This is a genomic window from Stenotrophomonas sp. TEPEL (assembly GCF_004348785.1).
GTDB lineage: Bacteria > Pseudomonadota > Gammaproteobacteria > Xanthomonadales > Xanthomonadaceae > Stenotrophomonas > Stenotrophomonas indicatrix.
Genome location: NZ_QQXJ01000001.1, coordinates 2,672,494 through 2,723,457 on the forward strand (window position 1 = coordinate 2,672,494; position 50,964 = coordinate 2,723,457).

At 66.1% G+C, this 50,964-nt stretch carries 56 protein-coding genes, 9 tRNA genes, 2 pseudogenes and 1 riboswitch; of the genes and pseudogenes, 22 read left to right on the forward strand and 45 right to left on the reverse strand.

From position 1 onward, the window contains the following. Positions 1-208: 208 nt before the first annotated feature. Positions 209-574, reverse strand: coding sequence for a DUF6164 family protein (locus TEP_RS12050; RefSeq protein WP_132825430.1), 366 nt, complete (start codon positions 572-574; stop codon positions 209-211). Between the two features lie 69 nt (positions 575-643). Between TEP_RS12050 and TEP_RS12055 the strand changes: the two genes are divergently transcribed. Continuing rightward, positions 644-1,078, forward strand: a complete 435-nt coding sequence (locus TEP_RS12055) for an FKBP-type peptidyl-prolyl cis-trans isomerase (protein ID WP_132825431.1) — start codon at positions 644-646, stop codon at positions 1,076-1,078. Continuing rightward, entirely contained in the window at positions 1,065-2,312 is a 1,248-nt protein-coding gene (locus TEP_RS12060) for a TIGR03862 family flavoprotein (protein ID WP_132825432.1), read from the forward strand. The genes TEP_RS12055 and TEP_RS12060 overlap by 14 nt, the downstream gene beginning before the upstream one ends. Before the next feature lie 25 nt (positions 2,313-2,337). On the opposite strand, the gene TEP_RS12065 is transcribed toward TEP_RS12060, so the two are convergent. The 5 genes from TEP_RS12065 to TEP_RS12085 all read right to left on the reverse strand — a co-directional run bounded on the left by TEP_RS12065 (position 2,338) and on the right by TEP_RS12085 (position 7,460). Further along, on the reverse strand, positions 2,338-2,799 hold the full coding sequence (locus TEP_RS12065; RefSeq protein ID WP_132825433.1) for a GNAT family N-acetyltransferase: 462 nt from the start codon (positions 2,797-2,799) through the stop codon (positions 2,338-2,340). 62 nt (positions 2,800-2,861) lie between these two features. Continuing rightward, complete coding sequence (locus TEP_RS12070; RefSeq protein ID WP_132825434.1) at positions 2,862-4,484, reverse strand: FMN-binding glutamate synthase family protein; 1,623 nt, start codon at positions 4,482-4,484, stop codon at positions 2,862-2,864. Positions 4,485-4,528: 44 nt separating this feature from the next. Beyond that, the gene (locus TEP_RS12075) at positions 4,529-5,815 is read right to left on the reverse strand and encodes a nucleotide sugar dehydrogenase (RefSeq protein WP_132825435.1); all 1,287 of its coding nucleotides are present in this window, start codon (positions 5,813-5,815) and stop codon (positions 4,529-4,531) included. 111 nt (positions 5,816-5,926) lie between these two features. After that, complete coding sequence (locus tag TEP_RS12080) at positions 5,927-6,379, reverse strand: BLUF domain-containing protein (protein ID WP_240790693.1); 453 nt, start codon at positions 6,377-6,379, stop codon at positions 5,927-5,929. 58 nt (positions 6,380-6,437) lie between these two features. Further along, positions 6,438-7,460 carry a TraB/GumN family protein gene (locus TEP_RS12085; RefSeq protein ID WP_132825436.1) on the reverse strand — a complete coding sequence of 341 codons (1,023 nt, stop codon included), beginning with the start codon at positions 7,458-7,460 and terminating at the stop codon, positions 6,438-6,440. A 115-nt stretch (positions 7,461-7,575) separates the two neighbouring features. Between TEP_RS12085 and TEP_RS12090 the strand changes: the two genes are divergently transcribed. The 4 genes from TEP_RS12090 to TEP_RS12115 all read left to right on the forward strand — a co-directional run bounded on the left by TEP_RS12090 (position 7,576) and on the right by TEP_RS12115 (position 11,482). Beyond that, a tRNA-Leu gene (locus TEP_RS12090) sits at positions 7,576-7,662 on the forward strand. Positions 7,663-8,599: 937 nt separating this feature from the next. Then, positions 8,600-9,238, forward strand: coding sequence for a hypothetical protein (locus tag TEP_RS12100; RefSeq protein ID WP_080149209.1), 639 nt, complete (start codon positions 8,600-8,602; stop codon positions 9,236-9,238). Further along, complete coding sequence (locus TEP_RS12105; RefSeq protein ID WP_132825437.1) at positions 9,235-10,710, forward strand: XVIPCD domain-containing protein; 1,476 nt, start codon at positions 9,235-9,237, stop codon at positions 10,708-10,710. Before TEP_RS12100 ends, TEP_RS12105 begins: the two co-directional genes overlap by 4 nt. A gap of 292 nt (positions 10,711-11,002) precedes the next feature. Beyond that, positions 11,003-11,482 (forward strand): hypothetical protein, encoded by a 480-nt coding sequence (locus TEP_RS12115; protein WP_132825439.1) that lies wholly within the window; start codon positions 11,003-11,005, stop codon positions 11,480-11,482. A 9-nt stretch (positions 11,483-11,491) separates the two neighbouring features. Here the strand turns inward: TEP_RS12115 and hemN are convergent, their stop codons facing one another. Both hemN and TEP_RS12125 read right to left on the reverse strand, forming a co-directional pair. Beyond that, positions 11,492-12,901 (reverse strand): oxygen-independent coproporphyrinogen III oxidase, encoded by a 1,410-nt coding sequence (gene hemN / locus TEP_RS12120; protein ID WP_132825440.1) that lies wholly within the window; start codon positions 12,899-12,901, stop codon positions 11,492-11,494. A 44-nt stretch (positions 12,902-12,945) separates the two neighbouring features. Beyond that, positions 12,946-13,386, reverse strand: coding sequence for a group III truncated hemoglobin (locus tag TEP_RS12125; protein ID WP_132825441.1), 441 nt, complete (start codon positions 13,384-13,386; stop codon positions 12,946-12,948). Between the two features lie 180 nt (positions 13,387-13,566). Here TEP_RS12125 and TEP_RS12130 point away from each other — a divergent pair, with 180 nt between their 5' ends. Further along, entirely contained in the window at positions 13,567-13,851 is a 285-nt protein-coding gene (locus TEP_RS12130) for a hypothetical protein (protein WP_132825442.1), read from the forward strand. Next, positions 13,848-14,897, forward strand: coding sequence for a 4Fe-4S dicluster domain-containing protein (locus TEP_RS12135; RefSeq protein WP_132825443.1), 1,050 nt, complete (start codon positions 13,848-13,850; stop codon positions 14,895-14,897). Before TEP_RS12130 ends, TEP_RS12135 begins: the two co-directional genes overlap by 4 nt. Here TEP_RS12135 and TEP_RS12140 read toward each other — a convergent pair whose 3' ends face one another. Continuing rightward, positions 14,898-15,134 carry a hypothetical protein gene (locus TEP_RS12140; RefSeq protein WP_093817858.1) on the reverse strand — a complete coding sequence of 79 codons (237 nt, stop codon included), beginning with the start codon at positions 15,132-15,134 and terminating at the stop codon, positions 14,898-14,900. It lies immediately after the preceding gene. Positions 15,135-15,485: 351 nt separating this feature from the next. Beyond that, entirely contained in the window at positions 15,486-15,695 is a 210-nt protein-coding gene (locus TEP_RS12145; RefSeq protein WP_132825444.1) for a hypothetical protein, read from the reverse strand. Positions 15,696-15,773: 78 nt separating this feature from the next. Here TEP_RS12145 and TEP_RS12150 point away from each other — a divergent pair, with 78 nt between their 5' ends. Both TEP_RS12150 and crcB read left to right on the forward strand, forming a co-directional pair. Then, positions 15,774-16,214, forward strand: coding sequence for a helix-turn-helix domain-containing protein (locus TEP_RS12150; RefSeq protein ID WP_223485056.1), 441 nt, complete (start codon positions 15,774-15,776; stop codon positions 16,212-16,214). 22 nt (positions 16,215-16,236) lie between these two features. Next, a riboswitch (Fluoride riboswitch) is annotated at positions 16,237-16,300 on the forward strand. Positions 16,301-16,381: 81 nt separating this feature from the next. Continuing rightward, entirely contained in the window at positions 16,382-16,774 is a 393-nt protein-coding gene (gene crcB / locus TEP_RS12155) for a fluoride efflux transporter CrcB (RefSeq protein ID WP_132825445.1), read from the forward strand. 3 nt (positions 16,775-16,777) lie between these two features. On the opposite strand, the gene TEP_RS12160 is transcribed toward crcB, so the two are convergent. After that, positions 16,778-17,611, reverse strand: a complete 834-nt coding sequence (locus TEP_RS12160) for an AraC family transcriptional regulator (protein ID WP_032976490.1) — start codon at positions 17,609-17,611, stop codon at positions 16,778-16,780. A gap of 150 nt (positions 17,612-17,761) precedes the next feature. Here TEP_RS12160 and TEP_RS12165 point away from each other — a divergent pair, with 150 nt between their 5' ends. Next, the gene (locus TEP_RS12165) at positions 17,762-18,844 is read left to right on the forward strand and encodes a hypothetical protein (protein WP_132826523.1); all 1,083 of its coding nucleotides are present in this window, start codon (positions 17,762-17,764) and stop codon (positions 18,842-18,844) included. A gap of 13 nt (positions 18,845-18,857) precedes the next feature. On the opposite strand, the gene TEP_RS12170 is transcribed toward TEP_RS12165, so the two are convergent. Then, positions 18,858-19,127: a hypothetical protein gene (locus TEP_RS12170; RefSeq protein WP_025875177.1), complete on the reverse strand. Its 270-nt coding sequence runs from the start codon at positions 19,125-19,127 to the stop codon at positions 18,858-18,860. Between the two features lie 134 nt (positions 19,128-19,261). After that, positions 19,262-19,966 carry a winged helix-turn-helix domain-containing protein gene (locus tag TEP_RS12175; protein ID WP_132825446.1) on the reverse strand — a complete coding sequence of 235 codons (705 nt, stop codon included), beginning with the start codon at positions 19,964-19,966 and terminating at the stop codon, positions 19,262-19,264. Positions 19,967-20,071: 105 nt separating this feature from the next. On the opposite strand from TEP_RS12175, the gene TEP_RS12180 reads away from it, so the two are divergent. Then, positions 20,072-20,713 (forward strand): flavin reductase, encoded by a 642-nt coding sequence (locus TEP_RS12180; RefSeq protein WP_240790694.1) that lies wholly within the window; start codon positions 20,072-20,074, stop codon positions 20,711-20,713. 46 nt (positions 20,714-20,759) lie between these two features. Here the strand turns inward: TEP_RS12180 and TEP_RS12185 are convergent, their stop codons facing one another. From TEP_RS12185 to TEP_RS12200, 4 genes are all read right to left on the reverse strand, one after another. Beyond that, positions 20,760-21,272: a DUF998 domain-containing protein gene (locus tag TEP_RS12185; RefSeq protein WP_132825448.1), complete on the reverse strand. Its 513-nt coding sequence runs from the start codon at positions 21,270-21,272 to the stop codon at positions 20,760-20,762. 187 nt (positions 21,273-21,459) lie between these two features. Continuing rightward, a tRNA-Cys gene (locus tag TEP_RS12190) sits at positions 21,460-21,533 on the reverse strand. A 66-nt stretch (positions 21,534-21,599) separates the two neighbouring features. Then, a tRNA-Gly gene (locus TEP_RS12195) sits at positions 21,600-21,675 on the reverse strand. A gap of 154 nt (positions 21,676-21,829) precedes the next feature. Further along, positions 21,830-21,905: transfer RNA gene (locus TEP_RS12200), tRNA-Gly, on the reverse strand. A gap of 74 nt (positions 21,906-21,979) precedes the next feature. On the opposite strand from TEP_RS12200, the gene TEP_RS12205 reads away from it, so the two are divergent. After that, positions 21,980-22,432 (forward strand): hypothetical protein, encoded by a 453-nt coding sequence (locus TEP_RS12205; protein ID WP_132825449.1) that lies wholly within the window; start codon positions 21,980-21,982, stop codon positions 22,430-22,432. A gap of 12 nt (positions 22,433-22,444) precedes the next feature. On the opposite strand, the gene TEP_RS12210 is transcribed toward TEP_RS12205, so the two are convergent. From TEP_RS12210 to TEP_RS12225, 4 genes are read right to left on the reverse strand one after another with little or no spacing between them, the layout of a single operon-like run. Beyond that, positions 22,445-23,356: an HlyD family efflux transporter periplasmic adaptor subunit gene (locus TEP_RS12210; protein ID WP_132825450.1), complete on the reverse strand. Its 912-nt coding sequence runs from the start codon at positions 23,354-23,356 to the stop codon at positions 22,445-22,447. Next, positions 23,353-24,081 carry an ABC transporter ATP-binding protein gene (locus TEP_RS12215; protein WP_132825451.1) on the reverse strand — a complete coding sequence of 243 codons (729 nt, stop codon included), beginning with the start codon at positions 24,079-24,081 and terminating at the stop codon, positions 23,353-23,355. Before TEP_RS12215 ends, TEP_RS12210 begins: the two co-directional genes overlap by 4 nt. A gap of 10 nt (positions 24,082-24,091) precedes the next feature. Continuing rightward, on the reverse strand, positions 24,092-25,231 hold the full coding sequence (locus TEP_RS12220; RefSeq protein ID WP_100436061.1) for an ABC transporter permease: 1,140 nt from the start codon (positions 25,229-25,231) through the stop codon (positions 24,092-24,094). Then, positions 25,228-26,571 (reverse strand): TolC family protein, encoded by a 1,344-nt coding sequence (locus tag TEP_RS12225; RefSeq protein ID WP_240790757.1) that lies wholly within the window; start codon positions 26,569-26,571, stop codon positions 25,228-25,230. Before TEP_RS12225 ends, TEP_RS12220 begins: the two co-directional genes overlap by 4 nt. A 314-nt stretch (positions 26,572-26,885) precedes the next feature. Between TEP_RS12225 and TEP_RS12230 the strand changes: the two genes are divergently transcribed. Continuing rightward, positions 26,886-27,233 carry a hypothetical protein gene (locus TEP_RS12230; protein ID WP_165933923.1) on the forward strand — a complete coding sequence of 116 codons (348 nt, stop codon included), beginning with the start codon at positions 26,886-26,888 and terminating at the stop codon, positions 27,231-27,233. Positions 27,234-27,300: 67 nt separating this feature from the next. On the opposite strand, the gene TEP_RS12235 is transcribed toward TEP_RS12230, so the two are convergent. The 17 genes and pseudogenes from TEP_RS12235 to TEP_RS12315 all read right to left on the reverse strand — a co-directional run bounded on the left by TEP_RS12235 (position 27,301) and on the right by TEP_RS12315 (position 43,647). After that, positions 27,301-27,376 (reverse strand) — tRNA-Gly (locus tag TEP_RS12235). 105 nt (positions 27,377-27,481) lie between these two features. After that, complete coding sequence (locus tag TEP_RS12240; RefSeq protein ID WP_132825452.1) at positions 27,482-28,717, reverse strand: NAD(P)/FAD-dependent oxidoreductase; 1,236 nt, start codon at positions 28,715-28,717, stop codon at positions 27,482-27,484. 134 nt (positions 28,718-28,851) lie between these two features. Continuing rightward, the gene (locus tag TEP_RS20025; protein WP_276321415.1) at positions 28,852-28,980 is read right to left on the reverse strand and encodes a hypothetical protein; all 129 of its coding nucleotides are present in this window, start codon (positions 28,978-28,980) and stop codon (positions 28,852-28,854) included. 354 nt (positions 28,981-29,334) lie between these two features. Beyond that, positions 29,335-29,589 (reverse strand): annotated as a pseudogene (locus TEP_RS12250) (FAD-dependent oxidoreductase); the annotation flags it as partial. 138 nt (positions 29,590-29,727) lie between these two features. After that, positions 29,728-29,803 (reverse strand) — tRNA-Gly (locus TEP_RS12255). A gap of 261 nt (positions 29,804-30,064) precedes the next feature. Continuing rightward, positions 30,065-30,691, reverse strand: a complete 627-nt coding sequence (gene pgsA, locus TEP_RS12260; protein ID WP_025875200.1) for a CDP-diacylglycerol--glycerol-3-phosphate 3-phosphatidyltransferase — start codon at positions 30,689-30,691, stop codon at positions 30,065-30,067. A 17-nt stretch (positions 30,692-30,708) separates the two neighbouring features. Next, on the reverse strand, positions 30,709-32,553 hold the full coding sequence (gene uvrC, locus TEP_RS12265) for an excinuclease ABC subunit UvrC (protein ID WP_088100368.1): 1,845 nt from the start codon (positions 32,551-32,553) through the stop codon (positions 30,709-30,711). Further along, a complete protein-coding gene (locus TEP_RS12270; protein WP_132825453.1) occupies positions 32,550-33,962 on the reverse strand; it encodes a hypothetical protein in 1,413 nt (470 codons plus the stop codon). Before TEP_RS12270 ends, uvrC begins: the two co-directional genes overlap by 4 nt. Continuing rightward, complete coding sequence (locus TEP_RS12275; protein ID WP_132825454.1) at positions 33,959-34,447, reverse strand: low molecular weight protein-tyrosine-phosphatase; 489 nt, start codon at positions 34,445-34,447, stop codon at positions 33,959-33,961. The genes TEP_RS12270 and TEP_RS12275 overlap by 4 nt, the downstream gene beginning before the upstream one ends. Continuing rightward, entirely contained in the window at positions 34,444-35,217 is a 774-nt protein-coding gene (kdsB, locus tag TEP_RS12280) for a 3-deoxy-manno-octulosonate cytidylyltransferase (RefSeq protein WP_132825455.1), read from the reverse strand. The genes TEP_RS12275 and kdsB overlap by 4 nt, the downstream gene beginning before the upstream one ends. 75 nt (positions 35,218-35,292) lie before the next feature. Then, positions 35,293-36,312, reverse strand: a complete 1,020-nt coding sequence (lpxK, locus tag TEP_RS12285) for a tetraacyldisaccharide 4'-kinase (RefSeq protein WP_025875213.1) — start codon at positions 36,310-36,312, stop codon at positions 35,293-35,295. Further along, positions 36,312-38,060, reverse strand: coding sequence for a lipid A export permease/ATP-binding protein MsbA (msbA, locus tag TEP_RS12290; RefSeq protein ID WP_132825456.1), 1,749 nt, complete (start codon positions 38,058-38,060; stop codon positions 36,312-36,314). The genes lpxK and msbA overlap by 1 nt, the downstream gene beginning before the upstream one ends. Continuing rightward, on the reverse strand, positions 38,057-38,479 hold the full coding sequence (locus TEP_RS12295; RefSeq protein ID WP_025875217.1) for a biopolymer transporter ExbD: 423 nt from the start codon (positions 38,477-38,479) through the stop codon (positions 38,057-38,059). The genes msbA and TEP_RS12295 overlap by 4 nt, the downstream gene beginning before the upstream one ends. Positions 38,480-38,482: 3 nt before the next feature. Continuing rightward, positions 38,483-39,145 (reverse strand): MotA/TolQ/ExbB proton channel family protein, encoded by a 663-nt coding sequence (locus tag TEP_RS12300; RefSeq protein WP_025875219.1) that lies wholly within the window; start codon positions 39,143-39,145, stop codon positions 38,483-38,485. Between the two features lie 3 nt (positions 39,146-39,148). After that, entirely contained in the window at positions 39,149-41,560 is a 2,412-nt protein-coding gene (locus TEP_RS12305) for a DNA internalization-related competence protein ComEC/Rec2 (RefSeq protein ID WP_132825457.1), read from the reverse strand. 70 nt (positions 41,561-41,630) lie between these two features. Continuing rightward, positions 41,631-42,974 (reverse strand): HAMP domain-containing sensor histidine kinase, encoded by a 1,344-nt coding sequence (locus TEP_RS12310; protein WP_132825458.1) that lies wholly within the window; start codon positions 42,972-42,974, stop codon positions 41,631-41,633. Between the two features lies 1 nt (position 42,975). Further along, a complete protein-coding gene (locus tag TEP_RS12315; protein ID WP_132825459.1) occupies positions 42,976-43,647 on the reverse strand; it encodes a response regulator transcription factor in 672 nt (223 codons plus the stop codon). Positions 43,648-43,792: 145 nt separating this feature from the next. Here TEP_RS12315 and TEP_RS12320 point away from each other — a divergent pair, with 145 nt between their 5' ends. Continuing rightward, complete coding sequence (locus tag TEP_RS12320) at positions 43,793-44,560, forward strand: MipA/OmpV family protein (RefSeq protein ID WP_132825460.1); 768 nt, start codon at positions 43,793-43,795, stop codon at positions 44,558-44,560. Positions 44,561-44,599: 39 nt separating this feature from the next. After that, positions 44,600-44,887, forward strand: a complete 288-nt coding sequence (locus tag TEP_RS12325) for a hypothetical protein (RefSeq protein WP_132825461.1) — start codon at positions 44,600-44,602, stop codon at positions 44,885-44,887. 8 nt (positions 44,888-44,895) lie between these two features. On the opposite strand, the gene TEP_RS19780 is transcribed toward TEP_RS12325, so the two are convergent. Further along, on the reverse strand, positions 44,896-45,036 hold the full coding sequence (locus TEP_RS19780; RefSeq protein ID WP_165933924.1) for a hypothetical protein: 141 nt from the start codon (positions 45,034-45,036) through the stop codon (positions 44,896-44,898). A 107-nt stretch (positions 45,037-45,143) separates the two neighbouring features. On the opposite strand from TEP_RS19780, the gene TEP_RS12330 reads away from it, so the two are divergent. The 5 genes from TEP_RS12330 (at position 45,144) to TEP_RS12350 (ending at position 46,980) form a co-directional block, all read left to right on the forward strand. Then, positions 45,144-45,713, forward strand: coding sequence for a TlpA disulfide reductase family protein (locus TEP_RS12330; protein WP_025875231.1), 570 nt, complete (start codon positions 45,144-45,146; stop codon positions 45,711-45,713). Positions 45,714-45,724: 11 nt separating this feature from the next. Then, the gene (locus tag TEP_RS12335) at positions 45,725-45,919 is read left to right on the forward strand and encodes a hypothetical protein (protein ID WP_025875233.1); all 195 of its coding nucleotides are present in this window, start codon (positions 45,725-45,727) and stop codon (positions 45,917-45,919) included. Positions 45,920-45,984: 65 nt separating this feature from the next. Next, positions 45,985-46,176, forward strand: coding sequence for a hypothetical protein (locus TEP_RS12340; RefSeq protein ID WP_132825462.1), 192 nt, complete (start codon positions 45,985-45,987; stop codon positions 46,174-46,176). A 31-nt stretch (positions 46,177-46,207) separates the two neighbouring features. After that, a complete protein-coding gene (locus TEP_RS12345; protein WP_025875237.1) occupies positions 46,208-46,405 on the forward strand; it encodes a hypothetical protein in 198 nt (65 codons plus the stop codon). A 242-nt stretch (positions 46,406-46,647) separates the two neighbouring features. After that, complete coding sequence (locus tag TEP_RS12350) at positions 46,648-46,980, forward strand: hypothetical protein (protein ID WP_132825463.1); 333 nt, start codon at positions 46,648-46,650, stop codon at positions 46,978-46,980. Between the two features lie 113 nt (positions 46,981-47,093). On the opposite strand, the gene TEP_RS12355 is transcribed toward TEP_RS12350, so the two are convergent. From TEP_RS12355 to uvrB, 3 genes are all read right to left on the reverse strand, one after another. Then, positions 47,094-47,168: transfer RNA gene (locus TEP_RS12355), tRNA-Val, on the reverse strand. A gap of 97 nt (positions 47,169-47,265) precedes the next feature. Further along, positions 47,266-47,340: transfer RNA gene (locus TEP_RS12360), tRNA-Val, on the reverse strand. 107 nt (positions 47,341-47,447) lie between these two features. Further along, complete coding sequence (gene uvrB, locus TEP_RS12365) at positions 47,448-49,472, reverse strand: excinuclease ABC subunit UvrB (protein ID WP_132825464.1); 2,025 nt, start codon at positions 49,470-49,472, stop codon at positions 47,448-47,450. A gap of 92 nt (positions 49,473-49,564) precedes the next feature. Here uvrB and TEP_RS12370 point away from each other — a divergent pair, with 92 nt between their 5' ends. After that, positions 49,565-50,137 carry a GspH/FimT family pseudopilin gene (locus TEP_RS12370; protein WP_240790696.1) on the forward strand — a complete coding sequence of 191 codons (573 nt, stop codon included), beginning with the start codon at positions 49,565-49,567 and terminating at the stop codon, positions 50,135-50,137. A gap of 64 nt (positions 50,138-50,201) precedes the next feature. Here TEP_RS12370 and TEP_RS12375 read toward each other — a convergent pair. The 3 genes and pseudogenes from TEP_RS12375 to TEP_RS12385 all read right to left on the reverse strand — a co-directional run. Continuing rightward, positions 50,202-50,278, reverse strand: a tRNA-Asn gene (locus tag TEP_RS12375). Positions 50,279-50,330: 52 nt separating this feature from the next. Then, complete coding sequence (locus TEP_RS12380) at positions 50,331-50,744, reverse strand: type IV pilin protein (RefSeq protein ID WP_132825465.1); 414 nt, start codon at positions 50,742-50,744, stop codon at positions 50,331-50,333. 25 nt (positions 50,745-50,769) lie between these two features. After that, positions 50,770-50,964 (reverse strand): annotated as a pseudogene (locus tag TEP_RS12385) (hypothetical protein); the annotation flags it as partial.

Sequence of the window (50,964 nt, forward strand, 5' to 3'; positions counted from 1 at the left end):
GGCATGCGCCGGGCGGGTTGGGCAGGACGCCCAACCCCGGTCTTGCCGTGCGCGCAGGACAGCGCACACGAGCAAGGCGCTCTACGAGGCACGCAGGAGCAGCTTTTGCCGTCCCCTGCCTGCCCACACCGCCCCGTCCACCACGGAACGCCCCCTGTTGCTGTTGCTGTTGCCTCTGCGGGTGCCGGGTGCAACCTGGCCGGCCCCCCTACCCCCGCAGCAGCATGAACGGCAGTAGCACCAGTGCCGCCGCCACCGCCATGCCCAGCAGCACCAGCACCACGAACGCAGGGCGGCGGCGCAGCAGGCTGCCAAAGGTCTCGGCAGTGCCGTCGCGCAGAGCCTGTTCGCGCTCGGCACGGACCCGCACGCCACGGGCTGCCTGGTAATCGGCCATCAGCGCCTTGGCACGCGGCTGGTCGGCATCCTCGCGCAGCCACAGGCCACCATTGGAGATGCCCCATGGACTGGGTTCGGTGCGGTACCAGGCGATGCCGTGCTGGTCCAGCAGCGTGCAGACATCGGCATATTCGTCGTTGCCGACATTGCGCAGATTGAGCAGGAGTTTTGCCATGCCACCATGATACCCGGCGCCAATGCGCTAACCTTGCCGCCCTCGACTCATCGCCCCTGGAGACGCCTGATGCGCCGCCTGCTGCTTCCCCTGCTGCTGTCCCTCGCCGCCGTTGGTTGCTCGTCGGAGCCGTCCGGCCCGCCGCCGGGAGGCACCATTGCCACGTTCGAGCGCATCGACACCCAGCCGGGCAGCGGTGCCGAGGCCGTGCCGGGCCAGAAGGTCAGCGTGCATTACACCGGCTGGATCTACGACGAGCGCGCCGACAACAAGCACGGCAAGACCTTCGACAGTTCGGTCGAGCGCGGCGAGCCGTTCACCTTCACGCTGGGCGCAGGCCAGGTCATCCGTGGCTGGGATGAAGGCGTCGCCGGCATGAAGGTCGGCGGCAAGCGCACGCTGATGATTCCGCCGGAATTCGGCTATGGCGACCGCCAGGTCGGCCCGATTCCGGCAGGTTCGTCGCTGGTGTTCGACGTCGAGCTGCTCAATGTCCGACAGTGACGTCCGCCCGCCGCGCCGCATCGCCGTCATCGGCGGCGGCCCGGCCGGGTTGTTTGCCGCCGAGCGGCTGCGCGCGGCAGGCCTGGATGTCGATCTGTACGAGGCCAAGGGCTCGCCGGGCCGCAAATTCCTGATCGCCGGCAAGGGTGGGCTCAACCTCACCCACTCCGACCCACGTCCACTGTTCGACAGCCGCTACCGCGAACAGGCCAGCCGCGTCGGCCGCTGGCTGGATGGTTTCGACGCGCAGGCGCTGCGCGACTGGGCCGCTGGCTTCGGCGTGGAGACCTACGTCGGCAGTTCCGGCCGGGTGTTCCCGGTCGACCGCAAGGCGGCACCGTTGCTGCGCGGCTGGGTCCGCCGGCTGAAGGAACAGGGCGTGCGCCTGCACGTCAACCATCGCTGGCTGGGCTGGAGCGACGACGGCGCACTACGCTTTGCCACCGACAGCGGCGAACTGGAGGTGCGTGCCGATGCGACCGTACTGGCACTGGGCGGCGGAAGCTGGCCGCAGCTGGGCAGTGACGGTGCTTGGGTTCCGGCGTTGCAGGCCCGCGCCGTGGACATCGCGCCGTTGCAATCGGCCAACTGCGGATTCGACGTTGCGTGGACACCGTTCTTCGCACAGCGCCATGCGGGCGCGCCGCTGAAGCCGGTCGTCGCACATTGGCATGGCCTGGACGGTGAGCCCCGCTCGCTGCAGGGCGAGTGCGTGGCCAGCGAGTACGGTATCGAAGGCAGCCTGATCTACGCCCTGTCGGCCGACCTGCGCGACACCCTCAACCGCGACGGCCACGCCACGCTGTGGCTGGACCTGGTTCCGGGCCGCGACGAGGCACGCCTGCTGGCCGATCTCTCGCAGCCGCGCAAGGGCCGCAGCTTCGGCGAGCACCTGCGTCGCCAGGCTGGACTGGACGCAGTGAAGACCGCACTGGTGTTCGAAACACTGGGCAAGGATGCCGGCAACGATCTGGCCGCGGTGATCGCCACGTTGAAGCGCCTGCCACTGCGCCTGCTGCGCCCGCGGCCGATGGCCGAGGTGATCAGCACGGCCGGCGGCGTGCGCCTGGACGCGCTGGACGAGGGCCTGATGCTGCATGCCTTGCCCGGCGTGTTCTGCGCCGGAGAGATGCTGGACTGGGAAGCACCGACCGGTGGCTACCTGTTGACGGCCTGCTATGCCAGCGGACTGCGTGCGGCAGAGGGCGTGACCGCGTGGTTGGCCACGCGTTGATCAACGCGCGATAGCGCCGGAAATTTCACCCCGGCCGACGCATCTTCACCGACGCCAATTGCACGCCACTGGGATGCGGATACAGTTCCTCGCGCTCGGCGACGAAGCCCTGCCGCTGGTAGAACGGCACGGCGTTGAGCGAGGCCGACAGCACCACCTCCCGCGTCGGGTCGGCCAGGGCCAGCAACCGCTGCATCAGCGCTTGGCCGATACCCTGCCCGCCCCGATCCGGATCGACGAACAGCGCATCGATCTCGTTGCCCTCGGCATCGAGCACACCGAACCCCAGCACATTACCCCGATCATCCTCGGCTAGGACGCAGCCGCCCTGCCCCAGCAGCCGCGCATACTGCACCGGCGGCGGCGATGCCGACCAGGGTGCAATCACCTCCGGCGGATAGTGGCTGCTGCACAGCTCACGTACGCAGCGCGTTCGCAGGGCCCACAGTGTGCCCACATCATCGTCGGTACCCGTCCTGAACTGCATGCTGCCTCCTTGTATGAATGGTTTTCGTGCAATCGGGCCTGGGCTCGGTCCTGCCACGCGGGTCACCGCGACTTGCTGGCCCGCAGCGCCTGGACCTTCGGTGGCGGCTGGAACGAATCGCTGCGGGCGTCCGCCCAGAACGAATGGAACACCGCGTGATCGGGCACCTTGTGCAGCAGCTCGCCCGGTTCCAGGTAGCGATACAGCGAGGCCAGCGAACGGATCTCGACCGGCGACACCCGGCGCAGAATGTGTTCCGGGCCGAGCTCGGCCGGATCGTTCAAGCCCGCCGCGCACAGCAACTCCTTCAGCGCGTGCAGGGTGTGCTCGTGGAAGCTGTACACGCGCGTGGCCTTGTCCGGTGCATCCAGATGCTTCCAGCGTGCCGGATCCTGGGTCGCGATGCCGGTCGGGCACTTGTCGGTATGGCAGCTGAGCGACTGGATGCAGCCCAGCGCGAACATGAAACCGCGCCCGGCATTGCACCAGTCGGCGCCCATCGCAATGGTGCGGGCGATATCGAACGCGCTGGTGATCTTGCCGGCAGCGCCGATACGGATGCGCTCGCGCAGGTCCAGGCCGACCAGGGTGTTGTGCACCAGCAGCAACGCTTCGTGCATCGGCACCCCCACGTGATCGACGAACTCGGCCGGTGCCGCGCCGGTACCGCCTTCGGCGCCATCGACGACGATGAAATCAGGCAGCAGACCGGTCTCGTGCATTGCCTTGGCGATGCCGAACCATTCCCATGGGTGGCCGATGGCCAGCTTGAAACCAACCGGCTTGCCACCGGACAGTTCACGCAGGCGGGCCACGAACTGCAGCAGTTCAACCGGCGTGGAGAACGCCGAATGGCGCGATGGCGACACGCAGTCCACGCCCATCGGCACGCCACGCGTCACCGAGATCTCGGCGGTCACCTTCGGCGCCGGCAGCACCCCGCCATGGCCGGGCTTGGCACCCTGCGACAGCTTGATCTCGATCATCTTCACCTGATCGTGGTTGGCATTGGCAACGAAGCGTTCCTCGCTGAAGCCGCCCTTCTCGTCACGGCACCCGAAGTAGCCCGAGCCGATCTCCCAGACCAGGTCACCGCCCATCTCACGGTGATACGGCGAAATCGAGCCTTCGCCGGTATCGTGGTAGAACCCCCCCAGGCGTGCGCCTTCGTTCAATGCGCGGATCGCATTGGCCGACAGCGAACCGAAACTCATCGCCGAGATGTTGAACACGCTGGCCGAATAGGGCTTGGCACAGTTCGGACCGATCAGCACGCGGAAATCATGCTTGGCGATGGTGGTCGGCGCCAGCGAATGGTTGATCCATTCGTAGTCCACCGCATATGTGCTGCGCAGGGTACCGAAGGGCACCGTGTCCATCTGGTTCTTGGCGCGCTGGTAGATCAGCGCGCGCTGCTGCCGCGAGAACGGCACATCCTCCAGATCGCTCTGCACGAAGTACTGGCGGATCTCCGGGCCGATCGATTCCAGGCCATAACGGAAGTGCGCCATCACCGGATAGTTGCGGCGCAGGGTGCTGCGCTTCTGCAGCAGGTCCCAGGTCCCCAGCGCGATCATCGCAGCGGTAATGCCGACGCCCCAGTACCAGGCCGGCCAGATCGTGGCCAGCCACAGGCAGATCGGAAACATCAGGATGGCGAGCAGGTAGACAATATACCGGTGCATGGCGTTCCTCGGTTGCAACTGCCCCGAGTCTACCGCGCAAGCACCTACAGGCGATCGTCGACCACGCTGCGCGGCCAGGCGGACTTCACGTCATACACCAGCCCACCGGGCGCCAACAGGCTGCGGATATGGGCATCGTCCATCGCCTTGAAGCTCTCATGCGCAACCGCCAGCACCACCGCGTCGTAGCTGCCGGGCACCGGCTCGGCCAGCCAGTTCACGCCTTCGTCCGCCATGGCAGCCGGCCCCACCCACGGATCGCTGACGTCCACCTGCGCGCCGCTGCCGGCCAGCCGCTGGGCCAGTTCCAGCGCGCGGCTGTTGCGCAGGTCCGGGCAGTCCTCCTTGAAGGTCACGCCCAGCACCAGGATGCGCGAATGCGCCGGCACGCGACCACGTTCGGCCAGCATCGCCAGCACGCGTTTGGCCACATGTTCGCCCACCCGGTTGTTGACCTGCCGGGCGGTGTGGATGAGGTCGGGGTGGTAGCCCATGCTTTCGGACTTGTGCAGCAGGTAGTACGGGTCCACGCCGATGCAGTGGCCTCCCACCAGCCCCGGCCGGAACGGCAGGAAGTTCCATTTGCTGCCTGCGGCGTCGAGCACATCCTGGGTGTCGATGCCGAGACGATCGAAGATCAGGGCCAACTCGTTGACCAGCGCGATGTTGACGTCGCGCTGGATGTTCTCCACCACCTTGGCTGCTTCGGCCACCCGCATCGACGGCACCGGGAACGTGCCGGCAGTGATGATCCGCTGGTACAGGCCATCGACCACCGCAGCCACCTCCGGCGTTGAGCCGGAGGTGATCTTGCGGATGTCGGCCAGGCGCCGTTGCCGGTCACCCGGGCTGACCCGCTCGGGACTGTAGCCGCAGTAGAAATCCTCGTTGAAGCGCAGGCCCGAGCCCTGCTCCAGCAGTGGCACGCAGACTTCTTCGGTGGTGCCCGGGTAGACGGTGGATTCGTAGATCACCAGATCACCGGCGCGAAGATGGCTGGCGATCAGTCGCGTCGCCGAGCGCAGCGGCTCCAGATCAGGCTGCTCGTAGGCATCGATCGGCGTGGGCACAGTGACGATGTAGACGTTGCAGGCGTCGAGCTGCGCCGGATCGCTGCTGTAACGCAGCAGCGACGCGCTGGCCAGTTCGTCCGGCTCCATTTCCAGCGTGTGGTCCTGCCCCCCGGCCAGTTCGGCGATGCGCGCAGCATCGATGTCGTACCCCAGGGTAGCCAGCTGGCGACCGAACGCCACTGCCAACGGCAGCCCCACATATCCCAGGCCGATGATGGCCGGGGACGGGCTCTGTGCTGCGCCGATCGGCGCACTCATGCGCGGCGTCCAACAGGAGGCAACGGTGTCCGCTGGGTCATGCGAGGGTCCAGGTGCAGGCAAACGTGGCGACAAGGTTAACCGCGGCAGCGGCGCCAGACCACGCCCGGATCAGGATCCGAGGCTGACGGCAGCCGGCTCGAGTTCGCCGTGCCGCCCCGTCCAGGCCCGCAACAACAGGCAGAAGCCATGCTCCGGGGGCTCCTGCCCCAGGCTGAAACCCTGCCACGGGGCCGCCACGATGCTGCCCAGCGTCGCCGCATCCACGTAACGGTTGGCCATCGTCCAGCGCGGGAACCAGCGGCTCGGGATCGGGCCTGCGGCAAGCTGGATGATGCCGCCGTGGCGACGCGCGTTGCCGATCCGCGCGTGCACCGAAGCCAGCCCATCCCGTGGGCCTTCGATGTACTGCAGGAAACGGCTGCCATCGAACATCAGCGCCCCGGTCACCCCGGCCATGCGGTTGAACGCGGTCGCATCGGCCAGCAATGCATCGAGCTCGGGCATGTCCAGTCCCTCCCTGGCCGTGCTGACATAGGCGTACGCATGCAACGGCATGTCCATCACTCCCCTCCTGAGTGCAGAGGAATATGACAGGAAGCACGAGGACTTCAAGCGTTGGCTATTCCGGCGGCGACTCGACCTGATAACCGCGTTGCACCAGCGCATCCAGATAGCCTTCGCCCAGCAGCAGGCTGACCGGCACCGTCGCGAAGGTGCCTGGATGACGGCTCAGCGCCGCATCCACGCCCTGCAGCCAGCGCGTGCGTACCTGCTGCGGCATATCGCTCCAGCCGCGCCTGCGCACGAAGGCCGAATCCTGCAGCAGTTCGCGGCAGGTCTGGGCCATCGCCGAACCCGACAGCCGGCGCAGTGCCGCGACATCACCCAGCGCCCAGGCGTTGGCGCGCTCGCGCAGCACCGGTGCCTGGAATTCCACCGTGTCGAGCGTGCGTTCGAAACACGCGCGGTCATCGACTTCGGTGGCCTGCAGCTCCTTCAACGTGCCACGGATGTCGTCGACCTTCAGCTTGACCTGCACGTCTTCCGGCTTCAGATCGTGCGCCTTGTACGCGCGCCCAAGTGCTTCCTTGACCTGCTTGCCATCGCGCAGGCCGTTGCGCTTGAGGAACGCCTGGTACAAGCGGCCGGAGGCCACCAGCGGACGGTCCTTTTCCACGCCACGGTCATTGCCCAGGTAGGTCTGTTTCAGGCCGAGCCAGCGCGCGTGCGTTGCCGGCGGCAGGATCTGGTCAAGCGTGCGCCCCTGCGGATCGCGCGCGGTCTTCAATGCCAGTGGCAGCAGGGTCAGGCCCTTGAACACACCGATCTTCGCATCGAGGGCGAAACCCGGATCGCCCAGCACATGGTCGACGCTGGCAATGGTCCGCTCAACTTCGTCGGAGCGCCATTGCACACCGCTCGGCAACGGCGAGACCGTGCCCAGGATCCACAGCACATGCCCCTGCGGAGCGGTGATCTTCCAGAGGCCGGGGCCGGGTTGATCGCCGGTCACCTGCACCGTCGCCATGTCCACCACAGCGCCGGTGGGCGCAGGCCCCTGCTGCGCGGCAGCCGGGCCGATTGCCAGCATCAACCCCAGCACGGCATTGCATCCGATCCATCGACTGCCACGTGCACGCATATCGCCATTCCCGGGAACGTTGGCGGACTGTACCCAGCGCCGCGCCCGGTTGCGTAAAAGCAGCGTTAGCCGGCGGCAGCGGCAGTGATTCCGTTACAATCGGCGCGCGCTGCAGGCCCGGATGGCGAAACTGGTAGACGCATCGGACTTAAAATCCGCCGGGGGCAACCCCATGCCGGTTCGATTCCGGCTCCGGGCACCAACGGTTTCAGGCGATTTCTTGTAGCTCCCAGCGCTCCGCAATTTTCGACTTGCTGCGCAAAAGCGAGCTGGCCGTGCTCACACGCCCCGGCGCAGTTCCCTCAGACCTGTCCTCAGCCGTGTCTTCATCGGGTCCTTCGCCCTTGGCTTCGTCACCGCCGGCGAACGGATTGGCGCCAGCGCTTCCTTTACTCGTTCCAGGTCCCTCGCCCCCCCTCGATCAAGCAGCGTGCCTGCTGCAGCAGTTTATGTAGGCGGCAGGGCGGGCAGCGGCGGTAGAGGCTCGCTCGGAGTGTCGTCCACCATCCGAGCCACAGCTGCTCGCAGCCGCATCCGGGGGTCCAGCCTGCCCGCGCACACCTGGATCTTTGGCTGGCGAGACTTGGGCGATTTGCCGCCTATTCCTCCACGGCGTCCAGATATCCCCCAGATGGACCCAGCCAGAGGAGGGAGGAGCTGAGCGGACGCCTTGGCAGCCGTGCAAGGGGAGCACGGCCGGAAGCACACGGGCGGCGGTCGCAGATCCTGCAAACGCGGCAGTGACCTGTCTGAATCGTTCGGTCCAGGTACTGCCGCAGCGCTGCTCAATCTTCAGGGAACGTTGATGCTGGGATGGCCGACACCATGGAACACGGCAGAAACGAGCCGTATAGTCTGTTGATGAAGAGCATTGGAGCGATGATGAACGCTATCTCGCATGGCCCCGTATCGCTGGGGCGCAAGAATGGAGGCTATGGGAACGAGCCGACGGCGGCGACGAGACTGTCGTATTTGCCCCGAAATGCTCATCGCGCAGGCTTTCACAGCCATAGCTCTTGTCCAGCTGAACAACGATCAGGGCAATCCTGTCGGCAGCTTCACGCACCGAGAACCATGCTCCGCAGTAAAGCTGTACAAGCATGCCCCTACAGTTCGTCAATCCGCGACATGGACGGCTCATGCTGAAATCTCTCGCAAGCCTTTCCCATGCGGCATTGATCGCTTTGATCAGCTTGGTCATTTCAGGCTGCCACAAGGAACGCTCGTATCCTGTTTACCGCGAAAATCCTGTACCTGCGGATGCGCTGCCCATCATCATCCGGGTCCATGACGCGCCACTGGAGATACCAACTCCCAAGGTATCCGTCACCTACCAGATAGATCCACTTTGCCTCCCCCCGATCAACAATTACGAGGGTGTGCAATACGAACCGAACCAGCACACGATTGATCCCCCAGTACGGCGTATAAGTGCTACAGAATTCAGCAGCACCGTGTTCAAGGACGGAATGGAAGTTGCTGACTATTACGGTAGTGGCCCGTGCACATGGACACCTGCTCTCGTAGAAGCTTCGTTCGCCTTCATCATCGATGATCGGCCAATCCGTGCATCAGTCTCAGCTCTATTCAGTGAGATTGAAGGCGGGAAAACCTTCACCGCCTATATAAAGCGCGCATTGCCCCCCATGACCACGGGGCAAACGCCAAGCCGGACTCCAACCGAACCTTCGAGTTGGTACGAAAAGATGCCACAAGACAAGCGCAAGGAGTACTTCCCAATCGAAGTATCCACACGGGTTGAAGGAACAACGCCATGAACGCTAGGGAAAACGCCACGCTTTCGAACCATGTCTATAAGGACCCCCTTCCGCCCCCCGATTCCGACATCGCCATTGATGGAACGAAATACACGGTTTTGGCCCGTCGCGACTCCGGGAACGGATATCAAGGTGTTGTCTACCTCAACATAGAAACAAAAGAAGTCATCGCTGCCCATCGTGGAACCGAGTTTGATCGCCAGGCAGTACTTGATGGCGGCATCGACGCTGCGATGGTCACCGCCAGAATCAATTCACAGCTTGGCGATGCTCTTGCGCTCACCAAGCAGGCAACCAAACTGGCTGAGGAAAATGGGTATGGGCCAGTGCACGTCACCGGGCATTCACTGGGCGGCGCGCTCGCACAGATCACCGCGCACCACTACAACCTCCCCGGCGACGCGTTCAATCCGTACGGCGCTGCCGGGTTGGCCTATCGCCTTCCCGAAGGCCAGCCAGCCAATGCGGCGCCGTTCACCAACCATGTCATGGCAGGCGACCTGGTCAGTGCGGGCGGCCCGCATTACGGCAAGGTTGAGATGTACGCGCTCCCCAAGGAACTGGAGGTTCTGCGCACCGCCGAGCAGGGCCAGCGCATCGCGTCCCTCGGAGCACCTGGGCTGAAAAGCGGCCACCTCATGTCCGCCGCTGTGGCGGTCCAGTTGGGGGATTCCCATCGAATGGTTCATTTCCTTGATCGGATGACCGACAAGGGGCCGGTGCAGTCTGTACTGGACGACCCCAGAGCCCGGGTCACAGACCCTGAAGACCTGCGCCGGATTGCCAACTATCGCGGCGATATACATCAGCTGCGTGTGGGAGCGACCGTGCTTGTCGGCGGCGGACCTGGACTGCTGCGCGACGGGGTCAATTACCTGCGCGGCGCCGAGGAAGCCGGTGCGTACGCTCGCCACGAGGCTGAAGCGGAGCAGCGGGCCCAAAATGCGCTCAAGCCCGGCGGGCAGCTGGTCCAGGATGCAACCGACAAGGGCTCGCCCTCTCTGACCAATCCAGGCTTCTCTCCCAAAAGCCCGTTGCAAGAAAGCATCGAATCAACCTTGGACAAGGCAGGCCTGGATCCCAGGAAGGAAGGCCACTTGGAACATGCGCTCTACCGGCAGATTCGCGATGGCGTATCCGCCTTGGATGCGAAGCATGGGCGTGACTTCGATAAAACCAGTGAGCGAATAACGGCCAGCCTGCTGGCAACGGCCAAGAGCAGCGGGCTGGAACGCGTAGATCACGTCGTGTTGGGCAACCCACCTGCCAACAGCTCAGGCCAGCGCATGTTCGTCGTGCAAGGCGAGCTCGACAATCCGGCACACCTGCGGGCATCGGTTGCGATCAGCGAGGCGGTCAACACACCCGTGGAGCAGTCGCTCGCCAAGGTCGAGCAGATTTCACAGGCACAGCAGGTCGCCCAGCAGGACAACGCCCAGGAGCAGACGCGAGCCGCGATGCGCATGAGCTAGCCCAGCGGCTGCCCGGATCGTGGGCATAGAGCGCGGCGAACTCCTGCAGCAACACGGTGGCACCCGTCATGCGGACCAGCTTCTGGTAGGCGGCTTCCATTTGGGCGGAATAGCACACCCAATCAAGCATCGACGCTCTCACAAAGAGTCCGCACCGCTGGTTGCGTACAGCAGGCTGCCGGAGGGAATGCGGCCATTCGGCTGCCCTCTCCGCGATCAGGACGCCTTCAGGCCGGCATGGCAGAATCGAACGCCGCGCCCCGGCCGCCGAACCGCGCACAAGGAGATCAGCATGAAGTGGATAGGGATCGCGTCATCGCTGGCGCTGGTCGCGATGCTCGCCCAGGCCACCGCACCGGCATCGGCGCAGAGTCGTTCGGACAGCCACCGCAACCTCGGCGGAAGCCTGGATATCCGCAACAGTGACGGATCGTCCAGCCGCATCAAGCGCGACCTGTCCGGCCGGGTGACCGCCGAGCACAGCAACGGCAGCCGTTCGACCACCACCACCGATCTGAGTGGCCGCAAGCGCACCTCTCACAGCGATGGCAGCTACTCCAACAGCAGCACTGACCTGAGCGGCAACATCCGCACCCAGTATAGTGACGGCAGCTACTCGGTCAGCAAGCGTGACCTGAGCGGCCGATGGCGCACTGAGTACAGCGACGGCTCCTACTCCACCAGCGTGCGCGATCTGAGCGGCAACTGGAGCACCACCTCCAGTGGTGGCATGGCCGCTCGCCATCCCGAACGCGGCGTCGGCAAGCGCTGAGGCCCGCGCTCAGATCGCCCGCGAATAACGCGGCTGCTCCTGCGCAGCGCGCAGATAGGGATCGAAGCACATTGCCAGCAGGCGCAGCAACGGCCGCCCCGGCTCGCTGGCACGCACAACGCCATCGCGGTACTCGGCCAGGCCATCCTGCTGCAGGTGCTGCACGGCCTGCAGGTCTTCGGCGAAGTAGGTCTCGAAATCAATGCCGTGGCGCTGGGCCAATGAGATTCCATCTACCTCACCCTGGCACATCAACTGCTGGATCAGCTCGGCGCGCAGCTGGTCGTCGGCACTGAGTGCGACGCCGCGCCAGACCGGCAGCTGTCCCTGGTCCACCGCGCTCTCCCACGACGGCAGGTCACGCGGATTCTGGCTGTAGGTGGCACCGATGTGACTGATCGCACTTACGCCGAGGCCGAGCAGATCGGTGTCGGCGTGGGTGGTGTAGCCCATGAAGTTGCGATGCAGCTGGCCGGCGCGCTGGGCACGCGACAGATCTTCTTCCGGCAAAGCGAAGTGGTCCATGCCGATGTACTGGTAGCCGGCTGCGGACAGGCGCTCCACTGCCAGGCCCAGCAGCGCCAGCTTGTCTTCCGGCGAAGGCATCCGGCTTTCGTCGATCTGCCGCTGCGCGCGGAACAGGTGCGGAAGATGCGCATAGCCATACACCGCCAGTCGATCCGGACGCAGCGCCAGCACCAGTTCCAGGGTACGGCCGAAGCCCTCAAGGCTCTGCCCTGGCAGGCCGTAGATCAGATCGACGTTGACCGAACGCATGCCGCTGTCGCGGCACGCACGCAGGATGTCCAGCGTCTGCCGTACGCCCTGCACCCGGTTGATCGATTCCTGCACCTGCGGGTCGAAATCCTGCACGCCCAGGCTGGCGCGGTTGAAGCCCAGCCGGGCCAGCATCGCCACGTCGCTGGTGTCGATGAACCGCGGGTCCAGTTCGATGGAAAAATCACGCTGCGACGAGCCGCTGAAATCGAAGCGGCGGCGCAGGCCCTCGACCAGTGCGGTCATCGCATCGGCATCGAGGAAATTCGGCGTACCACCGCCGAGGTGCAGCTGGATCACTTCACGGCCGTCGGCGAACTGCGGTGCCAGCAGGTCCGCCTCGGCCAGCACGCGTGACACGTAGCTGTGGCCACGCCCACGGTCGCGGGTGATCACCCGGTTGCAGCCACAGTAGAAGCAGGGGCTGGAGCAGAATGGCACGTGGACGTACAACGACAGCGCGCGCGCCAACGGGTTGCTGTCGGCGATCGCCTGGCGCAGCGCGGGTGCATCGAAGCCGTCATGGAAGTGCGGCGCGGTGGGATAGGAGGTGTAGCGCGGGCCGGGACGGTCATGCCGTCGCAGAAGATCGGGATTGAAGGTCCAGGCCAGGCCACCGGCAGCGGGAGAGAACGTGTCCATGGCGCCAGCATCGCCCCAAGCCTGCCGGTGCGCCTTGACCCAGATCAATCCTTGGTGGGCACGCCCAGCACCGGCAGCATGACCTGCGGCCAGCGCAGCATCTGGTAGCGGCGCCAGAAGGTGTCGGCGATGCGGGCGGCCACATCGTCGGCCAGCGCCTGCATGGGCGGGTTGTTGCATTCGGCCGTGGTGATGTGGAACAGCACCAGCCAGCGGTCGAACAGATCCTTTTCCAGATCGATCGCCATGTGCTTGGACATCGGCGAGCCCTTGAACCTGCGGGTCCCCCGCAGCATCGCAGACCAGAAATCGACGAGCTGGGCCAGGTGTTCCGGCCAGTCGCGCACATGCCCTTCAAATACCGGCCCCAGACGCTCCTCTTCACGCACGCGCGCATAGAAATCGTGGACCAGCCGGGTCACTTCCTCCTCGCTGCACAGCTCTGGCGAAGCAACGGGAAGAGCAGTCGTGGGCGTTGCGTTCATCAGGCCACCAAGTGCGGATCGGCAGTGTGCCGCATGCCGCCACCACCGCTGTTGATCCAGATCAATGTCAGCGCACTGCGGCGCACCTAGGCTGGCACGCTTGCAGGAAGCATGCCCTGCGGATGCTGCGCCAACCACGGCGAAGTATACGCGCCGCCCTCTTCTTCAACCCGAACCCGCATGAACACACCGACTTCCAGCCGCCAGCGGCATATCCAGCATTGGGGTGCAGTCCTGTGGCCCAGCTTCATCGCCGCCGGCCTGGCCTGCGTGGTGTTCTTCGCCTTCGTCGATCCACTGCGGCTGCAGGCGATCAGCTTCCCGGGTACGGCGATCAGCCGTGAGCTGGGCTACACCGCAGGCTTCTTCATGTTCTGGGCGGTCACCGCACTTTCCAGCGCGGTGACCGGCTACCTGCTGCGGCCGATGCCGGACGACGAGGATGAGGAGCTGCCACTGGGATGAGCATCACCGCCTCCTCGCCCCTGCGCGCATGGCGTTGGCGCCGCACCCTGGGCCTTGCGTTGCTGGTCCTGTTCCATGCGCTGCCGTGGCTGCAGTGGGATGGACGCCAGGCCCTGCTGCTGGACCTAAACGCGCGCCGCTTCGACCTGTTCGCCTGGACCCTGTGGCCGGACGACATCGGTGTGTTGCTGGGGCTGCTGGCGGTGATGGCGGTGGCTCTGGCCCTGCTCACCCATCTGGCCGGTCGCGTGTGGTGCGGACATGCCTGCCCGCAGACGCTGTGGACACGAGCGTTCGATGGAATCGCGCAGGCATTGGCCCGCGGGCTGCCGGCGAAGCTGGCGCGGCCGACCACCCAGCTGGCCTGGTTGCTGCTGTCGCTGTGGACCGGGATCACGTTCGTCGGGCTGTTCAGCCCGATCCGCGAACTGGTCACCGGCGCGTTCGATGGCGCATGGAGTGGCTGGGAGACCTTCTGGGTGCTGTTCTATGCCGGCGCCACGTGGGGCAATGCCGGGTTCCTGCGCGAGCAGGTGTGCCGATCACTCTGTCCGTTCGCGCGCATGCAGCCGTTGCTGACCGACCCGCACACCCCGCGCATGCTGTATGACCCCCGCCGCGGGGAGCCGCGCGGCGCCCGCCCACCGGCATTGGGCGGCGTGCTCAGCCGCGGTCGAGGCCTGCTCGACCCCACCACCGCGCAGGACTATGTCTTCCGTGCCGCGCATCCGCTGCTGGCCGGACCGATGCCCACCTTCAGCGCGGATCGGTTGGGCGACTGCCTCGATTGCATGGCCTGCGTGCGCGCATGCCCGATGCAGTTGGACATCCGCCAAGGTCCACAGGCCGACTGCCTGGCCTGCGGTGCCTGCCTGGACGTGTGCGCGCAGCAGCAGCATCAGGCCGGTTTCGGCCCCAGCCTGGTGCGCTACTGCAGTCCGCAGGTGATGGCAGGCCAGCCGCGCCGGTGGTGGCGCCCCCGCACCACGGCCCTGGCTTCGTTGCTGCTGGCGCTGCTGGTGTGCGGCGCTTGGCGCCTGCTCTGATCAGCCCGGCTCGCCCGGGCGCGGCGGTACCAGCTGAGCGCGGCGGACGATGCCCAGTTGTTCGATGATCAGCGCCATTTCATTGGTGACATCGGTTCGCCCGGTCCCCTGCGGAACCAGACGATCAAGCACCTGCTGGTAGGTATCCCAGAACGCCGGACCGCATCCGTGTTTGTGATAACTGGCTTCCAGTTCGCGGCGTACCCGTTCAGCCAAGCCATGCATGCCGTATTCCATACGACCTCCGTTGGACTTGTTCTGCATCGTTGACGGTCGACCGATTCACTTGCGAGCTACTGAAAGACTCCCGGCCTTCACAGCCGGTTGATGCCAATTAGTCATAGATTTCACGACACGTCAATTACAGGCCGCGACTTTCGCGATTGAAATTATTAATCGTTCATGAAAGGCTGTAGCGACCGGGATCAGAAACGTCCGTGCCGATGTCGACAAAGCCAGCCGGCCAACCCGGGTAGCCATCACAGATTGGACCATCACTGGGGACACGTCGATCGATTCTGCCTATGTTGCTAAGCATACTTAGCAAATCGATCTTTGCGGCCTGTCTGCGACAACCCTCGACGCATCTCATGCGGTTTCGTCGTGCGAGTCGTCATCCATCGGGAACAACGCAGGGTATCGCTGCTGGAGGATGTAGCGCCTCAGCGGGGGGATGGGAAACCCTTTGGGCCATTGCGAGACAGCGGATCTGCTGATTCCAAACAACCTGGCGAGCTCTGCGTCGGTGGAAAAGCCCAGCCGCGTGCGGACCTGCCGCTTGCTCCAGAATTCGTCCATTTTCGATCCCTTTCATCATCAAACTTATTCTTGCGCCAAGGCCTCTTTCGCTTCCACGCGTTAAGCTGGCTTGCATAGATGAATACTCTTGGACAACGACTCGCGGTCGCCATGAAGGACGCCGGGCATGCACGCCCTGCCGACCTGGCGCGTGCCGCCGAAACGACGACGGCAACGGTCAGCAACTGGCTCAACGACCACGTCAAGGCCAACCACGTGAAAGCCGAACAGCTGTTCCGCATTGCCGATGCGGTGAAGCTGGACCCACGCGAGCTGCTGTTCGGCCCGCTGGGACGGGGAGTCGGCGAGCGCGGCACGGCCTACATGCACATGCCCAGCGAAGCCCATCTGGATGTCTGGCAAGCGGCCTATGAGCTGGTCGCCCACATCCTTGACGAGCGTGGACTTGAGGTGGGCTACCGTCGCGAGGCCACGCTGGGGTTGATGGCCCATGACCTGCTGATGGAGGGCGTCAGTCGCGGCAAGGTCGCACGCGTGGTGATGACTGCCCTGCCCTGACCCATCGCGGGCTGGTAGCATGGCCGTCGATGGGGATGGGGCTCCCCCGATAACCGCCTGAGATGGCTGATGGCTCCTGCTCAGACGAACCCGGCGTTCGTCGATGGCAGGCCGTGCCCGCCATTGCGTCCGCCGTCGAACCTGCGAACACGCACTCGAGGCAAGCAATGCAGACGTTCAACAACTATGTGCTGGTATTCCTGGGCGGCGGTGTCGGCGCCTGCCTGCGCCATGCCTGCAATCTGATCGGCGCCCGCGTGGCCGCCGGCAGCGCCTGGCCCTGGTCGACGTTCCTGGTCAACATCAGCGGCGCCGTACTGATGGGCGTGGTGGTGGAGGCGTTTGCGCTGCGCAATGGCGCTTCGCCGCAACTGCGCCTGCTGCTGGCCACCGGCGTTCTTGGTGGCTACACCACGTTCTCCACCTTCTCGCTGGAAACCGGTCTGCTGCTGCAGCGGGGCCAGCATGGCCTGGCCGCACTGTACGCGGGCGGCTCGGTAGCCTTGGGCCTGGCCGGGCTGTTCGCCGGCATGAAGCTGACCCGGCTCGCGCTGGGGTAACAGTCAGCCGGCAGCAGCGCGCGCCTGTCCGCGCCACTGCCGTGGCGATTGCCCGGTGTGTGCCTTGAACGCCCGCGACAACGCGGCCTCGCTGCCATAGCCAACCTCGTCGGCGATCCGTTTCAACGGTCGCCCCTGCCGCAACGCCTGCTGCGCCAGGCCTACCCGCCAGCCCTGCAGATACTGCCCGGGCGTGGTTCCCATGGCCTCGCGGAAACTGGCGGCGAACACGCTGCGCGACATGCCTGCAACGTCGGCCAGATCTTCCAGTGTCCAAGCCTGGGCGGGTGCCTCGTGCATGGCCACCAGCGCCAACCGCAGCCGTGGATGGCCAAGCCCGGCGAACAGGCCGCCGCGCATCTCGCCGCCCTCCATCAACTGCCGCAGCACCTGGATCATCACCACCTCGAACAGACGATTGACCATCACCGTGCGACCGCAGCGCTGCTCGAATGCCTCTTCGAACAACAGCTCCAGGGCGGCATGGCCGCCATACAGTTCGGCCAACGGCAGGCAGATGAAATCGGGCAGCGCGGCACTGATCGGGTTGAGCCTGCCGCCCTCGAAATGGAGGTTGGCGCAGGCCATGTCGGCGCCGTGCTGAGGATCGGTGTGGAAGCGATGCGGCAGCGGGCGCGGATACAGCAGCAGGCTGGGAACGTCGACCTGCACCGTCTGCGTGCCATGACTGACCTGCAACGGACCGCGCCGCACCAGGTGCAGCTGGCCGGCGTCGCCTTCGGCCTCCAGGCTGTTGATGCCGCACAGCGCGCCGGCATGGAACACCGAGGCGGTGACCGCGAAGCGTTCGAGCAGGATGGCGAGGCGATCGACCATGGCGGGACCCCAGATCAAATGGAAGGGAGCAGATACGGCAGATCGTATCGAATTCGATTGCATTGCGTCAGGGGCTAGCCACCGCGCAGGGGCAGCGCTATACAGGCGGCACCTTCCGCGCAGACCGCACCGGCCAGGGCAAAGACCATGATGCGAACCTTCCACCGGCTGGTCCTGGCACTGGTCCTGCTGCTGCCGCACGTGTCGCAGGCCGCCGCGCCGCCCGCCCCGCCACGCACCTCCAGTGGTGAGCTGCAGGGCGCGCGCTGGCGCCTGGACGTGCCCGCTGGCTGGAACGGCGAACTGGTGATGCTGGCGCATGGCTATGAACCGGTCGGCGTGCCGCAGCCATCACCGATGCCGGCCAACGACAGCACCGCCAGCCTGCTGGCAGCGGGCTATGCCGTGGCGCAGAGCGCCTATGCCAGCCAGGGCTGGGCGGTGGCAGATGCGATCGTGGATATGGAACGCCTGCGCGCGCACGCCCTGTCCGAACTGAGGGAGGTGCGTCGCACCTGGATTCTTGGCTTTTCGATGGGCGGTGCGGTGGCCATCGCCACCCTCGAACGCCTGCCACGGCACTACAACGGCGGCGTGTCGCTGTGCGGCGCCAATCTGCCGGGCGAACAACTGGCCAACGACCTGCTGACCACCCTGGTGGCGTTCGACTATTTCTTCCCCGAGCCCAAGGGACTGCCCCGGCAGGGCCTGGCATCGGCAGAAGCTGCGGCATTGCCGCAGATGGAGCTCTATCAAGGCATCGCCGCCGCGCTTCAGACCCGCCCGGCCGTCGCTGCGCAACTGGCTGCGCGGCTGCAGGTAAGCGTGGAGGCATTGCCGGGCACGATCAGCCTGCACGCGATGATCCTGCACGAACTGGCCACGCGCGCCGGCGGCATGCCGGTCGGCAACGTTACGACCGTCTACCGCGGATTCGGTGACGACAAGGCGTTCAACGCGGGCGTGCAGCGGCTGGCACCTGCTGCGCCGGCACAGCGATACGTGCGCGAAAAGCTGGCGTTGACCGGCGCGCTCAAGCGACCGCTGGTGATCCAGTTCAACAACAACGACCCGAGCATCGTGCCGCGCATGCAGGCGGTGTATCCGCAGCTGGCCGAGCGTGCTGGCGCCACGCCATTGCCGCGCGTGTTGCCAGCGATTGGCGAAGGCCACTGCGGCTTTACGGATTCACAGGTGGTCGAGGCGTTGAAGGCAGCAGCGGCTCCCTTCTGAGTCGCCGACCGCATCAGTGGCCGAGCGTACCCATGGTGAAGGTATAGCCGGAGCGCATGAGGAAGTCGCGCATGCGCAGTTCGGCGCGGCGCGGAGACGGAAGATCCGGCGGGCCATACAGGGCATAGACCACGCCAGCGCCCTCGATACTTTCCCGGCGCACATCGCAATGACGGCTCTCCGAGGCGACGACCCAGCCATCCTTCAGTTGATCGGGGCCGATGGATTGCCCGTTCTTCAGCCGGAAAGTAAGCCAGCGCACATCTGCGGTTGACCTGCTCATTGCCGACCCGCCGCATCGTGCATGCGGCCCCTCATGTCCTTGCCTGCCATTGCTGCTCCCGAAGACCAGGACTCCGACCATACCCCGTCGCAATGTCGTGGCCGGCTGAGACTGCCAGCGGCGCGCGGCGGGCGTCAGGCGTGTACGTCGAACAGCCTGCGGAATGCCTCCTGCCCCGCAGGGGTGACCTGCAGGTCGCGCCGCCCCGCGAGGCGACGCAGCCAGTGGTTCTGCAGGAAACTCTCCAGCAGTGCTTCACCCACCATGCCGGCCATGTGCGGGCGCCGCTCGGTGCAGTCCAGGCAGCCGCGGCAGTATCGCGCGGGCGTCACCTGTGGCGATCGCGCGATCAATTCTTCCAGCGGCTGCCCCACGGCGCGCAGGACGTCAGCGCCATGAGCCGTCATCTGCCAGTGGTCTGCCGCCGCGGTAATCGCTCCGGTGCTCAGCAGGTGGTCACAGATGGCGACGGCGTATTCACCCGCCAGGTGCCGGTAGCAGGTGCGCGCCCGGCGGAAGCCGGCATCAACTCGTACAGCTCGTGGAGAAAGCGGTGGCCGTTGATCCCTGAAACGCAGGATGCCTTCCAGCATGTCGGCGACCTCGGTCGAGGCAATCCGGTGATAGCGGTGGCGTCCCTGCACCGCCACGGCCAGGATGCCGCCGTCGAGCAACCGCCGTAGATGACTGCTTGCCGTCTGCGGCGAGATGCCAGCCACGCCGGCCAGCTCGGACGCCGTGTGCGCCCGGCCATCCATCAACGTCAACAGCATGGCCGCGCGTGCATGGTCACCGACCAGCGTGCCGACATGGATGAAAGAGCGGGACGTCTGGACCATGGACGCATTGTGGCATGCCGCTTTCCGCACATTCTTCGACCCGGATCGAAGCATGCACACCCCTGCACAGGGCAGAGTGATCGCCCGCGCCCCACGAGCCCAGGCATGCCAACGCAAGACTTCCAACGCCGCTGCATCACCCCCTCCGTGCTCTACCCGGGAACACCGGTGGTGCTGATGACCACGATGAATGAAGACGGCAGTGCGAACATCAGTCCGCTTTCGTCATTCTGGGCGCTGGGCGACCGCGTGGTGCTCGGTATCGGCGAACAGGGCCAAGGCTGCAGCAACCTTCTGACACGCGGCGAATGCGTACTGAACTTCGCAGATGCCACGCAGGCGGCGCAGGTTGAAGCCATCGCCCGCGCCACCGCTCGTACCCCCGTGCCGGAGTCGAAACGTGCCATGGGGTACGTGCATGTGCCTGACAAGTTCGCACTGGGCGGCTTCAGCCGCGTCGATTCGGTGCAGGTGGCACCGCCGGCGATTGCCGAATGCCCGCTGCAGGTGGAGGTCGCGCTGCTCGCCTCGCACCGGCCCAGCGGAACGCAGGATCAGGGCTTCATGATCGTCGAAGGACGGATCTGCCGGGTGCATGCGCACGAGGCGATCACCGTTGCCGGTACCCAGCACATCGACGTGCAGCGCTGGGCACCGTTGATCTACCTGTTCCGCCACTATGTGGGCACCACCACGCCGGTGGCGCGCAATTTCCGCGCTGACGATCCTTTGCTATTGCCTGCCTGAACCCTTGGCTGCGCACTGCGAACCAGGGGTTGAAGAAGCCGCTGATTCAGACGCGGGATCGACGCAGCTCCAGCGCGGCGAAGGTGTACCAGCCGAACGCCGGCAGCAGCGCGATGCGCTGTGTGAGGCCGCGATAGGGCTCCGGGTCGAATCCGGAAAGCATCAGCCACAGATAGGCCATCCCCAGCAGCGAGATGGCACGCGCAATCCAGGCCATCCGCGTCGACGCAGCAGGGCCCAGCTCGGCCAGGAACAGCAGCGGGGTCAGGATCGAGAAGATGCCGATGCCATAGAGGCCATGCAGCGGGCTGCCCGTGGTGAAGACGCCATTGCTGACCATGGACACCCCGAACAGGATGGAGGTGAGCACCGTGAGCGCGAAACGGCGACCTTGCGCAAGCAACGCAAGGCTGAAGACGATGATGGCCGAGCCACTGACCACCGCGCCGACCTGCACCGCCTTGGCTGGCAGCCCCGGTATCGGGCCCAGCTCGCTGAGGTGCTGGGAGAGCGGGTGGTAGCCGGGCACGGTGAATGCGAAAGCGATCAGCGCCAGCATGGCGCCGAGGGGAACGTATACCGCCTGCTGGATCGCCAGATTCCGCACTGCAGTCACCACCGCTGAAGAGGAGTGCGGCGACGTTAGCAGCCGGTCCCGCCGGGTCGCATGTGCAGTTTGGTACCCCTGCTGGAGCCAGGGGTGCGCACAAAGAAAAAAGCCCTGACCGGAGTCAGGGCTTTTCAATTGGAGGCCTCAAGCGGAATCGAACCGCTGTAAACGGATTTGCAATCCGGTGCATAGCCACTCTGCCATGAGGCCAACGTACTGCGATCAGGAACGACGCCCCTGACATGACAAAACCCCGCGATGGGGCCTGTCGGAACATGGAGCGGGAAACGAGACTCGAACTCGCGACCTCAACCTTGGCAAGGTTGCGCTCTACCAACTGAGCTATTCCCGCATAAGCCGTCATGGTACCGGAAGCCCGGGACACACACCAGCCATTTCACAACAGTTTTCACTTTTCTGACTGCGCGAAGAGCCTTGTGGCTCAACGTGCCCCGCCTTGCCGTGGCGGGAGAAAAACAAGGCCCCAACCGGGGCCCTGTGCAATCTGGAGCGGGAAACGAGACTCGAACTCGCGACCTCAACCTTGGCAAGGTTGCGCTCTACCAACTGAGCTATTCCCGCAGATTCTCCGACCTGCGTCGAAGGAGCGCTATTGTGTCCAAATTCCTTCACGCCGTCAACAGTCCGCAGCACCGATGAACCCGCCCACGAGACCTCGTTTCGCCCGCCTGTGCTGGAGCCTTGTCGCCCTGGCATGGCTTGCGGTGATTGCTGCACTGGTCAATGCAGGCTTCACCCCGGACTACTGGATGCTGCGCCACTTCGAAGGCGGCAACCTGCCCTACCCCACCGGCGCGGTCATCCAGTTCGCTGTACTGGCCGGAGCGGAACTGCTGGTCACCGTGCTGATCGTGCGCCCCTGGAAACCAGGGCGCCTGTGGCTGCGGCTGCTGATAGCGCTGGTTCTGCTGCTGGCCTGGTCGTTCCCGTGGCTGGCCGCTGCCCTGCACCAGGCACCGGTGCAGGGCATGCATCTGCTGTGCCTGCTGCTGCTCGACCTGGCGGTGCTGCTGGCGCTGTGCGTGGTGTCGCTGGCCAGTGCGTGGCGGGCGTTGACCGGGAAACAGACCCAACGCGCGCGCGCCTAGCGAAGCACGCCCCTACCTGTGGAACTCCACCCGCACATGCTGGCCGACGCGCGCCTTGGCGGCGCTGTCGAATTCCAGAACGCACGCCACCACCTTGGCCACGCCGCGCCCTGCGTCTTCGGGCAATCGTGCCTGCGCGAACACCGGGCTGATGCGGACCACACGTGCCACCGGCAGTGGCTTGCCCTCTGCGCCATCGCTATCGATCACCACCGTCGCACGCATGCCAACCTGCACGGCATCAGCGTAGGCCGCACTCAGCTCGGCACGCACCTGCAACGGTCGCGCCGGCAACAGTGACATCGTCGGCTTGCCGGCCTGCACGAACGCACCCACGCCCGGCACCTGGCCGACCACGGTGCCGGCGTCCGGTGCGGTCAGCGACATCTGTCGCAGCTTGAGCCTGGCGTGCTCCAGCTTGTGCTGGGCCAGGTCGACCTGCGCTCCGGCTACATCCACATCGGCGCGGACGCCGGCCAGCTGCTGCCTGGCTGCGTCGGCCTGCTGGTTGGACGACACGCCTTCACTGGCGCCGGTGGCGAGGCGGGTGGCGTTGCGCTCCAGTTCGCGCAGTTGCGCCTGGCTGCCCTTCAGCCGATCGGTAGCAAGCGCGAGATCGGCGTTGGCCATGCCAACCTCCTGTTCAAGCAGTGCGCCATCCAGGGTGAGCAGGACGTCGCCCTTGCGCACCACCGCCCCTTCCTTCACCGGCGCGGTGCTGACCGAACCCTCCATCGCTGGCACCAGTGCAATCAGCCCGCCTTCCACATCGATGATGCCGCGGGCCACGGCGACGTTGTCCGCGCTGGCGGACGTGGCAGCGGTCGGCTGCGCGGGTACGGGTGCATCCTTGCTGCAGGCACCCAGCAGCAATGCCGCGCCCAAGAAGAAGCTGAGGGAGAACAACGGCGGCATTCTGGTCATGGGCTGGGCTCTGCGGTTTCGTTCTGGCGGCGGTCATCTCGGACCGTGCCGTCTTCCATGGCGATCACCCGATCCGCATGGCTGATCAGGCGTGGATCGTGGCTTACACACAACACCGTGGCCCGATGCGCGCGCGCATAACGGTGCAGGAGGTCGATCACGCGCTGGCCGTTCTCGGCGTCCAGTGCGCTGGTGGGTTCGTCGGCGAAGATCAGCGTGGGTGACTTGGCGAACGCACGGGCGACGGCTACGCGCTGCTTCTCGCCGCCGGACAGCTGCGCCGGGCGCATGTGGCTGCGGTGCGAGAGGCCGACCTCGTCCAGCGCCTGCCGCGCCAACGGCTCACTGTCGCGGTTGCGCATGCCGCGATAGCCCAATGGCAGCTGCACCTGCTCCAGCGCCGTCAGCGCTGGGAACAGGTTGAAGCCCTGGAACACGAAACCGACGTGGTGCAGACGGAAACGCTCCACCTCGCTGCGGGTCATGTGGCTGACGTCCTGGCCAAGCGCATGCACGCGACCGCCATCAGGCGTTGAGAGCCCGGACATCAGCGACAGCAGCGTGCTCTTGCCGCAGCCGGAGGGGCCCGATACCAGGGTCAATTCGCCGGGATAGATGTCCAGCGACAGGCCACGCAGCACGGGCACATGCACATCGCCGGACACGAAGCCCTTTTCGAGTGCGTCGGCACGCAGGGTCGGGATCGCGATGGGAGCATTCGTCATCGGTGGCCCCTCAACGCAACAGCAGCGATGGATCGGAACGGACGACGCTGCGCACCGCCATGATGCTCGACAGCATGGCCATCACCGCGACCAGCGCCACGCAGCCAAGAACCACCATCGGCGTGAGCTGTACCGGTACGCGCTGGGTCTGCGCGGCCATCAGCACCACCGCGCTGAAGGCTGCGGCCAGCAGCATGCCGACACCACCGATCAGCACGGCCTGTTCGAACACCACACGGGCCAGCGCGTAGCGGCCTGCGCCGAGCGCATTGAGGGTGGCGTACTCGCGAACAGACCCGGCCACCACCGCGGCAAACGACTGGTTGGTGATCACCGCGCCGACGAAGCAGACGATGACCGCCATGAACAGCACTGCGATGCCGGCGCCGGTATCGAACAGCCAGTACTGCTGCGAACGACTGGCGAACTCCGGCGCTGTCCAGAACTCGACGGGCGTGGCGCGGCCCGTCGATGCACTGAGGCGATCGCGCACGCGCGCGGCCAGCTCCGGTGAGCGCGTGCCCGCCACGAAATACGTGCTGCCTTCATGCGGATCGGTTCCGGCGATGGCACGCGCGGTATCCAAAGACGCCAGCACGTTGACGCCGCCAAGGCCACGCAGGCCGGGTTGCGCTGCAACCACACGCACGGCCTTGCCATTGATCCACGCGCGGTTGCGGTGCAGATCGACGCCCAGCGTATCCAGGTCCGCGCTGTCGACGATCACCGCACCGGGTTCGCGCAACCGGGCACGCAGATCGGGCGACAGGATGCGCGAGAACATCATCGCGTCGCCTGCCGTGGAGATGCCGGACAGATACACCGACACGTTGCCGGCACCCTGTGCGCTGGAGCGCCACTCGCCATCGACCCACTCGTAGGGTTCGACGCGGGTGACATCCGGGTCCATCCGCAGGCGATTCTCTACATCCGCACTGATCGCATGACCGTAGTTCACGCTCTGCGTGCCGGCAAAGCCCGCCCATACATCGGCGCTGGACGCCTTCACGTAGATCGCGGCGGTGCCGAAGATGCCCAGCACCAGCGCCGCCTGCACGATCAGCAGCACGCCGGCGAAACACATGGCCAGCACTACCGGCAGGAAACGGCGCCACTCGTAAACCAGGGTCTTGCGGGCAAGCGCGATCATTGCGCGTCGCCTTCAGGCTCGGCTGGCAAGGGAGCACCGCCCACTGCCCGATAGAGCGATGCGAATGCAAGTACGCGAGCACCCTGCGCGCCGATCAGGTCGGCCTGCGCGGACAGCGCGGCACGCTGGGTTTCCAACCCGTCGAACTCACTGGAAAGACCAAGCTGCACCTGCCGGGCCTGTCGTACGACCTGCTGCCGGGCTGCTTCGTCGGCCACCTGCAGCGACTGGATGCTGCTGTCCTGGCGGGCCAGGCTGCCCAGTGCACCCTCCACTTCCGCCACGCCCTGCAGCACTGCCTTGCGATACCCCAGCAGGGTTGCATCCAGCTGCTTGTCGTCGGATTGATAGCGCGCGCGACGTTGGCCCCAATCCCACAGAGGGATATCGATGTAGGGACCGATCGATGGGCTGGAATCGGAATTGGAGCGAGCGTTCTGGGTCAGGTTGTAGGCGTACAGGATGGAACCGCCCAGGCTCAGCTTCGGGAACATCGACGCGCGTGCACTGCCCTTTTCGGCGGCAGCCTGCAGCACATCGGCCTCGGCCAGCAGGATCTGCGGGCGATGGCGCAGCAGATCGGCGGGTACCTGCTGCAGGGTGAAGGCGCTCAACTGCGGTGGCGTGCGGTAGGCATTCCAGGCCGGATCCGGACCATCGCGACCCAGCAGCAGCGCCAACGCGCGCGCGGCGTTGCCCGCGTTTTCATTCGCCTGTGCAATGGCCGCGCGCGTGGCCGCCCGCCGCGCGCGCAGGCGATCCAGTTCACCGGGCTCGTCCAGATGCAGGCGCTGCCGCACCAGGCCCAGTTGCTCGCCACGTGCGTCGACGGCCTGCTGCCTGCCCAGCAGATCCACCTGCGCCTGCGCGACGGAAAGATCCAGGTAGCTGCGCACCACATCAGCGATGACCGCCACCTGTGCCGCATCGCGCAGTGCTTCGGCATTTCCGTTGGCCGCCTGCGCGCTCAGACGGGCACTCTCCGCCGCGCCAAACAGGCCAAGATCCCAGATCGCTTCGACGCCTGCGTGGAAATAGGTGTCGACCGCGGCGGCGTCCTGCACCTGCTTGGCACTGGCGGAGATTTCCGGACGGAAGCGCGCATCGGAGGTGCCCGACAGCAGGCGTACCGCCTGCAACCGCAGGGTGGCCTGGCGCAGGTCCAGATTGCCGGCGACGGCCTCGTCCACCAGCGCGTTCAAGCGCGCATCGGCCAGCACCTTCCACCACTGCCGCGCGTCGACCGCTACGCCCTGCCCTGCCGCGGTCTGACTCCAGACTGCTGGTACGCGATCAGGCAGATCGGGAACCGGCACCGACATGCAGCCCACCAGCATCATGCTGGTCAGCAGCGCCCCGATACCCAGGACGATGCGCGGGACGACGGCATACCGTTGCGCGAACGCTGCCGGGAAAGTGATGCGACTGGCCACCCGCCCGCCTTCGTGGAGAGAGAAGCCGAGGAGGCTACGCCGCGATTGTGGAGTGGACATGGAGAATCGGTCGGAGGTGCGTTACAGCGCGTGTGCGGTGCATGCATTGCGAACCCTCGGCCTTTCCACAGCCTTTCATCGGCGCCGCCAAGCTGAACGCTGGACTGTCCGCGGGCGCTGCGGCACATTGTCCTGAACGCTTCCACCGGCAGGCAATACGCTTGAAATCCGCCCTTCGCCGCACGCTCGGCATCTTCGCGACCGTACTCATCGTGGGCACGACGGCGATCTGCCTGGCCACTCCGTTGGCGTCGAACGCGGCCATGCTGCTGATGGACCGCAGCAACTTCATTCCCGCGCAGTCGTCGATCTTTTCCTTCGAGCCCTACGTGATCAACGAGGGCTCGTCGAACTACTGGTTGTACGGCCAGGACCGGAACTACTACTACCACTTCACCTACCGGGCCGACGCCCCGTACCTGTACATCCCGCGGAAGAACGCCTGCGCCGGCTTCGATCGTGCGGACGTGCGAACCTGGTGCGGTGCGGGCCGAGGCAGCCCGCGCTAGCGCGATCGCAATCCCTTGCCGGTGCGCAAACGAAAAACGCCCCCTTGCGGGAGCGTTTTTCTGAATCTGGAGCGGGAAACGAGACTCGAACTCGCGACCTCAACCTTGGCAAGGTTGCGCTCTACCAACTGAGCTATTCCCGCAGATTCCGTTCGACCTGCGTCGAAGGAGCGCTATTGTGTCGGGATTGCTGCACGGCGTCAACAGGATTCTGCTGCCCCCTCATGAAGCAGCGTTCAGCTTCAGGATCACATCCGCACGCCCCGCCGATGGAAGTAGATCTGCTCGGCCAGCCGGCGCATCGGGCCGGTACGCAGCAGCGCATTGACCGGCCAGTCCCGCTGCAGGTGGTCCATTGCCCAGCGCAGCATGCGCTTGCGGTGAAAGGTGGGGGCGGCCTGACGCGCCACCTGCTCTGCGGCCGGCCCCTTGCCGCGCCGGTGCAACCCGATCGCATCACCGACCGCCCAGCCATGCCGCCATGACGAGTGGATGCCGCCGGCCGACAGCGGCGAGACGACACCTGCCGCATCACCGGTCAGGATCACGCCCGGCGCGGTGATCGGTCCATCCGGCAATCCGCAGGGCACCAGGCCCGCGCGGGTGCCGGCAACCTGGGCCGAGTGCGGAAGTCCCACAACGTCGCGCACGTGTTCAAGGAATCCCTCGATATCCGGCGCGCGTGCATGTGCGGGATCATGCCGCAGCGCCAATCCCACCTGCACGCCGGTGGGGTTCTGCGCGGCCCAGCCGATGTAGCCGGGTGCGAACCGGCGGCTGACAAAGCAGTGCAAGGCATCGCCTTCCGGCAGCTGCACGCCGGCAAACTCGCGCTCGACGCCATACAGATTGTCGCGCACCTGGCCCAGGCCGGTACGCTGGGCAACACGTGATCGTGCGCCATCAGCGCCGACCAGATAGGCCGTGCGCCCCACCCCTTCAACCTGCCACGCGTCGTCGTCGCGGCAGGCGTCGGTGAACGACTGCTGCAGCCGCAGGTCCACGCCACTGGCACGCAGCTCGCTGGCCAGCCAACGCATCAGGTTCGGCGTATCGGTGGTGAGGAAGTAGTAACCCGGTGCGGTCAGCAGCACGTTGTGCAGGTTCGGCGCATACAGGCGCACGCGTGCGACGCGTTGCACGAGATGATCGGGCATGCGCCCCAGCCAGGTCTGTTCCATCGCCTCCTTCACCACGATGCCGGTGGTATGCAGGCGTTCGCCGGGGTCGGCGTTCGGCGCATACAGGCGCACGCGTGCGACGCGTTGCACGAGATGATCGGGCATGCGCCCCAGCCAGGTCTGTTCCATCGCCTCCTTCACCACGATGCCGGTGGTATGCAGGCGTTCGCCGGGGTCGGCCTTGCGCTCGAGCACGCAGATGCGCAGGCCGTACTGAGCGGCGGCAAGTGCGCAGGCGGCACCGCCAAAGCTGGCGCCGACGATGACCACGTCGTGGTCGTAGGCGGAAGGAGTTGTGGGCATGGCTGCATCGTCCTGAAGGAACGGAGATGCAGCTTCGAACTGCCGAGTGGTGAGGCGAAGGAGTGGCGGTGAAGTGAGGATGAAGCGCAACGCCCCCCTTTCAGGAACGTTGCTCGCAGAGCTACTTTGCGCTGTCAGGCCACAACGATCCTGAGCGGGTTTGCCGACGCCAGGATCTCCGCACGCTCACCACTCAGCGGATAGATCCATTCGGTGTTGATGCGGATCCTGAGCGCCTTGGCTTCAGCACCGAACAGCGCCACCTGGCGATCCCAGCCCTAGGAGTAGACAGCACCCCACGGCCCCAGGTCCAGGCAGGTCACGTACTTGGGCTGCGCATACAGTGCACACCGACCGCATTGAAGCTGGGCTGCCGCGGTGCTGCGCTATCGCCATGCCCTGGCCTCGGGCAACTGACCTCTTCGCCAAAAAGCTATCTCTTCGCATTTAACCATCACCGTGGACCACGCCCACATCACTGCTCCGCAATGGGCAATATCACCACCCGATATTCCTTGATACATAAAAATACCACCACAACAACCCACCANACGATTTTATTCACAATTCATAAAATATAAAAATACAATCTACAAGGCGCAAAGCCCCCCCCCTAACAGGTTCGGCGCATACAGGCGCACGCGTGCGACGCGTTGCACGAGATGATCGGGCATGCGCCCCAGCCAGGTCTGTTCCATCGCCTCCTTCACCACGATGCCGGTGGTATGCAGGCGTTCGCCGGGGTCGGCCTTGCGCTCGAGCACGCAGACGCGCAGGCCGTACTGGGCGGCGGCAAGTGCGCAGGCGGCACCACCAAAGCTGGCGCCGACGATGACCACGTCGTGGTCGTTGGCAGGGGGAGTGTGAGGCATCTCGGCATCACCTTGCTGGATCCGGGAGTACAGCGTGGGATCGGCGCATGGTGAGGCGATGGAGTGGCGGTGAAGTGGGGATGAAGCCGCTCCGGCCAAACGAAAAACGCCCCCTTTCGGGAGCGTTTTTCTTGAATCTGGAGCGGGAAACGAGACTCGAACTCGCGACCTCAACCTTGGCAAGGTTGCGCTCTACCAACTGAGCTATTCCCGCTTGGGAGGCGAAATTCTACCTGTTCTGCGCAACGCGTCAAGGCCTTTTTTCAGGCAGTTCGAGAGGTCATGGAATGCGTCATCCACGCATGGCGTGGATCTACCGCAGGCCACATTCCAGGCGATCCGCGCCATGCGTGGATGAGGGATCCCGCGAAGCCCCAAACAGTGCATGCATGCCCAGTAGATCCACGCCATGCGTGGATGATGGCAGCGATGGGGTCAGAGCCCTTTCCCCCGGAAAGGGATCCGACCCCGGTACTCAGTTGCCCAGCTTCTTCTGCCGCGAACGCTCGCGCGCGGCGCGCTCGTCGTCACGCAGGCTGGGCCAGGCGGCGTGCAGGTACTGCAGGCCCGACCACAGGGTCAGCACCGCGGCAATGGCCAGGGTCCAGTCACCGATATGGAATACCGGCGGGCCCATCCAGATGTCGTCGACCGGAACGTTCGGCGCCACCGAATACAGCAGGCACAGCAGCGCGACCATCTGCGCGGTGGTCTTGACCTTGCCGATCATCGCCACCCGCACCTTGGCACGCTGGCCCAGCTCGGCCATCCACTCGCGCAGCGCCGACACCGCGATCTCGCGGCCGACGATCACCGCCGCCCAGAACGCCATCCACGGCGTCGGATGACCCTGCACGATCAGGAACAGCGCCACCGCCACCATCAGCTTGTCCGCGACCGGGTCGAGGAAGGCGCCGAACGCCGACTCCAGGCCGTAGCGACGAGCGATCCAGCCATCGAGCCAGTCGGTGATCGCGGCCAGGCCGAAGATCGCCGCCGATGCGAAGTTGGTCCAGGTGTAGGGCAGGTAGAACACCAGCACCAGCACCGGGATCATCACGATCCGCAACAGGGTCAGCCAGGTGGGCAGGGTCAACGTCATGCGGCTTTATTCTCTCTCTACTCGGCCGGATCCGGCGCGGCCAACCCGTGCAGGTTAGCGTAGATGCGCGCTGCGAGGGCGTCATTGATGCCTTCTACCTTGGCAATTTCCGCTTCTCCGGCTGCTTTCAGGCCGACCAGACCGCCAAAATGCTTCAGCAGGCTGGCGCGCCGTCGCGGCCCGATGCCGGGGATGTCTTCCAGTTTGCTGGTCATCCGGGCCTTCTGCCGGCGCCCGCGATGGCCAGTGATGGCGAAGCGGTGTGCTTCATCGCGCACCTGCTGGATGAACTGCAGAGCGGGATCGGCCGCACCCGGGCGCAGTTCGCGGCCATCGGGCATCACCAGCGCTTCGTGGCCGGCACGACGTTCCACGCCTTTGGCCACGCCCACCAGCAGCACGTCTTCCACGCCCAGATCAGCCAGCGCCGCCTGGGCCTGAGCCAGCTGGCCGGCGCCACCGTCGATCAGCAGCACATCCGGCAGCACGCCCTGCTCTTCCACTGCACGGCGGAAGCGGCGATCGATCGCCTGGCGCATCGCGGCGTAGTCATCGCCCGGCTCAATGCCACTGATGTTGAAGCGGCGGTACTGCGCACGCACCGGGCCGGCAGCATCGAACACCACACAGGAGGCCACGGTGGCTTCGCCCATGGTGTGGCTGATGTCGAAGCACTCCACCCGCTTCACCGGTTCGGCCAGCCCCAGCATCACCCGCAGCGCTTCGCTGCGCGCGTGCTGCGCGGTGCGGCTGTTGATCTCGGTGGCCAGGGTCAACTGTGCGTTGCGGCTGGCCAGTTCCAGGTAGCCGGCGCGCTCGCCGCGGACGTTCCATTTCAACTGCACCTTGCGCTCCGCCGAGGCCGACAGCGCAGAACCGATCAGATCGGCATCGGGAATTTCGCGGTCAAGCAGGATCTCGCGCGGTGGATCGAATTCGATGTAGTACTGCGAGACAAAGGCCGCCAGCACTTCATCCGGGCTTTCCTCGCCATTGGTGCGGGGAAAGAACGGGCGGGTGCCCAGGTTGCGGCCATCACGGAACGCCAGCAGCATCACGCAGGCCTGCGAACCCTGCATGGCCACCGCCAGCACGTCCAGGTCGGCCGCGCGGCCGTCCACGTACTGGCGGGTCTGCATGCTGCGCAATGAAGTAATCAGATCGCGCAGTCGCGCGGCCTGCTCGAATTCCAGCGCTTCGCTGGCCACCTGCATCTGCTCGCCGAGCTCCCGGGTCAGCTCATCGCTCTTGCCTTCCAGGAACATCGCCGCGCGGCGCACCGACTCGGCGTAGTCCGCTGCCGGCACCAGTTCCACGCACGGCGCGCTGCAGCGCCCGATCTGATACTGCAGGCAGGGCCGCGAGCGGTTACGGAACACGCTGTCTTCGCAGCTGCGCAGCTTGAACAGCTTGTGCATCAGGTTCAGCGTCTCGCGCACTGCGGTTACGCCGGGATACGGCCCGAAATAGCGCCCGGGAATGGCACGCGGGCCACGATGCAGGGCGATCCGCGGCCAGTCTTCGCGGGTCAGCAGCACATGCGGATAGGTCTTGTCGTCGCGCAGGGACACGTTGTAGCGCGGCGACAGCGATTTGATCAGCTGGTTTTCCAGCAGCAGCGCTTCGGCTTCCGAGCGCGTCACGGTAACGTCCATGCGCACGATCTGCGAGAGCATCGACATGATGCGCGCGTTCTTCGGACTGCCGTTGAAATAGCTGCCAACGCGGTTGCGCAGCGCGCGGGCCTTGCCGACGTACAACAGCGTGTCGTCGGCCGCGTACATGCGGTACACGCCCGGGGCGGTACTCAGCTGGGCCGCGAATGCCTTGCCATCGAAGGTCGGGACAGGAACAACGGTCATTCGCTGATCGGCACTTCGCTGAGCACGCCGCTGTCAGGGTCAAGGCGCAGTACGGTGTGGGAATCGGTTTCGGCGATCCACACCGCGCCGGCACCGACGGCCAGGCCGGCCGGGCCATGCAGGCGCCGCGGCAAGGGCTGGGTGGTCAGTTCGCCGCCACCCAGGCGCAACGTGCGCAGGCGGCCATTGCCGGTATCGGCGATCCACAACAACGGGGCATCCGGGCTCAGTGCGATCGCCTGCGGGAACTGCAGGCTGGCCTGCGCACGCGGGCCATCGTCCTCGCCAAAACGCCAGGTGCCCTGCCCGACCAGGGTCTGCACCAGGTCACCGCGCAACTGCAATGAACGGATCGAGGAGCCCAGCGCATCGGCCACGTACAGCACCTGCTGGACCACGGCCACGGCGGTGGGCTGGGCGAACGCGGCCAGATGGCCACTGCCGTCGCGCTCGTCGATGGCGCCGCTGCCGGCGCGCCACTGCAGGCTGCGCTGGCCGAGGTGGTAGCTCCAGATGCGGTTGTCGCCGGCCATGGCGATGTGCAGCTGGTTTTCGGCGATGGCCAGGCCCACCGGATGATCCAGCGACACCTGCCGTGGCTGCGCCACCGACCCTTCCTCTGGAGCGCCCGGACGGCCGTTGCCACACAGGGTGTCGACCAGGCCGGTGAGCAGATTGATACGGCGCACGGCATGGTTGCCGGTGTCGGCCACGTACAGCGAATCGCGCTCCAGTGCCAGCGCCTGCGGCCGGTGGAAAGCGGCTTCGGCGAGGTTGCCGTCCATGAAGTCGGCAGTGCCCAGACCGAACTGACGCAGCACGCGGCCGCCATGACTGCATTCCAGGATGCGGTGGTGGCCGCTGTCGGCGATGTACAACCGTTCCTGGTTCACCGCCAGACCCATCGGGAATCGCAGCGCCTGGCGCGGTTCGGGGTGCAGCTCGCTGCCGCCACGCGAAGGGGCCGACGGCGCACCCTCGCAGAGGGCATTCAGGGCCCGCTCCAGCTCGCCGGGCACGCCTTGGCCGATCAAGCGCTGCTGTTCGCGACCCTGCGCGTCCAGCAACACCATGGTCGGCCAGGCGGTGACGCCGAAGCGGCGCCAGCCATCCCAATCGGCATCAAGCAGCACCGGCATGGTCAGCCCCTGCCGGCGCAGCAGTTTCAGCGCAGCCGTGGCATCACGCTCGAAGTCGAAGCGCGGCACCTGCAGCACCAGAGGTTGCAGCTTGCCGGGGTGGCGTGACAGCCACTGGCTGAACTCGGCCAGTCGCTGCGCGCTCCATGCGGAAGCCGCGTTGACGAACAACAGCGCGACCGGCCGGCCGCGCAGTTCGGTCAGGGTGCAGGGCGCGGCATTGAGCCAGGCTGCGAACTCGGGCAGGTCCGGGACGGGCTGGATGTTCATGGCCCGATTATGCCGGAGTCGGCGTGATGCAACAGGCGTGCCACGGTGCGTTCGGCAGCAGCGTCGACCAGCGACCAGACCTGTTCGAAATGATCGCTGCCACCGGTATAGGGATCGGGAATCGCACGTTCGCCCTGCCCGCCCGACCACGGCAGGTACAGCGCCAGGCGCTCGCGCTGGGTGGCAGTGGCGAGGCGTGCGGCATCACGCAGGTTGGCCTCGTCGGCGCACAGGATCCAGTCGAAAGCGTCGAAGTCCTGCGGCTGCAGCTGCCGCGCGCGCAGGCTGCCAAGGTCCACCCCGTGTCCGGCCGCGCATGCAATGGCACGCCGGTCGGGTGGCTGGCCCACGTGCCAGTCGCCGGTACCGGCCGAATCGACCTGTACCCGCCCAGCCAGCGCCGAGGCATCCAGGCGGGCACGCAGCGCGCCTTCGGCCATCGGCGAGCGGCAGATGTTGCCGAGGCAGACGACCAGCAGCCTCATCGCGCGGCCATCGCCTGCAGCAGCGTTTCGGCGCGCTGCAGGTCTTCAGGGGTGTCGATGCCCGGCGGAAAGGCTTCGGGCGAGATCGCCACGGCAATCGGGTGGCCCGCTTCCAGCACGCGCAACTGCTCCAGCGATTCCACCTGTTCCAGCGTGCCCGGGGGCATCGAGGCGAACTGCTGCAGGAATCCGGCACGGTAGCCATAGATGCCGATGTGGCGCAGCCACTGATGGCCTTCGGGCAGGGTGTCGCGACTGCGGGCGAAGCCATCGCGATGCCAGGCAATGGGCGCACGGCTGAAGTACAGGGCCTCGTTGCGCACGTTGCGCACCAGCTTGACCACGTTGGGATCGAACAGCGTGTGGGCATCCTCGACCGGCGTGGCCAGGGTCGACATCGGTGCGCTGCCCGCCACCAGCGCCTCGGCCACGGCGCGGATGCCGGCAGCCGGCGCGAACGGTTCATCGCCCTGCAGGTTGACCACCACGGTGTCATCGGACCAGCCCGCGATGCGCGCGCACTCGGCCAGGCGATCGGTACCCGAGGCATGCGAGGCAGCGGTCATCGCCACTTTCACTTCCGCCAGGCCGGACAATGCGTCGGCAATGCGCTGGTCGTCGGTCGCGACCCATACCTCACCTGCGCCGGCCTGCAGCGCGCGGCGCGCCACATGCAGCACCATGGGTTCTCCGCCCAGCAGGCGCAGCGGCTTGCCCGGCAGCCGCGAAGCGGCATAGCGGGCCGGGATGGCAACAACGAAGTCGGTCATGCGGGCGGTACTCGGCAGGCGCGATACAGCAGGAATGCGGCCGGCGGCGTCCATTTGCAAGCGCCGCACGGCCCCTCAGTTCGGTCGCAGCTTGTCCAGGCGATCGGTCAACGCGATCCAGAAAGCAGCAGGCATCTCGGCACGCAGCGGCACCGCGTACTGCCAGTCATTGGCGAACGCGCGGCACTTCACGGCATCCTTTTCGGTCATCAGCACCGGCAACTGGCTGCCAAAGGACAGATCCTGCGGCTGATAAGCGTGATGGTCGGCGAAGGCGTGCGGCACCACGCCGATCGCACGCGCGCGCAGCATGTCGAAGAAGCGTTGCGGATGGGCGATGCCGGCCACGGCATGCACGCGCTGGCCCGCGAAGTACGAAAGAGGACGTGCGCGCCCGCCGGCCAGCGGCTGTGCACTGTCGATGTGCAGGGCCATCGGCCATTGGCCGAAGCCACAGGCCTGGGCAGCCGCCGCTCCATCGGCCTGGCCCAGGTTGACCACCCGGAAATCGCATTCCGCTGCGCGGCTGACCGGCTCGCGCAGCGGGCCGGCGGGAATCATCCGGCCATTGCCATAGCGGCGCTGGGCATCAACCACCTCGATCTCGATGTCGCGCGCCAGCCGGTAGTGCTGCAGGCCGTCATCGCAGACGATCACGTCGCAGCCGGCGGCGATCAGCGCCTTGCCCGCTGCCACGCGGTCACTGTCCACGCGTACCGGCACGCCGGTCTTCCAGGCGATCAGCACCGGCTCGTCGCCTCCCAAGGCGGTCGGCGTATCGGCTTCCACCCAACGTGCCTTGTCCGCTTGCTCACGGCCGTAGCCGCGGCTGGCAACACCGGGCTTCCAGCCCGCGGCCCGCAGGCGCTCGACCAAGGCGATGGTCAGCGGCGTCTTGCCGGTGCCGCCGGCGGTGATGTTGCCGACCACGATGACCGGCACCGCCAGCGCATGGCGCTTGCGCCAGCCACGCCGGTACAGACGCCGGCGCAGCGCGGTGACGCCGGCATACAGCGGCGCCAGCAGTCGCATCGGCCACGGAGCCGGGCTGCCGTCGTACCAGTACGGCGGGGTCTGGGTACCTTTGCCCGCCATCAGTCCTGCCTTTCGCGGAACTGCATGTTGTGCAGGTGCTGGTACAGGCCGCCCATCGACAGCAGCTCCTGGTGGGTGCCACGTTCAACGATGCGGCCATGATCCATCACCAGCACCTGGTCGGCATGCTCGATGGTCGACAGGCGATGCGCGATCACCAGCGTGGTGCGCTCAGGCATCAAGCGCTGCAGCGCGTCCTGCACCAGGCGCTCGGATTCGTTGTCCAGCGCCGCGGTGGCCTCGTCCAGGATCAGGATCGGTGCGTCGCGCAGGATGGCGCGGGCGATCGCCAGGCGCTGGCGCTGGCCGCCGGACAGCAGCGCACCGTTCTCGCCCACCGGCGTCTGCAGCTGCTGCGGCATGCGCGCGATGAACTCCCAGGCATTGGCCGCCTCGGCAGCTGCACGGATCTGCTCGTCGGTGGCATCCATGCCGTAGGCGATGTTGGCCGCGATGGTGTCGTCGAACAGCATGACCTTCTGCCCGACCATGGCCACCTGCCGGCGCAGATCGGCCAGCGGGTACTCATCCAGGGCCACGCCATCGAGCAGGATGCGGCCACCGTTGGGTTCGTAGAAGCGCGGCACCAGCCGGATCAGGCTGGTCTTGCCGCTGCCGGAACGACCGACGATGGCGGTGACCGTGCCCGGACGGGCAACGAAATTGATGTCGTCCAGGGCAATGCCGCTGTCTTCGCGGTAGCGCAGCATGACGTGCTCGAAGGCCAGTTCGCCGCGTACGCGCTGCACCGCGTGCTTGCCCTCGTCGCGCTCGACCGGCATGTCGATGATGCCGAACAGGCGCTCGGCAGCGGCCACGCCGCGCGAGATCGAAGTCTGCACGCTGGTCAGCCGCCGCAGCGACGGAATGATGGCCATCATCGAGGTCATCAGGCCCATGAACTGGCCGGCATTGAGCTTGCCCGCAAGTGCTTCGCGGGTGGCGACCCAGACGATCACCGCCAATGCCAGCGCCGCCAGGAACTGGACGACGCTGGAGGCGGCGGCACGGGTGACCTCCACCTTCATGTTCAGCGCGAGCATGCGGTTGGCCAGCCGCGAGTAACGCGAGATCTCGTGCTGCTGGGTGCCGTGCACCTTCACTTCCTGCTGCGCGGCCAGCGACTGCTCGGCGGTCTGCGCCATGGTGCCCATGCCGTCCTGGATGCCGCGGCTGATGCGCCGGTAGCGCTTGCCCACGTAGGACACGATCACGCCGATCAGCGGCACCACCACCAGCATGGCCAGGGTCACCTTGACGCTCATCTGCAGCATCACCGCCAGCATGGCGATGATGGTCAGGGTGTCGGCCACCACGGTCTTCAGCGCATCGGCGCTGGCCTGGGTGACCTGCTCGGTGTCGAAGTTCAGGCGGCTGACCATCACCGGCGTCGCTTCGGCATCGAAATGCGAGGACGGCAGGTGCAGGTACTTCTGCAGTACCTGCTCACGCAGGTCACGGACCACGCTGCGACCGGTCTTGGCCAGGGTGTAGTCACTGACCCAGGTGGCCACGCTGCGCATCAGGAACAGACCGAGGATGGTCAGCGGCAACACCACGGCCGCGCGCGGCTGCGGGTCGACGAAGCCGTCATTGACCAGCGGTTCCATCAGCTTGGTGAAGTGGTAGCCGGCCAAGGCCTCGACCACCATGGCGATCACCGCTGCCACCATGAATACCCAGTAGGTGCGGGTATACCCCAGCAGACGTTTGTAGATCGGCCACACCGGCGCGTGATGGGAACTCATGGACGCACCTCTGGCGCTGTTGCAATGGCGATACGACGGAAGCCGAGCTGGCCCAGCGCGTCCTGCGCGGTGACCACGGCCTGGTAGGGAGTGCGCGCGTCGGCACGCAGCAGCACGGTCTGTTCGCGGTCGCTGCCGGCGACGGCCGCAATGGTCTGCTTGACCGACTCGACGTCGCTGCGCAGTACTTCCTGATCGTTGACGAAGTAGCGGCCGTCAGCGTTGATCAGCACGCTCAGCGAGCGCGGCGGCTCGTTGGTCTGCTGCTGGCTGGCGGTCGGCAGCTGCACCTGCAGGGTCGATCGCGCATCGAAGGTGGTAGTGACCACGAAGAAGATGATCAGCACCAGGATGACGTCGATCAGCGGCACCAGATCGATATGCGGCTCATCCTGGGACCGGTCGTTGCCGATACGCATCGATCAGGCCTTTGCCGTAGCGGCGGAAGACGCGCGCGCAGCGGGGGCCGGGGTCATCACCCCGGGACGACCGTCCAGCGTATCCAGCAGCGCGCTGGCTTCCTGCTCCATCTCCACCACGTAGCCGTGGATGCGGCCCTTGAAGAAGCGGTGGAACATCAGCGCCGGGATCGCCACGATCATGCCCGTGGCAGTGCACACCAGTGCCTTGCCGATACCGCCGGCAAGCTGGTTCACATCACCCACGCCGTGGTCGAGGATGCCCAGGAACATCTGGATCATGCCAACCACGGTGCCCAGCAGGCCCAGCAACGGGCCGGCCGAGGCGATCGTGCCCAGCGCGTTGAGGAAACGCTCCATGCGGTGCACCAGATGGCGACCGGTGTCCTCGATGCGCTCGCGGATCTGGTCGCGCGGGCGGTTGCGCGCTTCCAGCGCGGCGGCCAGCAGGGCACCCAACGGTGAATTGGCACGCAGGGTCTGCAGGTGCGCCGGGTCCAGCTTGCCGCGCGCGGCCCAGTTGCGCACCTCCTGGCCCAGGCCAGGCGGCAGCACCTCGTTACGCCGCAAGGACCAGAAACGCTCCAGGACGATCGCCAAAGCCAGTACGCCCAACAGCAGCAGCGGCACCATCGGCCAGCCACCGGCCTTGACCAGTTCCCACACGTTTCAACCCTCCGGCCCAGCGGCCGCTTGTTCGATCGGCGATAGGATAGCAGCCGACCGCGCTCGCCCAGCGGCATCCCACCACCGGGCGGCGTGGATACGCTGTTCACGCAGCTGCAGGCCTTGTGCGCCAAGCCATACGCGGATCGCGCCGGACTCGGCGGTGGACAGCACTTCGGCGCCCGCCGCCTGCCAGCGCCGCACCACGTCACGTTTCGGGTGGCCAAAGCGGTTCCGGTGCCCGGCCGAGACCAGCGCCAGCCGCGGCGCTACCGCCTTCACCCAGTCCGGCGTGGAACTGCCTCCGCTGCCGTGATGGGGCACCAGCACCACGTCCGCACGCAGCATATCGGCAGCGCCCGCCAGCAGCGCCTGCTCGCCCTGCCGGCCGATGTCACCGGGCAGCAGCACCACGCCGTGAGCACCAGCAACCCGCAGCACGCAACTGGCTTCGTTGTCGGCGCCCTTCCCGCCAACGGCAGGGAACGCGGCGGGCGGATGCAGCACCTGGAAATCGACCCCGTCCCATTGCCAGCGCAGGCCCTGTTGGCAGCTGCCGGCCGTGGCAATCGCACTGCCCGGTGGAGCCAAGACGTCCAGTCCCGGCAGTTGCCGGCGCAACGCGACGAGGTTGCCGCTGTGGTCCAGGTGGTCGTGACTGATCATCAGCTGTGCCGGCGGCTCCAGTCCCAACGCCCGCAACGTCGGCAGCAGCGTCCGCTCCTCGCCCCCGCTGCCGGCTGGCGGGCCGACGTCATACCAGAGTGCGTGCTGGGCGGTCCGCAGCAGCACCGCCGCGCCCTGGCCGACATCGTGCACCACCAGTTCCAGCTCTCCCTGCTGCGGCCCCGACCGTGCCGGCCACAGCAACGGCAGGCACAGCAGAGAACCGGCAAGCCCGGCCCCGGCACCGCGTGGCAACAGCCACCAGAACACCCCCAGCAAGGCCGCCGGCAGTGCCCAGGCCGGCCCCTGCGCCAGCCACCACATCGCCTGCGGGTGCTCGGCCAAGGGTTGCAGCAGCTGCCAACTGGCCTCGAACACCCAGGCAGCCGTGCGCCAGGGCCACTGCCCTGCCCCGGTGCGCAGGGCCTCCAGAGCGGTTCCCAGCAGCGCCAGAGGCACCACCAGCAGGCTCCACAGCGGAATGATCGGCAGGTTCACCAGCGGTCCCAGCCGTGCGCTGCCACCGAACAGTGCCACCGCCAGCGGCAGCAGAGCGACGCTGGCCACCCCCTGCCCTGCCAGAGCGCCGCGCAGCATCGCGGCGAACCCCTTCGGCCGCCGCTGCGGCAGGCACCACAGCAACCACAGCACCCCGCCGAAACTGAGCCAGAAGCCCGCAGACAGCACCGACAGCGGTGCCGGCAGCAGCATCGCCAGCGCGGCCAGCGCCAACCCCTGAGCTACCGTCACCGGACGGCGGGCAACGCGCGCCAGGGCCAGCACCGCGATCATCAGCGCAGTACGCACGGTCGGCAGCTCGCTGCCTGCAACAACGGCATAGCCGGCTGCTGCCACCGCCGCCGCACAGGCCGCCGCCTGCGGTCGTGGCCAGAACCGGGCAAGCCCCGGCCAGGATCGCCAGAGCGCAGAACACAGCAACGCGGCGAAGCCCGCGACCAGACCGACATGGAAGCCGGAGATGGCGATCAGGTGGGTCAGGCCCAGCGCACGCAGCTGCGCCCAGTCGACGTCGGACAGGCCACGCGTATCGCCCAGTGCCAGGGCCTGGATGAACCGCGCCGACGGGTGTGCGATCTGCCTGGCAATGGCGGCACTGGTGCGCTCGCGCCACGCGGGTAGACCATGCGCAGGGCGCAGCTGTCGCGTGGAATTCGAGTCGCGCACGCTGCCGTTCCCTGCCAGCCCACGCAGCAGCGCATGCCGCTCGCCATCGAAGCCCCCTGGGTTGATGCGTGAACGCGGCGGTCGCACGCGCAGCGACAACTGCCAGTCGGCTCCGGCGTGCAGGTGATGTCTCTGATCAACCCCGGCGTCGGTCGGCCCACCCCGGGGCGCGTGCCAGAGCACCTGCAGCCGCTTTCCACGCAGCGTCGGCACCGCATCGGACGCATCCACCCGGAACTCGAAGCGGGTGTGTGCAGGCGTTTCCTTCGGCAGATCGATGACCTGCCCCCGGACAAGTACATCCTGCGCGGCAGAGTCGGCCGGCAGCTGCGCCTGCAATGCCCAATACCCGTGGCAGCAAGTCCACGCCAAGCCGAACAGCAACACAGCCGCCGCGCGTCCGCGCCAGCGCAACACCCAGCCCAACGCGGCCACGACGGTCGCCGCAACAGAAGCCCACAGCGGCGGCAATGCCGGCAGCAGCACGCAGGCCAGCGCCCCGGCAACCAGAGCGGCGGCGCACGCGGGGCCAAACAGGGGCGACAAGGTCCAATCGGCAGCCATCGACACAGCGTGCCGAGGCGCGGCCTCACCCAGCCATCAGGCAACGCCGTCTGGCGTTGTCAGCGCCCGGCTAGCGACGCACGCTGCCGCGGTGGAAGTTGACCCGGAAGCTCGCGCCGCCCCCAACGGCCTCGCCCACGCTCACCGTACCGCCGTGGTGCTGCACGATCTCCTTGACCAGATGCAGGCCGAGGCCGCTGCCACTGCCAGCAGCACGCAGGCGGTGGAACGGCTCGAAGATCGCCTCGCGGTCACCGACCGGCACGCCGGCGCCCTGGTCGCTGACTTCGAGCAGGCCCTGCCGGTCCAGACGCACGCAGATGGTGCCGCGCCCGCCGCCATGGACGATGGCGTTGTGCACCAGGTTGGCGATCACCCGCCCCAGGGCGAGGCCATCGCCATGGATCCATACCGGCGTCTCCGGCGCATCCACTTCAAAGCCGTAGCCGGCGCCAACCACCAGAGGCGCAAGGTCGGCGGCCGCTTCGCGCACGACATGCGCCAGGTCCAGGCGCTGCAAGGCTGCGACGTTGCGGTCCAGACGCTGCAGGTCGAGCAGGTGCTCGGCGACGTTGCCGAGACGGGCGACATCGGTCAGCAGCTGCGATTTGAGCTCCCCCTGCGGCAACTGCGACAAGCGCGCCTGCACCACCGCAATCGGTACGCGCAGCTCATGGGCGGCATCGGCCAGGAATTTATCGCGTGCTGCGTAGCCCTGCTGCACCTTGTCGATCGCATCGTTGAACGCTTCGACCAGAGGCGCGACCTCGGTCGACACCAGCTGCGCGTCCAGGCGCGCACCGGGCTGGCCGATATCCAGCTCCTTGGCCTGCTGCGCGGACCGGCGCACGCCACGCATCGCGCGATGGATCACCGTCGGCATCACCAGCAGCGTGACCACGATCAATGGCAGGAAGAACCACAGGCCGATCAGCCGCAGCACCATCAATGCGCCATCCAGCAGGCCGCCCTTCGGCGCCCCGCCCACCATCACCGTGATGCGGCGGCCGTCTTCATTGCGGATCATCACCCGCGCCACATCCAGGTACGGCGGCACCAGCGAACCCAGCTCGGTGGCACCCAATGTCGGCAGGCGGGCAAGCAGCGGCGCGTGGATGGCAGGCAGCGTGCCGCGCCGCAGCCATGCACCGCGATCGTCCACCGCCGCGAACCACAGGTTGCCACCGGCACGCGCATCGAGCTTCTGCCAGCGCGCTTCGTCCAGCACCAGCCGGCCGCCTTCGCTGTGCACCGCATTGGCTGCGCTCTCGGCCATGAACATGTCCATGCCCCAGGTGTCCTTGTCGCCCCAGGTCAGGATCAGCGCGACAACGGCGAACAACACCGTGAAGGCCTGCGCCAGGAACAGCCGCCACGCCAGCCCCAGGGTGATCGAACGGATCGGTCGTGCCATCTCAGGCCTCCGACAGCAGATAGCCGACGCCGCGGATCACGTGGATCTCCACGCCCGCCCCGGCCTGCTGCAGCGCCTTGCGCAGCTTGGAAATATGCGCGTCGAGCGCGTTGGACTGGATCTCATCATCGAATCCGTACACCGCCGCTTCCAGCGCGCTGCGGGTGACCGTGCGCCCCTGCCGCATCGCCAGCGCCTGCAGCACCAGCACCTGCCGCCGCGGCAGTGCAACCGGCTGGCCATCCACCTGCGCCTGCAGCGATTCGAAATCGAACTCCAGCCGGCCCAGCCGCAACCGGGGGGTCACCATCGCCGATGGTCGACGCGAGACGGCGCGGATGCGCGCCATCAGCTCTTCGATCGCCACCGGCTTGACCAGGTAGTCATCGGCACCGACATCCAGCCCCTCCACCTTGTCCGACAGCCCACCCTTGGCAGTGAGCATGATCACCGCCAGGTTCGGCCGCAGCGCCCGGGCAGTCGCCACGAAGCCCACGCCATCACCATCGGGCAGCTGCCGATCGAGCAGCATCAGCTGATGCACCGGCTCACGCAGGGCGAGCGCCGCTTCGGCCAGGCTGCCGACCACGTCGGCGACCACACCCTGGCGCTCAAGCCCGGACTGCAGGGCTCGCGAGAGATCGGGGTCATCTTCGACCAGGAGAATGCGCATCGGGGGCTCGGCAACCGGAAAACGGTGCCGATCATAGTGCCTTCGGCGTGCAGGCGGCGGCGATGCCAGCAGATTGCGCCTGCGCAATGTTCCGACAATGTTGCGCGCGCAGCATGCCTCGCCATCCCTGCAACGCACTACATCGATGACCTCACTGTCCCCCGCCCTGCTGCGCCCCCTGCTGTGCACCGTCGCTCTCTCCACGCCGCTGCTGGCCACCGCGCAGGAACAGGCTCCGGGGGTACAGGCCGGCATCACCTTCGGCGCGACCACTGGCGCCTACGCGCACTATGACGACAAGCCGCTGGTGCTGCCGGCGCTGTCTTGGCAGGGCAAGCGCTTCTTTGCCAGCCCCGGTTCGCTTGGCATGAACCTCTACAAGGCCGACGGCCTGCGCCTGTCGGCGGTGGCGACGCCCTACACGTTGCGCTTCAAGACCGACGACGTGAACGATCCGCAGCTGCGCCGCCTGCACAGCCGGCAGATGTCGGCGATGGTCGGCATCAATGCCGACTACAGCGCCGACTGGGGCGCAGTGGCGGCCAGCGTGAAGCGCGAAGTAAGCGGACACGGCGGCGGCGTTGAATCCAGCCTGCATTACAGCTATCCGATCCAGGCCGGCCGCTTCACCTGGGTGCCGCGCGTGGGCGTGGTGCACTCCAGCGCCCGCCTGCTCGACTACTACTACGGCATCAGCGACGAGGAAGCACTGCGCTCCGGGCTGGCGGCCTACACGCCCGGCAGTGCCACCTCGCCGAGCCTGCAGATCGCGGTCAGCACGCGCCTGGGTACGAAATGGCGCGCGACCGGCGTCGTCGCCAACCAATGGTTCGGTGATGCCGTCGAAGACAGCCCGATGGCACGGCGCAGCAGCCAGACCTCCGCTTTCATCTCGCTGATGCGCGCGTTCTGACCGAACCTGCATCCGCCCCACGGACAACAAGGATCCCGCATGGCCGCTGTCACCCCCACCGCCGATGCCAACGCGATCCTGCGCGCGCCGGATCTGGACAGCGCCGAGCGCGCCTACCTGGGCCTGCTACCGGACATGGATCATGTCGATGCGTTGACCCGACGTGCACTTGGCCTGTCACGCGCTGCCGATGCTGCGCGCGCATACGTACTGTCGATGACGCTGGTCGGCCTGCGCCTGCAGGAGCTGGAAATGGGCGAGCCGTGTGCGGCTGAGTATCGCCAGGCGACGCTGCGCAGCCTGCGCCAGGCCTTCGCTGCGGCCTGAGCGCCCCGTCAGCGGAAGGTCGTCCAGGCCAGCACCACAGACAGCAGTGCGGCCCAGATCCCGGCCTTGAAGGTGCCTTCCAGCATGTTGCCGCCGAACAGCAGTTCGATGATCGGGTTAGGCCGGGAAACGGGAGCATGGTCACTCATGGTGGCGTCCTGAGGTTTGGGAACTGCGTCACCGATGATACAAAAGCTTGACATTCCTGTTGCTGTTTCCGGTATGGTCGATGCAACGCGGCGTTCAAGGATGATCGATGCTCAAGCGTGCACTGTTTCCCGTAGTCGCCCTGCTGCTGGCCGCACTGGTCATCATGCTCTCCTGGCAGAACCGACAGTTGCGACAGGTCAACGAACAGATGGCGGCGCAGCTGCAGCAGACGCAGCTGGACGCGCATGGCCTTGCCACCGGCACCCGGCCTGAACTGCTGACCCTGCGGACGACGCAGCAGACCCATGTCGATATCGGTGGCGCGCGCGGCGTGCCGCAGATCCTCTACTTCTTCTCTACCGCCTGCCGTTACTGCCTGGCCTCGGTGCCACAACTGCAGCAGATCGCGGCTGCGCGAGGCAGTGCCGAGCTGGTGGGCGTGGGCCTGCCACCGTACGACCAGCTTGCCGACTACGCAGGCAAGCACGCGCTGGCGTTTCCGATCGCCGTCGACGATCAGGGCGAAGTCTCCAAGCGCTACCGCGCCACGCTGACACCGATGCTGATGGTCCTGGCCGCGGATGGCAGCATCGCCTACAAGCATGTCGGCCAGCTCGACACCGGAACGGTACAGGCCGTCGCCAACGCAATGAATCCGGGAAGCCACACCAACTGAAGGAGATACACATGATCGGGAAGAAAACGCTGTTCTCGTCCGTCGCCGGTATCGTCATCGTTGCTGCAATGTCATTCGGGGCCGCACAGGCCTTCGCCACACCGGTGAAGACCGGCTTTGCACCGGGTTGCGTGGATACCCCCGGATGCATGTTCGGCGGCAATGGCCGCGCCGGCGGCACGCGCATCTGCTGCGTCGCCAACTGATCCCGCTTCGACACCGCCCCGCACGCGGTGACTTCATGTTCCATCGCCATTCCAAGGAGATACACATGATCGGAAAGAAGAAGCTGCTCTCGTCCATTGCCGGCCTCGTCGTGGTGGCCGCCATGTCATTCGGTGCCGCGCAGGCCTTCGCCACTCCGGTGAAGACCGGCTTCGCGCCGGGCTGCAAGGAACATCCGAGCTGCCCCTATGGCAACGCAGGCTCCCACGGCCTGCTGGCCTGCTGCGATCCCATGTAACCCGCCTCGAAGCGCTGCAAAGGAGATACAGATGATCGGAAAGAAGAAGCTGTTCTCGTCCATTGCCGGCCTCGTCGTGGTAGCCGCCATGTCATTCGGCGCCGCGCAGGCCTTCGCGACCACCCCGGCCAAGGCCGGATTCGCACCGGGCTGTGAGTACACGCCGGGCTGTCCATACGGCGGCAACGGCCGCTGGAGCGGCGGACGCGTCTGCTGCCAGGTTCCCTGATCCACCCCATCCAGCGCAGGACCTGACTTCGGCTTCCCGGCCACGGTTCCTGCATGGATGACGCGCCCCGTCTGCACTGGGCGTTGCACCGGGCCGTCCGATTGGGCGGCCCTTTTTTCTGCGGCCCGGATTCATCCTTGCAGACGGCACTTGGCACGCGCTTTTCCGGTCTTCGTCGCATGCCGGTTTCAGAGCGCAGGCCACAGTGCAACGCTGGGCTCCCTTCTCCGGAGCACCGTGCCATGCCGATGCTTGCCCTGCTGCTGTTGATGGCCGGTCTGTGCACCCGCGACGGCGGTACCGGAAGCGATTCGCTGCGGATGCAGATCCTGCAGGCCGACGCCCAACGTGCCGCCCGCGCGCCTGCCACGTACGGCCAGACCGACAGCCAGGGCGTGCAGATCCTGCGCCTGAGTGCGGATCGCGTACTGCAGGTGGCCCATGCTCGCGTGCACGGTGATGCCAACGGTATACAGCGCGGGCAATCGCACACCCGGGGAATGCTGCAACTGTGGCAGCGCGTGGATGGTCATTGGCAGCTGCAGCGCAGCGCCCGTGTCGAGCAACGCGGTTGACGGTGGCAGCAAACCGGCCACGCTGAAACGAGCGCGGATCGCAGGCACAAAAAAACCGGCCCAGGGCCGGTTTTCATCGTTTCCACCGCTGCTCCGGCCGTGCCGGGAACCGGTGGTGGGCGGTACAGGGTTCGAACCTGTGACCCCTACCATGTCAAGGTAGTGCTCTACCGCTGAGCTAACCGCCCAAATAATCCGTGCAGCCCGCAGGCTGGTGCTTCTACGTAAAAACCCGGCGCCAGGGCCGGGCTTTTGATCCTCACGACAGCCCCCTGCGGGACTTCGTGGTGGGCGGTACAGGGTTCGAACCTGTGACCCCTACCATGTCAAGGTAGTGCTCTACCGCTGAGCTAACCGCCCGTTTGTTGCTTCTGCAGCGCCGCGATTGCGTCGGTGCAGGCCGCGTATATTACGGACGACGGCCGGCAAGCGCAATACTTTTGTGAAGAAAAGCCGCTTTACCGCGTTCAGCCCAGGCTGGCTTCCTTCAACTGCCTGATCTGGTCGCGCACCCGGGCGGCATCCTCGAATTCCAGGTCCTTGGCATGCTGGTACATCCGCTGCTCCAGGGCCTTGAGGCGAGCAGCCAGCTGCGCCGGACTGAGCGAACGGTAATCGACCGCGTCCTCTGCCACCCCGGAACGGCCTTTGCCCTTGCCCTTGCGGGACTCCTTCTCGGCGGCGTCCGAGCGTGCGCCCTCCAGCACGTCGACGATCGGCCGCGCCACGGAGCGCGGAGTGATGCCGTGCTCCAGGTTGTACTCGACCTGCTTGGTGCGGCGGCGGTCGGTCTCATCGATCGCTGCCTGCATCGAACGGGTGATCTTGTCCGCATACAGGATCGCCTTGCCGCGCACGTTGCGGGCCGCACGGCCGATGGTCTGGATCAATGAGCCGGTCGAGCGCAGGAAGCCCTCCTTGTCCGCATCCAGGATCGCCACCAGCGAGACCTCGGGCATGTCCAGCCCCTCGCGCAGCAGGTTGATACCGACCAGCACATCGAACTTGCCCAGACGCAGGTCACGGATGATCTCCACGCGTTCAACGGTATCGATGTCCGAGTGCAGGTAGCGCACGCGGATGCCGTGCTCGGTCAGGTACTCGGTGAGGTTTTCGGCCATGCGCTTGGTCAGGGTGGTGACCAGCACCCGGTCACCGGCCTTGATCCGCTCGTTGGCCTCGCTCATCAGGTCATCGACCTGGGTGCCGACCGGGCGGATCTCCACCACGGGGTCGATCAGCCCGGTCGGGCGCACCACCAGCTCGGCCATGTCCTCTCCGGCCTCGCGGAATTCATACGGACCCGGTGTCGCCGACACATAGATGCTGCGCGGGCAGCGCGCCTCCCACTCCTCGAAGCGCAGCGGGCGGTTGTCCAGCGCCGACGGCAGGCGGAAGCCGAACTCGACCAGGGTTTCCTTGCGCGACCGGTCACCCTTGAACATGGCACCGATCTGCGGAATGGTCACGTGCGATTCGTCGATCACCAGCAGCGCGTCGGCCGGCAGGTAGTCGAACAGGGTCGGCGGCGGCTCGCCCGCGTTCTTGCCGGTCAGATGCCGCGAGTAGTTCTCGATGCCGTTGCAGAAACCGACTTCGGCCATCATTTCGAGGTCGAACTGGGTGCGCTGGGCCAGGCGCTGCGCCTCGACCAGCTTGTTCTGCGCGTACAGCTGCTCCAACCGTTCCTTCAGTTCGACCTTGATGGTCTCCACCGCCGCCAGCACCCGTTCACGCGTGGTCGCATAGTGGGTTTTCGGGTACACCGTGAAGCGCATGAGGTTGCGCATGGTCTCGCCGGTGAGCGGATCGAACATCGTGATCTTTTCCACCTCGCCGTCGAACAGTTCGATGCGCAGGGCCTCACTGTCCGATTCCGCCGGGAACACGTCGATCACTTCACCACGCACGCGGAAAGTACCGCGCTGCAGCTCGTACTCGTTGCGCGTGTACTGCAGCTGGGTCAGGTGATTGATCAGATCGCGCTGGTCGATGCGTTCGCCCTTGGACAGGATCAGGCGCAGCGACAGGTAGTCTTCCGGCGCACCCAGGCCGTAGATGGCCGACACCGTCGCCACCACGATCGCATCCGGTCGCGACAGCAGGGTCTTGGTCGCCGCCAACCGCATCTGTTCGATGTGCTCGTTGATCGAACTGTCCTTCTCGATGAAGGTGTCCGACGAGGGCACGTAGGCTTCCGGCTGGTAGTAGTCGTAATAGCTGACGAAGTACTCCACCGCGTTGTGCGGGAAGAACGCCTTGAACTCACCATACAGCTGCGCTGCCAGGGTCTTGTTCGGCGCCATGATCAGCGTCGGCTTCTGGATCTGCTGGATGACGTTGGCGATGGTGTAGGTCTTGCCCGAGCCGGTTACGCCCAGCAGGGTCTGCTTGGCCACGCCAGCCTCGAAATTGCTGGTCAGCTTGGCGATGGCATCGGGTTGATCGCCCGCCGGCGAATACGGCGAGACAAGTTGGAAACTGTCGCTCATGGTGTTGCCAGGTCTCGGGGGAAGTAAGTATAGGGGGCGTCCGGTGACGGTCGGCTGAGGGGAAGTCTGCCCGCGAGGCGAGGGACAGGCTGATGGTCGCCATCAAGGCCTGCAGCGACGCTGTGGCCATGCCTGCGGCCACTCTCCTTCCCCACCCTGCGCGCCTGTCGCGCGGCCTTCACCTGCCGGAACTGGTGATCGTGCTGATGGTGTTGTCGGTTCTGCTGGCCCTGGCCTGGGGGCCTTGGCAACGCACGATCCGCCATCTGCAAGCCGAATCACTGCGCGCCGAACTGGCCACCAGCCTGGCACTGGCGCGCAGTACAGCCATCACCCAGCGCCGAAGAGTGACGGTCTGTGGGACGGACGACGCCGTGAACTGCAGCAACGCCTGGAATCAGGGCTGGCTGGTACGGATGGAACCTCCGCCTTGGGCAGCGGCGACCGACGCCGCCGTCATCCACGTGCGGGAGCCTCTGCCGGCAGCTGTGCGGATGCAATCCAGCCAGCACCGCCTCCATGTGCAGTTCCTGCCCGATGGTCGCAATGCCGGAACCAATCAGTCACTGCTGCTTTGCGTGGACGGCAAGGAACACAGCAGGGTAATCATCAGCGTAGGCGGACGCGTGCGCAGCGAGCGACCACGCTCTGAAAAGCCCTGCTGAACGCGGCCGACACCGGCTCCAAGAAAACGAAAAAAGCCGCGATTTCTCGCGGCTTTCCCGAATCTGGCGCCCGAAGTTGGACTCGAACCAACGACCCCCTGATTAACAGTCAAGTGCTCTAACCGGCTGAGCTATTCGGGCGGGGAGGCGCATTCTAGACGCTCATTGCGACGGTTGCAACACCCCCCGACCGTTACCAGCATCCCGCCACCTTGGCTGCGGTGGGCGTCTTGCGACCGGCCTGATCCAGAGTGAGGGTGCCGCACTTGTCTTTGTCCTGACCAGTCCCCGGTACCGCCTGCAGCGTGAATGCTGATGACGTGGCCGCACCGGACAGCGACAGCGTGTAGTACGACTTGCCATCCCGAGGCGACTGGGTGAACGGCAGCGTCATCCCGCTGTACGTGTTCTGCACGGTATGGAAACGCTCCAGTTGCTGTGCCAGTTCCACCAGGTCCGCCTTGGCCTGAGCACGCCGGGATTTACGGACGTGCTCGCTGTAGGAAGGAATGGCGACGGCGGCGAGGATCGCAACAACGGCGACCGTGATCATCAACTCGATCAGCGTGAATCCGCAGGCCATGCGGCGGCGGCGGCAAGTTTTCATTCTTCAATGTCCTCGAACTGCATCATCAGCGGATCTGGCGCCACGACTGGCGACCGCAGGGACGCGGCTTGTACAGCGGATCAGCGCCGGGACTGCGCAGCACGAACGTACAGGCTTCGGCCTCAAGCAGCTTGTCGACCGTACAACTGGAAGTGGTCGGGTCGCAAGGCGTCAGCTTGGGCACGAACATGCTGGTATCAGTCACCGGCGGCCCCTGCCC

What these genes read in the sequence shown, in the direction of transcription:
- TEP_RS12050 (WP_132825430.1), bottom strand. Translation starts at nt 574, where the DNA reads ATGGCAAAACTCCTGCTCAATCTGCGCAATGTCGGCAACGACGAATAT.
- TEP_RS12055 (WP_132825431.1), top strand. Translation starts at nt 644, where the DNA reads ATGCGCCGCCTGCTGCTTCCCCTGCTGCTGTCCCTCGCCGCCGTTGGT.
- TEP_RS12060 (WP_132825432.1), top strand. Translation starts at nt 1,065, where the DNA reads ATGTCCGACAGTGACGTCCGCCCGCCGCGCCGCATCGCCGTCATCGGC.
- TEP_RS12065 (WP_132825433.1), bottom strand. Translation starts at nt 2,799, where the DNA reads ATGCAGTTCAGGACGGGTACCGACGATGATGTGGGCACACTGTGGGCC.
- TEP_RS12070 (WP_132825434.1), bottom strand. Translation starts at nt 4,484, where the DNA reads ATGCACCGGTATATTGTCTACCTGCTCGCCATCCTGATGTTTCCGATC.
- TEP_RS12075 (WP_132825435.1), bottom strand. Translation starts at nt 5,815, where the DNA reads ATGAGTGCGCCGATCGGCGCAGCACAGAGCCCGTCCCCGGCCATCATC.
- TEP_RS12080 (WP_240790693.1), bottom strand. Translation starts at nt 6,379, where the DNA reads ATGGACATGCCGTTGCATGCGTACGCCTATGTCAGCACGGCCAGGGAG.
- TEP_RS12085 (WP_132825436.1), bottom strand. Translation starts at nt 7,460, where the DNA reads ATGCGTGCACGTGGCAGTCGATGGATCGGATGCAATGCCGTGCTGGGG.
- TEP_RS12100 (WP_080149209.1), top strand. Translation starts at nt 8,600, where the DNA reads ATGCTGAAATCTCTCGCAAGCCTTTCCCATGCGGCATTGATCGCTTTG.
- TEP_RS12105 (WP_132825437.1), top strand. Translation starts at nt 9,235, where the DNA reads ATGAACGCTAGGGAAAACGCCACGCTTTCGAACCATGTCTATAAGGAC.
- TEP_RS12115 (WP_132825439.1), top strand. Translation starts at nt 11,003, where the DNA reads ATGAAGTGGATAGGGATCGCGTCATCGCTGGCGCTGGTCGCGATGCTC.
- hemN (WP_132825440.1), bottom strand. Translation starts at nt 12,901, where the DNA reads ATGGACACGTTCTCTCCCGCTGCCGGTGGCCTGGCCTGGACCTTCAAT.
- TEP_RS12125 (WP_132825441.1), bottom strand. Translation starts at nt 13,386, where the DNA reads ATGAACGCAACGCCCACGACTGCTCTTCCCGTTGCTTCGCCAGAGCTG.
- TEP_RS12130 (WP_132825442.1), top strand. Translation starts at nt 13,567, where the DNA reads ATGAACACACCGACTTCCAGCCGCCAGCGGCATATCCAGCATTGGGGT.
- TEP_RS12135 (WP_132825443.1), top strand. Translation starts at nt 13,848, where the DNA reads ATGAGCATCACCGCCTCCTCGCCCCTGCGCGCATGGCGTTGGCGCCGC.
- TEP_RS12140 (WP_093817858.1), bottom strand. Translation starts at nt 15,134, where the DNA reads ATGGAATACGGCATGCATGGCTTGGCTGAACGGGTACGCCGCGAACTG.
- TEP_RS12145 (WP_132825444.1), bottom strand. Translation starts at nt 15,695, where the DNA reads ATGGACGAATTCTGGAGCAAGCGGCAGGTCCGCACGCGGCTGGGCTTT.
- TEP_RS12150 (WP_223485056.1), top strand. Translation starts at nt 15,774, where the DNA reads ATGAATACTCTTGGACAACGACTCGCGGTCGCCATGAAGGACGCCGGG.
- crcB (WP_132825445.1), top strand. Translation starts at nt 16,382, where the DNA reads ATGCAGACGTTCAACAACTATGTGCTGGTATTCCTGGGCGGCGGTGTC.
- TEP_RS12160 (WP_032976490.1), bottom strand. Translation starts at nt 17,611, where the DNA reads ATGGTCGATCGCCTCGCCATCCTGCTCGAACGCTTCGCGGTCACCGCC.
- TEP_RS12165 (WP_132826523.1), top strand. Translation starts at nt 17,762, where the DNA reads ATGCGAACCTTCCACCGGCTGGTCCTGGCACTGGTCCTGCTGCTGCCG.
- TEP_RS12170 (WP_025875177.1), bottom strand. Translation starts at nt 19,127, where the DNA reads ATGAGCAGGTCAACCGCAGATGTGCGCTGGCTTACTTTCCGGCTGAAG.
- TEP_RS12175 (WP_132825446.1), bottom strand. Translation starts at nt 19,966, where the DNA reads ATGGTCCAGACGTCCCGCTCTTTCATCCATGTCGGCACGCTGGTCGGT.
- TEP_RS12180 (WP_240790694.1), top strand. Translation starts at nt 20,072, where the DNA reads ATGCCAACGCAAGACTTCCAACGCCGCTGCATCACCCCCTCCGTGCTC.
- TEP_RS12185 (WP_132825448.1), bottom strand. Translation starts at nt 21,272, where the DNA reads ATGCTGGCGCTGATCGCTTTCGCATTCACCGTGCCCGGCTACCACCCG.
- TEP_RS12205 (WP_132825449.1), top strand. Translation starts at nt 21,980, where the DNA reads ATGAACCCGCCCACGAGACCTCGTTTCGCCCGCCTGTGCTGGAGCCTT.
- TEP_RS12210 (WP_132825450.1), bottom strand. Translation starts at nt 23,356, where the DNA reads ATGACCAGAATGCCGCCGTTGTTCTCCCTCAGCTTCTTCTTGGGCGCG.
- TEP_RS12215 (WP_132825451.1), bottom strand. Translation starts at nt 24,081, where the DNA reads ATGACGAATGCTCCCATCGCGATCCCGACCCTGCGTGCCGACGCACTC.
- TEP_RS12220 (WP_100436061.1), bottom strand. Translation starts at nt 25,231, where the DNA reads ATGATCGCGCTTGCCCGCAAGACCCTGGTTTACGAGTGGCGCCGTTTC.
- TEP_RS12225 (WP_240790757.1), bottom strand. Translation starts at nt 26,571, where the DNA reads ATGATGCTGGTGGGCTGCATGTCGGTGCCGGTTCCCGATCTGCCTGAT.
- TEP_RS12240 (WP_132825452.1), bottom strand. Translation starts at nt 28,717, where the DNA reads ATGCCCACAACTCCTTCCGCCTACGACCACGACGTGGTCATCGTCGGC.
- pgsA (WP_025875200.1), bottom strand. Translation starts at nt 30,691, where the DNA reads ATGACGTTGACCCTGCCCACCTGGCTGACCCTGTTGCGGATCGTGATG.
- uvrC (WP_088100368.1), bottom strand. Translation starts at nt 32,553, where the DNA reads ATGACCGTTGTTCCTGTCCCGACCTTCGATGGCAAGGCATTCGCGGCC.
- TEP_RS12270 (WP_132825453.1), bottom strand. Translation starts at nt 33,962, where the DNA reads ATGAACATCCAGCCCGTCCCGGACCTGCCCGAGTTCGCAGCCTGGCTC.
- TEP_RS12275 (WP_132825454.1), bottom strand. Translation starts at nt 34,447, where the DNA reads ATGAGGCTGCTGGTCGTCTGCCTCGGCAACATCTGCCGCTCGCCGATG.
- kdsB (WP_132825455.1), bottom strand. Translation starts at nt 35,217, where the DNA reads ATGACCGACTTCGTTGTTGCCATCCCGGCCCGCTATGCCGCTTCGCGG.
- lpxK (WP_025875213.1), bottom strand. Translation starts at nt 36,312, where the DNA reads ATGGCGGGCAAAGGTACCCAGACCCCGCCGTACTGGTACGACGGCAGC.
- msbA (WP_132825456.1), bottom strand. Translation starts at nt 38,060, where the DNA reads ATGAGTTCCCATCACGCGCCGGTGTGGCCGATCTACAAACGTCTGCTG.
- TEP_RS12295 (WP_025875217.1), bottom strand. Translation starts at nt 38,479, where the DNA reads ATGCGTATCGGCAACGACCGGTCCCAGGATGAGCCGCATATCGATCTG.
- TEP_RS12305 (WP_132825457.1), bottom strand. Translation starts at nt 41,560, where the DNA reads ATGGCTGCCGATTGGACCTTGTCGCCCCTGTTTGGCCCCGCGTGCGCC.
- TEP_RS12310 (WP_132825458.1), bottom strand. Translation starts at nt 42,974, where the DNA reads ATGGCACGACCGATCCGTTCGATCACCCTGGGGCTGGCGTGGCGGCTG.
- TEP_RS12315 (WP_132825459.1), bottom strand. Translation starts at nt 43,647, where the DNA reads ATGCGCATTCTCCTGGTCGAAGATGACCCCGATCTCTCGCGAGCCCTG.
- TEP_RS12320 (WP_132825460.1), top strand. Translation starts at nt 43,793, where the DNA reads ATGACCTCACTGTCCCCCGCCCTGCTGCGCCCCCTGCTGTGCACCGTC.
- TEP_RS12325 (WP_132825461.1), top strand. Translation starts at nt 44,600, where the DNA reads ATGGCCGCTGTCACCCCCACCGCCGATGCCAACGCGATCCTGCGCGCG.
- TEP_RS19780 (WP_165933924.1), bottom strand. Translation starts at nt 45,036, where the DNA reads ATGAGTGACCATGCTCCCGTTTCCCGGCCTAACCCGATCATCGAACTG.
- TEP_RS12330 (WP_025875231.1), top strand. Translation starts at nt 45,144, where the DNA reads ATGCTCAAGCGTGCACTGTTTCCCGTAGTCGCCCTGCTGCTGGCCGCA.
- TEP_RS12335 (WP_025875233.1), top strand. Translation starts at nt 45,725, where the DNA reads ATGATCGGGAAGAAAACGCTGTTCTCGTCCGTCGCCGGTATCGTCATC.
- TEP_RS12340 (WP_132825462.1), top strand. Translation starts at nt 45,985, where the DNA reads ATGATCGGAAAGAAGAAGCTGCTCTCGTCCATTGCCGGCCTCGTCGTG.
- TEP_RS12345 (WP_025875237.1), top strand. Translation starts at nt 46,208, where the DNA reads ATGATCGGAAAGAAGAAGCTGTTCTCGTCCATTGCCGGCCTCGTCGTG.
- TEP_RS12350 (WP_132825463.1), top strand. Translation starts at nt 46,648, where the DNA reads ATGCCGATGCTTGCCCTGCTGCTGTTGATGGCCGGTCTGTGCACCCGC.
- uvrB (WP_132825464.1), bottom strand. Translation starts at nt 49,472, where the DNA reads ATGAGCGACAGTTTCCAACTTGTCTCGCCGTATTCGCCGGCGGGCGAT.
- TEP_RS12370 (WP_240790696.1), top strand. Translation starts at nt 49,565, where the DNA reads ATGGTCGCCATCAAGGCCTGCAGCGACGCTGTGGCCATGCCTGCGGCC.
- TEP_RS12380 (WP_132825465.1), bottom strand. Translation starts at nt 50,744, where the DNA reads ATGAAAACTTGCCGCCGCCGCCGCATGGCCTGCGGATTCACGCTGATC.